Genomic DNA, 57,671 nt, shown 5'->3' on the forward strand with positions numbered 1-57,671 from the left:
CCGTGCCACCCTTGTCGCCTGTGCCGATCACCAGCGAACCGGTGGCCGCCGCGCCATCAGCGCCGTAATTGTCGTCCCCGAGCAATGTGGCCGTCGTGCCAATGGTCACCCCAGAAGAGTTCTCGCTTAGCGTCGCCAGCAAACCATCATTGGTGGCAACAGGCACGTCGTCTTGCACATCAATCATAAAGCTGCCCGCCGGGAATCCACCTACCAGCGGATCGCCGTCACCATCGGTGGCAGTCAATACGCCGGAGAAGTCGATCCCCCCACCCGATAGCAGTTCACTGTCGTTACCATCTGCAACCGGATGGTCCAGTGGGCCACTCAATGTAAAGCTGTAGCTGCCATCGGCACCCACGGTCAGGGTAAAGACCTGCACCCCACCAGCACTGGCGGTCAGCACATTGCCCGCCACACCGTAGCTCAGCGCCACACCACCGCTGGTCAGCGCCTGTTCTTCCAAGCTGCTGATATCACTGCCAAGGCCAAAGCTGCCTGCCCCATCGGCACCAAAGTTGACCAGCCCATTGAGGGTGCCAGCCAAACCTATTGTGCTCACATTCTGTTCAGCCCCTTCACTGTTGCCGCTGGCCAGCGCATCTTCATGGACCAAACTACGCACAGATTGTTCTTCCCCATCAGCCAGAGTTGGTATGTCATCCAAGATGGTGACATCAAGGGTATCGCTGGCCGTATCACCATCACTATCGATCAGCACCACGTTAAAGCTTTCGCTTAGGGAGGTGTCATTGGCAGGTCTTGTATGGTCTTCATTATCGCCAAGGGTATAGCTGTAACTGACTTGTCCTGCACCAGTCACCGGGTTGTAGGTCACCGCTGTGATGGTCAGTACATTTCCAAACGGGCTGATAATGGACTGTGGAAACGATGCGCCTAACTGGCCATTGGTGATTAATGTAACGCCACCCAAAGTCAAACTCTGAACGCCGTCAGGAGCATTGAAGGTAAACACTCCACTTTGAGTCAGAGCTGCGGCATTGGGAGCCGAACCATCCGCTAAATTGGTATCACTGACTTGTACCTCACCCCCTTCCCGAGCCAGCCCAGCAAGACCTACTTCTTCATCTACCGGGGTAATGGAGATAACGAGTGTCGATGTCACTGTGTCCTGGCCATCAGTCACCTGATAATTTATTGGGGGAACGGCGCCATCATAGTTAGGCGCTGGCGTGAAGGTATAACTCCCATCCGAGTTGATGATCAGCGTGCCCACACCAGTAATGGTGGCAGCAACTCCAACAGGCACACCGATGTTGATACCCCAGTCATATGAAACGATAGAGGCATCAGCTGGTCCGTCAGGATTGGTGCTATTTTCGAGCAGATTCCCGCTAACCTGAGAGTCTTCCAAGGTCACGACGGCTTCACCCAGATCATCGAGCTCATTCTCTGGCAGAAGATCGTCTTCCTGCAGCACATTCTGATCGAGCAAGGCGTCATAGCTGGTATCAAATCCGGCCTCGGCTATGGTCGCATCACCGACACGATCGATGACGACAAAGCCGCCGTTGCCACTGGCCCCCGCGACCCCGCCGATGCCGCCACCCCCACCAGCGGCAGGCGCCCCGCCGGCTGCGGCGGCTTCAAAGTCCTTGGTCGGGTCGACCCCTTGCAGGATGGATTCTTGCAAGGCCGCAATTTCTGGAGGGAGGTTGCTGTTCTCGGCCGATGATGAGGGTTGCCCTTCGGCCGGTATATCTGTCTCGGCGGGGGCGGCTGCGGCCTGCCCGGGGTTGTCATCGTAGGGTGCCAACATCAATTTCGCATCGTCGGCAATATTGAGCTTGGCGCCCGGTTGCAATATCTCGCCAGGCTGGAGAGGACGGCTGCTGCCATCGGCAAGCAGGATCTGAACATTGCCTTCCACGGAAGAGACGACGACGGTTTTGTCGATGATTTGGGTGCGCATATCCATTGCTCCAGGGTGACAGATCTTGATGCCTACACTCTAGATGCGCGCCCATCGAGCTTCAGTTGCAAAAATGTACAACATTGAATCTGTTTGGCTTCATCCGATGCAGCGAATCGAATGAATGTTTTTTACACAGACAAATCAATACACTAACAACTCGCCTTTCAGCCCTTCTGCATGTTCATCGCAGCAAAGCACCTTCATATATTCTAAATGGATATAAAAAAGGGCCCTCATTGGGGCCCTTTTCAATATGATTGCGTGATTCACGGCAGTGGGAATGCCGGATGAACGAAGCCTTGATAACCGTCTATATGCAGACTGGCCAGCACCTCGACCTGCTGCTGATCCTCCACTCGGGTGGCGATGGTCGTGACACCCGCATTGTGGGCAGCCCGGCAGACCGCTGCCAGGAAGGAGGTATCTGCTCCCGGCTCCATGACCTGGCTGGTATAGCCATGATCCACCTTGACGTAGGCAGGGGCCAGTTCCTCCAGATATCCGAGGGACTGGAAGTGGCGACCATAGTGATCGACCCCCCACAGGAAGCCCTGCTCTCGCAGCACCTCGACCAGGTTGGTCACATGCTGCTTGTGTTTCATGATGGCGGCCTCAGGGATCTCGAACAGCAGTCTCTCCTTCAACTCGCCATTCACGGCCAGATAGCCGCTCAGCCAGGTCAGGAACTCATCCGAACAGAGCGACCCTGCGGTGATGTTGACCGCGAGCACCAGCTCGGATTGCTGCTTGAACAGGGGCACGCAGGCTTCCAGAACGGCCTTGTCAAACTCGGCCCCCATCTGGAACTGCTCTATGGCGGGCAAGAACTGGCCTGCGAAATAGTCGGTCCCATCCCGCGAGATGGAAGCGAACAGCTCGGCATGCAGGCGCGTACCATCATCGAAGCGACAGGCAGGCTGCGCCTTGAAGCGCCACAGGTTTCGGGCCATTGCATCCTGTACCAGATCACGCCAGGCCAGGCGCCCCATCAACCCCTGATCCGAGCCCCCTTCCATGACGACGGCACCCCGTCGCTCGTTGCGCGCCTTGCCCAGCGCATTGTCCGCCTTGGTCAGCAGGGCGGAGAGGTCATCATCGCCATCACGGCCGGCGATCCCGACCACGGAGAGCGCACCGCTCTCACCCATGGGATTGACCACCAGATCGGCGATACGACCATTGATAAGCTCCGCCAGATCCTTGAGCTGTGACAGATCATCGGTAGGACAGAGCAGGGCGTATTCGGTGGCCGAGATCCGGGCTAGCGCCGCACCATCCCAGCCGTCCAGCAGCTCCCTGAGCACCTGGGCGATAGACTTGACCATGTTGTCCCGCGCCGCATAGCCTTCCTCACGATAGAGATCGTCCAGCATGTCGACGGCCACCAGCATGACGCCCCCCTGTCCCGCTTCGGCGATCCAGGCATTGACCTGTCCCATGAAGTAGGAGCGGTTACCAAGCCCGGAGACCGCATCCACATAGACCCGGGCGCGCAGGTTCTCGGCTTCATCGGCCTGCTCCTTGAACTGCACCGCCAGCTTGCTCGAGAGGGTGTTGATGGCCTGCACCACCTGTTTCAACTCGCGGCTCTTGGGCTCGGGAATGGTGTGTCCGAAGTGGTGCAGCTCTATCTCGACCGCCTGCTCGCAGATGAGCTTGAGCGGTTTGAGCAGGTAGTTGAGTGCCCGCATCAGCAGTATGGTGGTGATCAGGAAGCCCACCAGGAACCAGGTCGCCAGCTCGCTCATCCCCTTCCAGAGCTCGTAGTAGGCCTGTCCCGGATGGCCCACTATCTTCAGCTTGCCCAGTTGCAACCAGCCCGAGGTCAGAATGGATTCGTTGGATACCTCAGGGAAGAGGCCCAGCTCGATGAACCACTGCGGCACTCCCTGTATGTTGCTGCTGTTTTCCAGTTCGATGACATCCTTGGAAGCCAGCAGATCGAGGCGGACCAGTCGATAGTAGCCGCCGTCGAACACGGCCTTCATGACGGATTCGGCACTCACCTTGTCCCCGTTCTCCAGATACGGCGTCAACGCCAGACCCAGGGCGGTGGAGGTGTTGATGACTGTGGTCTCCTGCTGTTGCGCCAGATAGTTGCGGGTCGAATTGAACTGTACCCAGTAGGTGGCGGCAAACAGCAATCCGAACAGTAACAGCATGGTTGCCAATAGTTGTCTGTAGAGCGTCATAGGTTAATCATCCAAATTCACCACAGGCCGAGCCAATCGCCCTGAAGTCATGCGATTGCGTAAGTCAGTCCATAATCCCAAGCGGGATGATTGCCCGGCCAGTTCCCCTTGACCACGCGCCTTCATCAACCACAAGTGACTACCGTTAAAGCTGTAAATTGGCACCAGATCCGCCCGCTGACTGGCCGGGCGAATGGCACCGACGAGATTGTCCAGAATGAGAGGCACTGATGCGGGCGTCTCATAATAGGCAACAACCATATGAAACTGGTTATAATCCAATGCCTTGACATATACCATCCGCATTTTTTCATCCGGGATGCCAAGCTCCAGCAGCGTAAAGTATTTGGAAATGCTGAAGTCTTCACAATCTCCGCCAGCCGCCCCCAAAAACTCCAGCGGGGTCGCCCAGTAATCCTTCTTGCGCCACAGCTTGATGTCATCGATAAACTGCATCTGATTGAAAAACTGGTTCACCTTCTCCAGCTTCTGCCGCTCCGTCAGACCCGCAGCCCGGTTCTGCATGGCCAGCGTGCGCCAGCTGGTGACCCGCTTGCCTGCACGAGGGCCATAGCTCTCCTCCGCCCGCTTGACCAGCTTCAGATCTTCCGACGACAAGGGCTGGCTGGCGCTGAGCAGCAGAGGGATAGACAGCAGCACCAGCCACAACAGCTGGAGCCGCCAACACTGCACGGGGCGGATGAGCCATGCTGGCCAGAAGAGCCTGCAGCTCCCTGCCTTGCACCACGATGTCACATGTTTCCCCTGCGGCATGCCATTGCAATCTTCAGTTGAAAGCCAAATACATAAAAGAATGACTGCAGCAAGCTGCAGCCATTTCTTCTGACTGATATGACATCAGCACGATGACCATCAGTTGTTGTTGGCCTGCCAATCAGCGGGCTGCTGTACATTCATGGCATTGAGCAGTCCCCCGGTGGCATTGAGGATACGGTAATCCGCCAGCAGGGAGTCATACTCGGCCGTGATGTAGCTGCGGCGAGCCTCGAACAGTTCGTTCTCCGTGTTCAGCACGTCCAGCAAGGTCCGTTGTCCCAGACCAAACTGCTTCTTGTACGCCTGTACGGTGTCGTAGCTGGCGTCCACGTGCTCTTTCAGGAAGACTTTCTGCTTGGCCAGCGACTCCTTGGCATTCCAGGCGAGGCGGGTCCCCTCTTCCACCTGACGGAAGGCATTCAGGTGAATGTCTTTTGCCTGGGAATAGAGTGCCGAGGTGGCCTTGCTTTCAGCCAGATCGGAGCCGCCACGGAACAGGTTGTAACGCATCCGGACCATGGCGGTGAGATCGTCGTTGCGTCCTTTGACCGCATCGATGTCCTCGTTCCAGTTCTGATCCACCTCGAAGGCCACGTTCGGGTAGAACCCGGACTTGGAGCCTTCATGCTGATACTTGGCCTCTTCGATGTCTTGCAGGGAGGACAGCAGGGTCGGGTGAACCTCGGTGGCCGTCTTCAGCGCATCCTCCAGGGTGGCCGGGATCAACTGGCTGTTGGGCGCTGGCTGCACCAGATCCTTGGGCACCTCATTCACGACCCGGATGAACTCGCTCTCGGCATCCCGATAGTTGTTCTCCGCGGCCGCCTGGTTGGAATAGGCACGTGCCACACGACCATCTATCTGGGTCTGGTCCGCGGTCGAGCCCAAACCTGAGTCTGTCCGTTTCTGGATGTCGCTGCGGATCTGCTCGTGGGTTTCCAGGTTCTGCTTGGACAGCTCCAGGATCTCCTGCTGACGCAGCATGTTGAGGTACACCTCGGCCACACGCAGCGCCGTGTTCTCCGCCTCGGAGATCATGGCCAGACGTTGGGCCTGGGCTGCGGCATCGGTCCGGGCCACGTTGCTGCTGACATCGAAGCCGTCAAACAGCATCTGGCGCAGGCTGATCCCGGCCTCTTTTCGAGTCATGGAATCATCGATCGTCTGCGAGTTGGCACCCGCCGCACGGGTCGAGGGGCTGTCGGTCTTCTCGTAACCAACGCCGCCACGCAGATCTATGGTGGGATAGTAGCCGCCCTTGGCTCCATCATGCTGGTACAGTCGTGCCTGATAGAGATCAAAAGCTTCCTTGATTTTCGGATGGGTAGCCAGTGACTGTGCCACTGACTGTTCCAGTGTCTGTGCCTGGCTCAGGCCCGGGAACAGTATGGTGCCACTAACCAGCATGGCAACAATCGTCTTCTTCATGGTATCTCCAGTCATGTTGTTTTTAGATTGTTGGCTTATCGTTCTCTCAGTGCCGACTGCTTAGCCCGCAGGATGGGCTTGAGCAAGTAGTCTAGGACACTTTTTTTGCCAGTAATGATATCTGCACTGGCTAACATACCGGGGATGATGGGAAGTGCGTTAAGCTCATCGCCCAGATAACTCTTCTCGGTACGCACCCGAACCAGATAGAAGGAGTTGCCCTCCTCATCCTGGATCGAGTCGGCACTTATCTGTTCAACCTTGCCATGTAAACCTCCATAAACAGTGAAATCATAAGCGGTTATCTTGACCACGGCCTCCAGCCCGGGTCGCAGGAAAGCTATGTCCTTGGGTGATACCTTGGCTTCCACCAGCAGGGTATCCTCCAGCGGCACTATCTCCATCAGATCCATGCCAGGCTGTACGACCCCTCCCAGGGTATTGATCTTGAGCTTCTTGATGGTGCCCTTGAGCGGCGCTATCACGCTGGTACGATCGACCCTGTCCCGCAGACCGACCTGGCCCTCGGACAACTGGCTCAGTTTGCCCTGACGTTCGTTGAGCTCGGTCTGGGAGTCCGCTCTGAACTTCAAGGCGATGTCATTGCGCTTGGAGATGGTCTCCCGCAGCACTGAGTTGAGTTTGGGGATGAGCAGGCGGTTGGCTTCCAGCTCGCCCTGCATCTCGTTGACCTGCCGCTCCAGTTTAATTAGCTCCACTTGAGGAACTATACCCTCTTTTGCGAGAGGCCGGCTGATGTTCAACTCCTGGCGGGCCAGATCCACGCTGCGACTCACCGTCCTTATCTTGGCATTGAGCTCTATGGTCTCCTGCTCCTTCTGCTCGATCTGCTGACCGAGAATGTAGAGCTGGTTGTTCAAATTGTTGAGGCGCTCGTCCTGTACCGACTTTTCACGGGCCACGTATTCCGCAAAGACGTTCTCGAACCCTTCGGGGAAGACGATGGGCTGCTTGTCGATGACCACCTGCTCACGCCAGCCGAGGTTGGGTTCTCTCTTGACCACCACACTGCGGATCTCGGCACGCAGACGGGCGATGTCGCCCTTGAGGATCACCAGCTCCTGTTCACGCTCGCGAAAATCCGACTTGAAGCGGGTATCGTCTATGCGCAGCAGAGGCTGCCCCTCCTCGACTATGTCACCCTCTTTGACGAAGATCTCCTTGACGATCCCCCCTTCCAGGTTCTGGATCACCTGCAGCTGGCGGGACGGAATGACCTTGCCCTGGCCGACGGTGACCTCGTCAAGCTCCGCCCAGGCGGCCCAGATGATGGCACTCATGAAGAACAGGAAACAGGCCCAGAGCAGCACCTTGGCGCGGGTTGGCGTGCTCAACAAGACGGCGGCGGCACCGTCGTCGACATACTCGAGGTGCTCGGGGGCGGGCAACACTGTGTCTGGTGCCGTTTTCTTGAACCAGTTGTTAGCCATTGGCCGTCTCCTGCACCCGTACCTTGCCTTCCTTCAGTTGTTGCAGCACCGTCTCCTTGGGGCCGTCAGCCACTATCTTCCCCTGCTCCACGACGATGACCCGGGAGGCCACATCCAGCATGGAGGTCTTGTGGGTAATGAGGATCAGCGTGGTTTCAGGACCCAGCCTTGCCAGCTCCTGCTTCACATGCATCTCTGACTGGTTGTCCATGTTGGACGTTGGCTCATCCATCACCAGGATGGGGGGATCGTTGAGCAGGGCACGGGCCAGCAAAATGGCCTGGCGCTGACCACCTGAGAGCTGACGCCCCCCCTCGCCTATCTGCCGGTCCAGCCCATTGGGATCCCGATTGGTAAAGTTGGTGACGCCGGCCCGCTTGGCGGCGCGCACAACCCGGGCATCATCCACCAGCGGGTTGCCCAGCATGATGTTGTCTCGCACCGAGCCAAAGAAGAGTGTCACGTCCTGCGGCACACAGCCGATGTTGCGACGGATGGCGGCCGGCGCCAGCTGATCCAGCTCGAAGCCATCGAGGCGCACCAGACCGTCCGTCGGTCGATAGAGCCCCATCAGCAGCTTCTCAAGGGTGGTCTTGCCCGCCCCGATCCGCCCTATGATGGCCACCTTCTCCCCCGGCTCGATACGCAGATTGATGTTGTGCAGTGTGCTGCTTTCCATGCCCGGGTATTTGAAGGAGACGTTTTCGAACTCGATGCGGCCCTGGATGATGGGGTGGTGAATGTACTGCCTGCCCTCCTCCTGCTCGCCCGGCGTCATCATGATCTTCTCCAGGATCTCCAGGGCAGACTTGGCCTGGTTGTAGCGGGTCGACAGCACGGAGAGCTGAACCATGGGAGCGATGGCGCGGCTGGACAGCATGACGGCGGCGATCATGCCCCCCATGGTCACCAGCCCTTCGGAGATCTGGTAGACCCCGACGATGACCAACCCCACAGTCACCACCTGCTGGATATAGCTCGCCAGAGAGGACATGGAATTGGTGATGCGACGGGTCTGCACGCCCCAGGTTGAGATGTGGGACACAGCCTGCTCCCAGCGGTGTTGGAACATGCTCTCGGCGCCGAAGATCTTGACGGTCTCAAGGCCGGAGATGCTTTCGATCAGGTTGGCGTTCTTCTGGGAGGCCAGGCGGGAACCCTCCTCGATGGACTGCTTGAGCGGTGCCTGGATATAGAAGCTGTAGGCCACCAGGATCAGCATGGCGACGATGGGCACCACCACCATGACGCCGGCAAACAGCCAGATGATGAAGAGGAAGAAGACCGCAAACGGCAGATCAATCAGGGTCGATACGGTGGCGGAGGTGAAGAACTCCCGTACCGATTCAAACTCCTGCAGATGCTTGGCGAACGCCCCCGTCGAGGCAGGGCGGGACTCCATCTTCATCCCCATGACCTTGGCAAAGATCTTGGCCGACAGCAGCACATCCGATTTCTTGCCGGCAATGTCGATGAAGTAGCTGCGCAACTGGCGCATCACGAAGTCAAAGGTGAACACCACCATAGCCCCTACCGCCAACACCCAGAGGGAGTCGAACGCCAGGTTGGGCACTATCTTGTCGTAGACATTCATGGTGAACAGAGGGCTGGCCACCGCAAAGAGGTTGATGAGAATGGAGGCAATCAGCACATCGCGATAGATGCCGCGAGATTCAAACAGCGTGCTCCAGAACCAGTGACCGTCCCGGGTCTCCAGCACCTTGGGGGAGCGTTCATCGAACTTGAACTGCTTCTTGACGAAGAACAGCCGACCATTGTACTCGTCGCCCAGCTGGGCTGTGCTGACCCACTGCGCCGCATCACCGGCCTGGGGGAAGATGACCTTGGCCTGGCTCCTGTCCTTGTTCCACTCCAGCAGGATGCAGGCGCCGCCCTGCCGCGTCTGCAAGACGCAGGGCAACAGCAGGGGAGAGATGTTTTCGAGTGGCTGGATCACCTCACGGGCGGACAAACCGCCACGCTCGGCAGCGCGACTGAAGAGTGCCGTACTCAGACGGCCCGAGACCAGTGGCAAGCCCGTGGTGAGGGCATCCTGACTATTGGGTACGCCATAAAAACGGGTCAAAAAGACCAGGCATTCCAATAGTTCATCTATATGGCTGGTTTCTGCTTGCATAGCATCCTGTCAAAATATGATTCAGACGGTTGTCGCAGGGAAATCATCACCCGGAACCTGGTGGCGACCTGTGAATGCAGAGCAGATCCCATCATCGCGAACCGACAACCCAATTAGCGCACTCGGCAGTGACATCCAATGCCATCGCCAGACTCACACATCGTCAAACCGGGAAGAGAGGAGCCACACACGTCATCTGATGACGGCAAGGAGTGCGAGATATCCTGCCCGGTCCATTAATTACTAAAGAGTTATTGATAACAATATCTTTTTCAAGCCGACCATCTTATCAAGGTGACTTGAACGAAACTATACTGCAAAGACTGAATTTCATCTAATAACCCTCTGTTTTTTTAATGAAATTAGAGTTGCCACTCATTAAAAGGAGCGAGCGAGAAGGGTCGGCCCAGGGCAGCCCCCTGGGGGCCTGATCGAGTCAGTTCAGCGGCAATTTCTGCCATGGCGGTCCAGCGATTTTCACACCAGGCTGGGGCCAGCAGGGTCGGACGGCGTGCCGACGCCGAGATCCGGTGATAGACCACCTCGGGGGGCGTGTGCTGGATCATGGCCACAGCCGCCTCCACATAGTGTTCCAGCGTCAGCACCTCCAGCCGCCCTGCCTGCCACGCCTTGCCGAGGGTGCTCCCCTCCACCACGTGGAGCGGATGCAGCTTGATCCCCTCGACCCCGGTCGCAACGATGCGATGCAGGGTATCGAGGCTGTCCATGGGCACCTCGCCCGACAGGCCAACGATCAGATGGGCACATACCTTGATACCGCGCTGATGGGCACGTCTTACCGCATCCTCATAAGCGGCATAACCGTGGCCGCGATTGATCCGTTGCAGTGTCTTGTCGCTTGCACTTTGCAGCCCCAGCTCCAGCCACACCTCGTAGCCACGGGCCTGATAGCCCGCCAGCAGATCCAGTACCGCATCCGGCACGCAATCGGGCCGGGTCCCGACACAGAGCCCCACCATGTCGCTGACCGACAACGCCTCCTCATACATGCGCTGCAGGTATTCCACCTCGGCATAGGTGCTCGTATAGGCCTGAAAGTAGGCGAGATAGCGCTTGGCACGGGTCACTTCGTCCCGGCGCGCCAGCAGTTGTTGCACCACTGAGAGCTGCTGGGTCGATTCGTCGGCGAAAGAGGAGACATTGCAGAAGGTGCAGCCGCCGCGGCCCAGGGTGCCGTCCCGGTTCGGGCAGGTGAAGGCGCCGTGGATGGAGAGTTTGTGGATCTTCTGGCCGTGGCGCTGCTTGAGATCCTGGCCGAATGTATTGATGAGTTCGTGTAACTGCATGACACCTCCGATATGAGCTGTCATTGTACTGGCAGAGGCTCCCCGCCAGGCTGAGCTGGATCAAGCCGCCCCGCCCCCAAAAACCATATAAATATTCACATTGCGTGCGATAAATACCCACAGACAGGGTTTTAAGGTTACTTTTGGAAACCACAGACCTTCGACAAAGAGGGGAAAGTGGAACTATGCCTCCCCTCTAACCGGCTGTTAGCACTGCAAAAATCTCGCTTAGCCCGCAACCGGATAAATGCAAGACGCAGGATCCTGAAATGTGATCACCGCCCGCCCCCGACGGGATGAATTGGTAAAATTACTACAGTTCAGCGTCGCAAAGCAGTCAACCACCAAATCCATCATTATCAGTTCAATCAACTTTAAAAAATAAATTTCATGGATTTTTGTATAGCAAAAACTGGATTGAGTCTCTGAAACCCGCATTTTGTTATGGCGGTGTAACATTGCAAACAAGCGGGATGTCCAATTGACCTTGCCCGAAAATCCCATTAGTTTGGAGATTCGCCACCTCAGGCGGACGGAACCACAAGAGCCAATCGCAATTTATGCAGTTTGCGGTGGAAGGCCGAGCAAGGGAGAAATGCAATGTCACTATATGATCCAAAGCTGGAGAGGGATAACTGTGGCTTCGGCCTGTTGGCCCACATGGAAGGGGAAGCCAGCCACAAGCTTGTCCGTCTCGCGATGTCAGCCTTGGCTCGCATGCAGCACCGCGGCGGCATCTCCGCCGACGGCAAGACCGGCGATGGCTGTGGTCTGCTGCTGCAAAAACCGGACAGCTTCTATCGCGCTGTCGCCGAAGAGAAGGGATGGCACCTGGGCCGCAACTATGCGGTCGGCATGCTGTTCCTGAACCCGGACCCCGTATTGGCCCAGCAGACCCGCGACATCATCGACGAGGAGCTGGAAAGAGAGACCCTGAGTCTGGTCGGTTGGCGCAAGGTGCCCATCGATACCAATGTGCTCGGTCCCATTGCCAAGGCGTCCCTGCCCAGCATTGAACAGGTCTTTGTCAACGCGCCGCCAGGCTGGGTCGACAAGGATCTAGAGCGCCGCCTTTATATAGTGCGCCGCCGCATCGAGAAGCGCATCAGCGACGACTACTTCTATGTGGTCAGCCTCTCCAACCTGGTCACCGTCTACAAAGGACTGTGCATGCCGGTGGATTTGCCGCGCTTCTATCTGGATCTCGCCGACATCCGCATGCAGGCCGCCATCTGCGTGTTCCACCAGCGCTTCTCCACCAACACCAGCCCGCGCTGGCCGTTGGCGCAACCCTTCCGCTACCTCGCTCACAACGGCGAGATCAACACTATCGCCGGCAACCGCCAGTGGGCCAAGGCGCGCAGCTACAAGTTCGCCACCCCGCTGATCCCGGATCTGCAAGAGGCAGCCCCCTTCGTCAACACCACTGGGTCGGATTCCTCCAGCCTCGACAACATGCTGGATCTCTTCCTGGCCGGTGGCATGGACCTGTTCCGGGCCATGCGCCTGCTGATCCCGCCTGCATGGCAAAAACACCCGAACATGGATGACGATCTGCGCGCCTTCTATGACTTCAACTCCATGCACATGGAGCCCTGGGATGGCCCGGCCGGCATCGTCATGACCGATGGCCGCTACGCCACCTGCGCGCTGGACCGTAACGGCCTGCGCCCAGCCCGCTACGTCATCACCAAGGACAAGTTCATCACCCTGGCCTCCGAGGTCGGCACCTGGGACTACACCCCGGACGAGGTACTGGAGAAGGGCCGGGTCGGCCCGGGCGAGCTGTTCGTGGTGGATACCAGCAACGGCAAGGTGTGGACCAGCTTCGAGATCGATGACGATCTCAAGAGCCGTCACACCTACAAGCAGTGGATGGACAAGCACTGCAAGCGACTGGTGCCGTTCGAGCAGATGGATGACGCCAGTACAGGCGCCCGCGAGCTCCCTGACGATCAGCTCAAGACCTATCAGAAACTGTTCGGCTACTCCTACGAGGAGCTGGATCAAATCATCCGCGTGCTCGGCGAGAACGGCCAGGAGGCGGTGGGCTCCATGGGGGATGACACCCCGATGGCGGTGCTCTCCTCCAGCCAGCGTACCCTGTACGACTACTTCCGCCAGATGTTCGCCCAGGTGACCAACCCGCCCATAGATCCGCTGCGGGAAAACCATGTCATGTCGCTGGCCACCTGTATAGGTCGCGAGCAGAACGTCTTCAACGAGACCTTCGGGCACGCCCACAGGGTGCTGTTCCAGTCGCCTATCCTGCTCTACTCCGACTTCCACCAGCTGCTGGCGCTGGAAGGGGAGCACTACCGTCATGCGGTGCTGAGCCTCAACTACCTGCCCGAAGAGGGGCTGCAAGCGGCGCTGGAGCGGCTCTGTGCCGACGCGGCCGACAAGGCCCGCAATGGCACTGTGCTGCTGGTGCTGTCTGACAGAGACATCAGTGCCGACACCCTGCCCATTCCGGCCGCCATGGCGGTGGGGGCGGTGCAACGCACTCTGGTGGACAACAACCTGCGCTGCGACGCCAATATACTGGTGGAGACCGCCAGCGTGCGCGACCCGCATCACTTCGCCGTGCTGCTGGGCTTTGGCGCCACCGCCATCTATCCCTATCTCGCCTACGAGACCCTGGCCAAACAGGTCGAGGAAGGCGTGCTCAAGATGAGCCTGCGCCAGGCCATGCTCAACTACCGCAACGGCATCAACAAGGGGCTCTACAAGGTGATGTCCAAGATGGGCATCAGCACTGTGGCAAGCTACCGCTGCTCCCAGCTGTTCGAAGCCGTGGGTCTGTCCAAATCCGTTGTCGAGCTCTGCTTCCGCGGCGTCTCAAGCCGCATTCAGGGCGCCGATTTCACCGACATCCAGCAGGATCAGGTCAATCTGGCACGCCAAGCCTGGCTCGGCCGCAAGCCGCTGACCCAGGGCGGGCTGCTCAAATTCGTCCACGGCGGCGAGTACCACACCTACAACCCGGACGTGGTGCAAACCCTGCAAGTGGCGGTGCGCTCCGGCAACTACGCCGATTACAAGGAGTACGCCCGCCTGGTGAACGAGCGCCCCGTCGCCACCTTGCGCGATCTGCTCGTCCTCAAGCAGGGAACGACGCCGGTTGCGCTGGAGCAGGTTGAGCCCGCCGCCAAGCTGTTCCCCCGCTTCGACTCCGCCGCCATGTCCATAGGCGCGCTGGGCCCTGAGGCGCACGAGGCACTGGCGGTGGCCATGAACCGCCTCGGCGGTCAGAGCAACTCGGGCGAAGGCGGTGAAGATCCCAAGCGCTTTGGCACCGAGAAGAATTCGCGCATCAAGCAGGTGGCCTCGGGGCGCTTTGGCGTCACCCCCCACTACCTGATGAACGCGGACGTGGTCCAGATCAAGGTGGCCCAGGGCGCCAAGCCAGGCGAAGGGGGTCAGCTGCCCGGTGACAAGGTGACGGCCCAGATAGCCAAACTGCGTTATTCCGTGCCCGGCGTGACCCTGATCTCGCCGCCGCCGCACCACGACATCTACTCCATCGAGGACTTGGCTCAGCTCATCTTCGACATCAAGCAGATCAACCCGGACTGCCTGGTGTCGGTCAAGCTGGTCTCCGAGCCCGGCGTCGGCACCATCGCCTGCGGCGTAGCCAAGGCCTATGCCGACTTCATCACAGTCTCGGGTTATGACGGTGGCACCGGCGCCAGCCCGCTGAGTTCGGTCAAATACGCCGGCTCCCCCTGGGAGCTGGGGCTAGCCGAGACCCAACAGGCCCTGGTGGCCAACGGCCTGCGCCACAAGGTGCGCCTCCAGGTGGATGGCGGTCTCAAAACCGGCCTCGACATCATCAAGGCCGCCATCCTCGGCGCCGAGAGCTTCGGTTTCGGCACCGGCCCCATGGTGGCGCTCGGCTGCAAATACCTTCGCATCTGCCACCTGAACAACTGCGCCACCGGCGTCGCCACCCAGGACGAGAAGCTGCGCCGCGAGCACTTCACCGGCCTGCCGGAGATGGTGATGAACTACTTCAAGTTCATCGCCGAAGAGACCCGCGAGCTGATGGCTGAGCTCGGCGTCACCCAGCTCACCGACCTCATCGGTCGCACCGACCTGCTGGAAGCCCTGCCAGGCCTCACCGCCCGTCAGGCCAAGCTGGATCTCTCCGGCATTCTGGCAAGCCCGGTGGCACCGGCAGGCTCCAGCCTGTTCAGCCAGCAACACAACCCCACCTTCGACAAGGGCCCGCTCAACCTCAAGATGGTGGACGACCTGCTGGAGGCGGTGGAAAACATGAGCGGTGGCGAGTTCCGCTACGACATCCGCAACACGGATCGCTCTGTGGGTGCGCGCCTGTCCGGCGAGATAGTCAAACGTCACGGCAACCAGGGTATGGCCGCCGATCCGGTACGGGTGCACTTCAACGGTACCGCAGGCCAGAGCTTCGGTGTCTGGAACGCCGGTGGCCTCGAGATGATACTCACGGGTGACGCCAACGACTACGTGGGCAAGGGGATGACCGGCGGCAAGCTGGTGGTCAAACCCCATGTCGGCGTGGCCTTCAAGTCCCATGAGGCGGCCATCATAGGCAACACCTGCCTCTACGGCGCCACCGGCGGCAAGCTTTACGCAGCAGGTACCGCGGGCGAGCGCTTCGCGGTGCGCAACTCGGGGGCCCTCGCGGTAGTCGAGGGGATTGGCGACAACGGCTGTGAATACATGACAGGCGGCATCGTCACCATACTCGGTACCACTGGGGTCAACTTCGCGGCGGGCATGACAGGCGGCTTTGCCTACGTGCTCGACGAGTGCGGCAACTTTGCCAAGCGTACCAACCCCGAGCTGGTGGAACTGCTGGACGTGGCGGACCTTGCCATCCATCAGGAGCACCTGCGCGGCATCATCACGGCGCACCTCAACGAGACAGGCAGCTCGCGCGCCGAGGAGATACTGGCCAACTTCGACTCCTATGTGCCCAAGTTCAGGCTGATCAAGCCCAAGTCCAGCGACGTCAAGTCCCTGCTTGGCCACACCAGCCGCTCTAGTGCAGAACTCAGAATCCAGGCGCAATAAGGAGGGAACCCTATGAGCCAGAACGTATTCCAGTTTATCGATGTCCAGCGGGTCGACCCGCCCAAGAAGCCGCTCAAGATCCGCAAGATCCAGTTTGTGGAGATCTACGAGCCCTTCAACCAGGCCCAGGTCGGCATGCAGGCGGATCGCTGCCTCGACTGCGGCAACCCCTATTGCGAGTGGAAGTGCCCGGTGCACAACTACATCCCCAACTGGCTGAAACTGGCCAACGAGGGGCGCATCCTGGAGGCGGTGGAGCTTTCCCACCAGACCAACAGCCTGCCGGAGGTGTGCGGCCGCGTCTGCCCGCAAGACAGACTCTGTGAGGGTGCCTGCACCCTCAACGACAGATTCGGCGCCGTGACCATAGGCAACATCGAAAAATACATCACCGACAAGGCGTTCGAGATGGGCTGGCGCCCGGATCTCTCCAAGGTGGTGAAGACCGGCAAGCGGGTCGCCGTCATCGGCGCCGGCCCCGCCGGCCTCGCCTGTGCCGACGTCCTGGCGCGCAATGGCGTCACCCCTGTGGTGTTTGACAAGTATCCGGAGATCGGCGGCCTGCTGACCTTCGGCATCCCCTCCTTCAAGCTGGAAAAAGAGGTGATGCAGCGCCGTCGCGAGATCTTCGAGGGCATGGGGGTGGAGTTCCGTCTCGAGACCGAAGTGGGTCGTGACGTCACCTTCGCCGACTTGCTCGGCGAGTTCGATGCCGTCTTCCTCGGGGTCGGCACCTACAAATACATGAAGGGCGGCTTTGCCAACGAAGAGGCGCCGGGAGTCTACGACGCCCTGCCCTACCTCATCTCCAACGCGAACCGCTTGCTGGGCTTTGAGAAGGCGCAGGCCGATTACATCGACTTCGCCGGCAAGCAGGTGGTGGTGCTCGGCGGTGGCGATACCGCCATGGACTGCGTGCGCACCGCCATCCGTCAAGGTGCGGACAAGGTGATCTGCGCCTACCGTCGCGATGCCGAGAACATGCCGGGCTCCAAGCGGGAGGTGAAGAACGCTCAGGAGGAAGGGGTGGAATTCATGTTCAACCTCCAGCCGGTCGGCGTGGAGCTGGACGCCCAGGGCCGCACCTGCGGCATCAAGGTAGTGAGCACCGAGCTCAGTGCGCCCGATGCCAACGGTCGTCGCAATCCTGTGGTGATCGAGGGCTCCGAACAGGTGCTGGCCGCCGATGCAGTGGTGATGGCGTTCGGCTTCCAGCCCAACCCCCAGCCCTGGATGCGTGATCACGGTATCGAGCTCGACAGCCGGGACAGGATCAAGGCCCCCGAGCAGGCCGAACATGCCTTCCAGACCAGCAATCCCAAGGTGTTTGCCGGTGGCGATGCGGTGCGCGGCTCGGATCTGGTGGTGACTGCCATCTACGAGGGCCGCAAGGCCGCCGAAGGGATCATGGACTACCTGGCCGTGTAAGCTGCCATCCAAGCCTCCCCAAGCAAACAGCCCCGCCAACGCGGGGCTGTTTTTTTATGCCTGACTCTCGGTGATGCGCCCTAGCGTCTCACCACCAGAAACTCCCCCTTGCCCACCGGCACCAGCGAGGTCAGAAAATCGGGATCGCGCCTCACCTGCGCCATCCAGTCCCGCATCTCGCTCTCATGGGAGATGGCATTGTCCACCACCAGCAGGCCGCGAGGGGCAAGCAGGCGCCGTATTTCGGGCCACCATCCCTGATAGTGCTGGCGATCGGAGTCCAGGAAGATGAGCTGATAACCCGCCGTCGGCAGGCTGGGTAACAGGCTGCCGGCCTCCCCCGCCAGCTGATCAATCCAGGGTTCGAGTCCGGCGTGCTCAAAGTTGAGGGCGGCCATGGCCCGTTTACTCTCGCCCAGCTCTATGGTGGTGACCCGGCCATCCAGTCTCTTCACCGCTTCGGCCAGCCAAAGGGTGGAGTAACCGTTTGAAGTACCTATCTCAAGCACCGCCTGAGCGCCCCTCGTCTGTACCAGCAGCGCCAGCAGTTCGCCGGTGTCACGGGTGATGTTGAGCATCTTGCGGCCCCGGGATGGCTGCGCCTCGTCATGCTGTTCGCCAAATCGCTCCAGCTCCCGTTTGAGTTGTTCCAGATCCATGTTTCCTCCTTGAAAGTCATCCAGGCTGCCCCGGCACTGCCCATGGCCTGCGCGGTTCAATCGGTGGCGGGGGGCAGATCCCCCAGCAAGTAACGAGGGCCGCTCCCCCTGGATCAGTGTCAGCTCACCCTGCATCCATGGCCTGTACGGCGATCAGCCATAAAAAACCCCGGCACAGGGCCGGGGTAGTGAGGGAGGCATGAGCGTCAGGGCCTCGATCAGGCTCAGCCCTCGGCCAGCAGCGCCAGGGCGGGCTGGGCATTGCCCGGCACCAGACGGTAGGCCTTGTGGTGCTTGACCAGGGTGGCCTTCTTGTCGCCCTGGCTCAGCAGCAGGCCCTGCTTGAAGGCCGCCTGTGCCAACTGTTTTTCATCCCCGCGCACATAGAGGGTAAGAGGCTTCACCAGCTCTCCCCCCTCGATATGGCTCCGATACTCGCTGGCCGAGATGACCAGGCTGGATTGACCCTGGCTCAGCAGCCGCTGTTTGGCGCTCAGTTCGCTGTCGGTAAACACCAGCCAACCCGCGCTCTCCAGCTCGGCGACCAGGGTGGCGAGCCTGACGCCCAACTGCCCTGGCTCGGCCATGGCCCGGCCGTACTGGCAGACGATGCGCGACAGCAGCCCCTTGAGATCGGCTCCGGCCCCCAGGGTGCGACCCAGCTGCACCCAGGCTTTCAAATCTTCCATCACCAGGCGGGAGAAGCGCTTCTCCTTGAGGGAGTCCGCCATCCAGGTGCAGAGGAAGTGGCTCTCTTGCGCCGGGGTGCGCTTGCCCGCCTTCTGCTCTGCGGTACGGGCCAGCTCGGCCAGGCTTTGGGTGGCCATGTCGAGCAGGGCCTGATTGTAATCTTGCGGGTTCTTGACTGGCGGGATCATCGCACGTCCTCTGGGTGATCGGTAAACAGCATCAAGGCGCCAACGGCGCCTTGAGTCGGGAGCCAAGGCTCCCCTGCATCATCTTGTCCTCTTACTTCGACTGGCGAGGCTTCTTGGCGGCCGCCAGACGCTTGAGGCGCTGGCCCTGCAGCTTGGCCTCGGCCATTACCTGAGCGGCGGCGTTGTCTTCCCGCTGCGGGCGCTTGCCGAAACGGCGGCGCTCCTGCAACTGCTTGATCAGCTCGTCACGGCTGCTCACCTCGTAGCCCGGCACCATGATGCGGCGGATCTTCTGGCCGATCAGCGCCTCGATCTCCAGCAGGGTGCGCTCCTCTTCGCGGCTGACGAAGGAGACGGCCATGCCGCTCTTGCCGGCGCGGCCGGTGCGGCCGATGCGGTGGACGTAATCTTCCGCCAGGAAGGGCAGATCATAGTTGACCACGTACTGCAGATCCGGGATGTCCAGACCACGGGCGGCCACTTCGGTGGCGACCAGCACCCGTACCTTGCCTTCCATGAACTCGCGCAGGGCGCGGCGACGGCTGCCCTGAGCCTTCTCGCCATGGACCACGGCGGACTTGATGCCGTCGAGGTTCAGCTCTTCCACCAGCACATCACAGCTCTCGCGGGTACTGGCGAACACCAGCACCTGTTGCCAGTTCTGCTTGCCGATGAGTTCGGAGAGCAGCTCGCGCTTGCGCTTCTGCTCCACCGGATAGACGGTGTGGCTGACGGTATCGGCGGTGGAGTTCTGCTTGTTGACGCTGATGATCTGCGGTCTGTCCAGCATCAGGTTGGCCAGCTTCTTCACGGCGTCGGAGAAGGTGGCGGAGAAGAGCAGGTTCTGACGGGTCTTGTTCACAGCCTGCAGGATCTGCTGCACATCGGCGCTGAAGCCCATGTCGAGGATGCGATCCGCTTCGTCCAGCACCAGGGTCTCGACACCGGAGAGGCTGAGGTTGCAGGCGGTCAGGTGCTCGAGCAGACGGCCCGGAGTCGCCACTATGATGTGTGCACCGGCCTTGAGTTTGCGGGCCTGCACGTCCTGCTTGCCACCACCGACCAGGGTCAGCACGCTGATGTCCAGATACTTGGCGAAGTCGTTGATGTTGCTCGCCACCTGGGCAGCCAGCTCGCGGGTCGGGGTCAGGATCAGCACCCGGGCGTTGGAAGGCTGGGCCGGGGCCGGGTTATCCACCAGACGTTGCAGTATGGGCAGCGCAAAGGCCGCAGTCTTGCCGGTCCCGGTCTGGGCGCTGGCCAGCACGTCGCTGCCACGGCGTATGGTCGGGATCGCCTGCTGCTGCACAGGGGTCATCTCCTGATAACCGCACTCTGAGACGGCACGCAAAATCTCGGGGGCAAAATCGAACGATTCAAATCTCATAATGGGTTCCTGTGTTCCAGCTGAGCTGTAGTTGGCTTAAGTGGCCTGGGCCGGCATGTGGCACGGCCTCGGCGAGGCTTGGGGCCAAGGACGGCTGGGTCTGACATCACGTCAGAAGATGAGCCGGAAAATGGCGGGCGCGAAGTGTAACAGATAGGCATCAGGATTTCCGCCTCAAATGGCCTGTATTTTTACGCCACCGGGGCGAGCCGCCTGACACGGGCGGCTTGGGGACAAGGGACAGGGGGCAGGCCCCTCCCCCTATATCCCAGTGCTTAGCTCAGCGCGCTCTCTTGGTCGAGCGCTTGAGCAGCCGCATGCCGATGGCGGCCACGGCGATGACGAAGAGGGCGAAGGAGGTCACCAGCAGGCACTTGGTCAACAGCTCGTGATGATCGGCCAAGAGCGGCGTCGCCATCATGAACTTGCCGACCATGCTGAGGGCCAGGGCCCAGAGGAAGGCGCTGGCAAAGCTGGTCATGGCCACCCGCAGCAGGTTCAGGCGGGAGATCCCCATCAGCATGGGCGTCAGCACCCTGACGAAGGGGATGAAACGGGAGACGAACATGGCCCAGAAGCCATAGCGTTCGAGCAGCCGGGAGGCGCGGGGCAGACTGCCTTCCGGGATCACCCGCTCCACCTGGCCCATGAAGCGGGTACCATGGAGCGCATGGCCCTGCCAATACGCCATCACGCTGCCGACGCCGGCGGCCAGGGGCAGATAGAGGAACACCACTTCGGGCCCGAGCACTCCCATGCCCACCAGACCACCGGCCAGCAGCACCAGGCTGTCCCCCGGTAGCGGCAAAAAGACGAAGCTCGATTCGAGAAAGAGGATCACCACCAGACAGGTGACGAGCAGACCGACCGCCTGCAGTTGTATTAATTGCTCAAAGTCCTGATGCCATATGGCAAGCAGCATGTCCTGCATCTGGTATGACTCCCATCAACGTAATGCGCATCCGTCATGACGGCCCAAAGGCCCGGTCTGGCCACCCCTCCCTGGTACCACCCCCATAAGCTCCTGCGGGAGGCCCGTTATACACCTGGGGAACTGAACAATAAATTAATGTCTGCCATTTATGTGGATACTCCGTCATCCGGCCCCGCCAGCCCGGTGCGCTGGCGACAAGGTGATCTCGCCCCGGGAGTCCCCTTGGGCCTTAGCCGCAAAACCGCAAAACCGCAAAACCGCAAAACCGCAAAACCGCAAAGAATATAGTCAGTTGGCACTGAACCGGGCTGCCATGGCGCCAGAAAAACCGTTACAGTGTAAGGACTCCTCAGTGGACGAGGAGGTCCACGGAGCTAGGTATGGCGCATCCCCCCTCTTCTTATCTTCATGCAAGCATGCTTCTGCTGAGCGGGCTCGGGCTCTTCAACCAGGCCGCTCAGGCCAATGACGGGACCCTGGTTCAGCAGCGGGCCAATGCGGTCGTCTCCCTGATGAGCTTCACTGTGGTGCCGGACATCACCGCCAGCAACCTGGACATAGGGGGTGGCACCAACAAAAGCTCGGCCCTGACCATCACCCAGCTCGGCGGCGGCGCCACCATGAGCGAGGGCTTCCCCATCTATCTGGAGGGCACCCTGGGTTACAGCCGCTACGATCCCCAGTTCGTGTTCACCGATGGCAACGAGACCCGCACCATCCCCACCAAATGGAACAGCCTGAGCGCCACCGGCGGCATCGGCTGGGACTTCAGCCTGCACCGTGACCGCTTTGGCGGCAACCTGGTGTTGCGCCCCATCGCCAACTTCACCCTGGGCACAGTGGCGAGCGATCTGCGCATCGGCGCCGCCTTGATCCAGCACAGGACGGGCAGGAACCTCGACTTCCTCGACGGCGGCCGGCTCAATGTGTATGGCCTGGGGGGATCCCTGATGCTCGATTACGAGCTCTTCTCCAAGCCACAGGACATCGATGTCGAGCTGCGCTACTCCTATCAGCACCTGCAGAGCTTCACCGGCACCGCCGACAGCATCACCGGCCAGGCCGAGGCGGAGAACCTCGGGCTCTACCTGCGTCGCCGGGCTCCACTCTTCACCTGGACCCTGCTGGATCGCCCGCTGCGCTATGTGCTGGAGGGGGCCAGAACCGAATACCTGGGAGAGCAACGAGGCCTGCTCGGCTTCAACAGCCTCAACTCCCTGGGCCTCGGGTTCGAGCTCGACAGCAGCAAGTACGACATCTTCATCACCCGCACCCGGCTGGTGGCCCGCTATATGTTCAGCCACAACACCAGCGGCTACTCCATCGGGCTGGCGATGAGTTTCTAGCGATCCCGTCACTCGAACAGTTGGCATCATGGAGACATGAAATGGACTTCTCTGCCGTTATTTATCCCTTGCTCGACCAGCTCTGGTATCTGTTGCCACTGCTGTTGCTGGCGACCCTCGTCAAAAGCCCCTGGTTCAAGGGCGTGATCGGGGAGTGGTTTATCAACCTCAGCATCCGGCTCTTTCTCGACAAGCGGGAATATCACCTGCTCAAGGATGTGACCCTGCCCATCCCTCAGGGCAGCACCCAGATAGACCATGTGATCGTCTCCCGCGTCGGGATATTCGTGATTGAAACCAAGAACATGAAGGGCTGGATATTCGGTAATCCGGCTCATAAAAGCTGGACCCAGCAGATCTATCGCCGCAAGCACAGCTTCCAGAATCCCCTGCACCAGAACCACCTGCACATGATGACCCTCAAGTCCCTGCTGGGGGTGGCGGATCATCAGCTCCACTCCGTCATCTACTTTATCGGCGACTGCACCTTCAAGACCCCCATGCCGGACAACGTGATGAACCGCGGGCTGATCCGCCATATCAAAGGAAAAACCACCCAGGTATTGACCCCGGCCGAGGTCACCCGAGTGGTCGAGACCATCCAGCAGGGGCGGCTGGCAGCCAACTGGCAGACCCACAGGCAACATGTGGCACAGCTGAAGGCGCGTCACAGCGAGTCGCCACGCAAGCCGTTATCCGCCAAGGCAGTGCCTGACGAAAAGAGGACCGCGCCCTCCCCTGTCACCGCCCAACCGCTCGGTGACCCAAGTCCGACTTGCCCCAGATGTGGCAATGCCATGGTCTTGCGTACCGCCAGCCGGGGAGAAAACAGAGGCAATCAGTTCTGGGGATGCAGCGGATACCCCACATGCCGGGGGATGCTGACCCTTGGGAAGACGCACCCAGGGACGGCGACGCAGGACACCAGGGCCTGACCCCTGAACATCCAGTTGATACTGAAACAAGGGCGGCCAATGGGCCGCCCTTGTTGTCTCTGACTGTCAGCGAATGGTCGCCATCTTTCTGACGCAGGCCTGCTCCCTGTCATCCACCCGCTTGGCAAACCAGGCGGTGGTGAGGTTGCGGGTGATTTTGGGGCTTTTCAGCTGGATGCCGGGCAGCACGGCGCGGGGTTGGCGCTTGCCCGCCTGCTTGTCGGCCAGGGTAAAGACCCTCTGATAGAGGTCGGTCTGGGCAAAGTCGCTGCTGTCTCCCTTGAGCAGGCTCTGATGGATAGCCTGCTTGCTCATGTTGACGCGGCTGGCGATGCTGTGCACCGCGAGCTCCGTCTTGCCGGGCAGGTCGGAGTCGTAGCGAACGAGATCCCCGTCCAGGGCCAGGGGCTTGCCGCTGACCCGGCTCACCGCGGCCTGGAAGGCGGCGTTGCGGCTCGCATACCAGCCCGCATTGAAGTCGGCGAAACGGTAGAGGGTGTCCGGGTAGTAGGCGGGATAGCCGAAGATGTGTTTGGTACCAAACCAGATGCCGCCCCGGCGGGTAAAGACTTCGTGGCGGATGGACTCCTTGACGGGATAGGGGTAGCCGCGGGCGTTGGCCTCGGCGAAGGCCACGCTCACCTGCATGGGGCCCCCGGTGCGTACCGGATTGAGGTTGCCAAAGAGCTGCTTGCCCATGGGCACGGCCCCTATCATGTCCTCGAAGATCTCGCTCATCTCCCGCTCGGTGCGAAGGGCATCGATGCGCGCGGCGTAGGATTTGCCCGTGGGGGACTTGATGGAGAGGGCGGTGCGCACCACGAACTCGGGGATGAGCAGCTTGGCGGCCCGGGCGTTGATCTCCTTCCAGGCTATCTTGCCAAGGCCGGGCACCACGGGATCGGCCTGATAGGTGGCCTCCTGCTCCGCCACCGCCAGCACTGAGCAGACATTGTGATCGTTCACCGTCAGCCCCTGGGTGCTGAGCGCCGTCACCACGTCGTTGGCCCAGCCCTGCTTGTCTTGTACCTGGCGCGGCAGGAAGCGCACTATGCGGCTCTTCATGTCCGCAGGCTTGCGCGGCTGCATCGCCTTGGGTTGTTTGGCGATGGCGGCGGCCTCCTCGACAGTAGGAGTAGGGGGTGTCGGTTCACTGGCGCAGCCCGCCAGCACGGCGGCAGCCAGCAGTGCGCAGAGGCGCCAGGGGGAGAAAGACAAAGGGCGAGAGGGGATCATGAGGGCTTCCGATAAAGTGCGGGCCCCTCATGCCGGATGAGGGGCCCCGAATGCAAACAGGTGGCCATTGTAGTGGATGGTGCGGGCAATCTGAAGGCGGCAGAGCGGCCGGGGCCCGGGGCTGCGGCATCCCCTGGCGTCATCACGCCAGCTCGACCCGGTTGCGCCCCAGGTGTTTGGCCCGGTAGAGCGCGAGATCGGTGCGTTTGACCAGCGCCTCGACCGCCTCCCCCGCCTGGCCTATGCCGACGGCGATGCTCACGGTGAACCTTATCTCCTCGCAGGCGACCAGAGCCTCGGTGGCGGCTCTTATCTGCTCCGCCAGTGCCTGGGCCTTGTCGCTCAACATGCCGGGCAACCAGATGGCGAACTCCTCGCCCCCCAGGCGCGCCACCACCCCATCCGGCGGACAGTGCTGACACAGCAAGGCGCTGAATTCCTGCAGCACATTGTCACCTATGCCGTGGCCGTAGCGATCGTTGATCTGCTTGAAGTGATCGAGATCCAGCAGCAGCAGCGGCGTCCCCTGATCCACATGGGTTTCCAGCACGGCGCGAAACGCGCGGCGATTGGAAAGACCCGTCAGTTCGTCGGACATGGCAAGCGAGGCCAGCCGGGTCTGGACGCCATACATCTGTTGCACCATCAGCAGCACGCCCCAGGCCGTGGCCAGCATGCCGAGGGTGCGCAGGCTGTCTTCCACCGTGGAGAGCCACCAGGGCTGGAAATAGGCCTCGTCAACCAGATCTATGGTCCCCGACACCAGCCAGCTCCCCAGACCGGCGCAGAGAAACAGGTAGGTCCGGTTCGAGATCTGGGCACACTGCACCACCCAGAACATGAACAGCAGGGTCAGCACATTGATGGCCTCGGCCAGGGCGCCGATGGTGTAGAGGTTATGTTCGGGCAGGCGCTCGAAGCTGGCGGCATCCAGGCCCCCCGTCAGCAGCAACAGGCAGAGCAAGCTCAGCAGGGCGAGGCGGCGACCAGGGGAGAGCGAGAAGAACCTGGCGGGGTGTACGGATAACCTGAGGGGAGTCTTCATCATCGTTATGGCTCCAAACCTGCATTGCCTCTATCCCTGGCGGCTGCACTCAGCCGCCAGCACCCAATGAACCGCAAGGCCAATCCTGGCCGCACGGCGCTCGTATTGTGAGCCGATTTTTCCATAAAAAACAATCCCCTCAGCACAGTGCTGAAGGGATCCTGGTACCATTTTCCACTGTGCGCCGCCCTGTTGCCGCCGGCTACCCCCTGGTACAGGCGGTGTGGAGGACGTCCTTCAAGGGGCTGGCCTTACCCTCGACACGCCCGCCCCCTCACGCACTCTGGCGCAGGGCGCGGATCTGGGCGGCGCCATTGATCACCGCCTGCAAGGAGGCGTTGACCACATCGCGGCCGATGGCGACCCCGCACATGCGCATTCCATCGACGCTGAGCAGCACATAGGCGGCGGCGCGGGATTCGGTTCCGGCGCAGAGGGCATGTTCCGAGTAGTCGAGCACGTCTATGTGCATGCCGGTCTGGCGCTCCCAGCCGTTGACCAGGGCCGTGATGGCCCCCTCCCCCTCACCACAGAGCTGCAAGCTGCCGTCCGGGGTCTGCAGCTCGAGGCGCAGTGTCTCCTGGCTGTCGTGGCCAAGCTGGAAGCGGCCGATGCGATAACCGTGCAGCGGCTCGAGGTAGTGCTGCTCGAACAGGGCGCGGATCTGCTCCGGGCTGATTTCGCTGCTGCTCGCCTCCGCCTGCGCCTGCACCCGGCGGCTGAAGTCGATCTGCAGCCAGCGCGGCAGTTGCAGGCCAAGGTCGCGCTCCAGCAGATAGGTGACGCCCCCCTTGCCGGACTGACTGTTGATGCGGATCACCGCCTCGTAGCTGCGGCCAAGGTCTGCGGGGTCGATCGGCAGATAGGCCACATCCCAGTAGGGATCGGGCTTTTCGGCCGCCAGGGATTTGCGAATCGCATCCTGGTGGCTGCCGGAAAACGCCGTATAGACCAGCTCGCCGGCATAGGGGTGGCGCGGGTGCAGGGCAATCTGGGTGCAGGCCCCCACGGTCGCCACTATGGCATCCATGTCCGACAAGTCCAGCTCGGGATCTATCCCCTGGCTGTAGAGGTTCATGGCCATGGTGACTATGTCCATGTTGCCGGTGCGCTCGCCGTTGCCGAGCAGGGTGCCCTCGATGCGATCGGCCCCCGCCAGCACCGCCAGCTCGGCGGCGGCCACCCCGCAGCCCCGATCGTTGTGGGTGTGGATGGAGATGCTCACCTCGGGGCGCGCCTTGAGGTGGCGGCAGAACCACTCCACCTGATCCGCGAACACATTGGGGGTGCTCACCTCGACCGTGGCGGGGAGGTTGAGGATCATGGGGCGGGAGGCAGCGCGCCACTCGTCGATGACGGCGTCACACACCTCCACCGCGAACTCCACCTCTGTGCTGCTGAAGCTCTCGGGGGAATACTGGAAGCTCCACTCTGTGCCGGGATTCCTGGCCGCGTATTCCCGCACCCAGCGTGCCCCCTGCACGGCGATGGCCTTGACCCCCTCGCGATCTGTGTTGAACACATAGTTGCGCTGGGTCGGGTTGACCGAGTTGTAGACATGCACGATGGCGCGTTTGGCCCCCTTGAGGGATTCGAAGGTGCGGGCGATCAAATCTTCCCGGGCCTGCACCAGCACCTGGATGGTCACGTCGTCCGGGATGAGATTGCGCTCGATGAGTTCCCGCACGAAGTCAAAGTCCGGCTGGGAGGCGGCGGGGAAGCCGACCTCGATGTGTTTGAAGCCGACATGGGTCATCAGGGCCCACATTTGCAGCTTCTGGGCCACCGTCATGGGCTCGACCAGCGCCTGGTTGCCGTCCCGCAAGTCCACGGCGCACCAGAGCGGCGCCTGCGTCATCACCCGGTTGGGCCATTGACGGTCCACCAGAGCGATGACGGGGGCCGGGCGGTATTTGCGATGATCGAAGCTCATATTCAGATTCCCTTGGCAGATATGCTGAGGTGCCAGGCGACCGGGCAGGTAACAGAGGGGGCAAGGAGGGGGAGCGGGCTGGCGCGATAACGCTGGCCCTGACTGGCGGTGCGGCGGTTACCCCACAGCCGGTTTCCATTGGTCCCTATCGGTGGAAGGGGCCGGCCAGGCTGGCGCGATAACGCTGGCCCTGATCCTCTCGCAACCCTCTGACACTGAATGCTTGCCGGTGCGGACGACCTTGTTTGCTCACGCATGTGATGAGAAACCAGTATAGGGAGGCGTTCGGGGTGAGTGATTGCGAAGATTGTTACCAATGGCATTTAATAGGCAATTTATGATTTCGTTTAGTCGATTTAAGGGCGTTTATCACCCTTCAACCTCGCTATTTACGTCACCTCGTGCATGAAGGGCCCATGCGCTCGGGATCCGCCGCCCCCGCCAAAAGAAACACCCCGCCATCGCTGGCGGGGTGTTGGCAGGCTTGCTTCAGGGCCGGAAGAGCCGGCCCTGACTGCGCGCACCTTAGCGGTGCTTGACCTTGTGGTGCAACTCCTGCACCGAGTTCACGTTGGCGGTGGCATCGACGCTGATGGCCATGCAGGTGGCGAAGGCCGCGTGCAGCGTGGTGGTGTAGGCCACCTTGTGCTGCAGGGCGCCGCGGCGCAGCTGCTTGGAATCCTGAATCGCCTGACGGCCCTCGGCAGTGTTGACTATGTAGGTGTACTCGCCATTCTTGATGCGATCCAGAATGTGCGGACGGCCTTCATGCACCTTGTTCACCAGACGCGGGTTGATGCTCGCTTCACCTAAGGTCACGGCGGTGCCGTGAGTGGCGTCGAGGTCATAACCCAGCTCCAGCAGCTTGGCGGCCAGGTTCACCACCCGCTCCTTGTCGCCGTGGCGCACCGAGAGCAGGGCGCGCCCCTCGCTCGGCACCTGGTGACCTGCACCCAACTGCGCCTTGGCATAGGCCTCTGCGAAGCTGCTGCCCACCCCCATCACCTCGCCGGTGGAGCGCATTTCCGGCCCCAGCAGCGGGTCGACACCCGGGAACTTGGCGAAGGGCAGTACCACCTCTTTCACCGAGTAGTAGGGCGGGATGATCTCGGTGGTGAAACCTTGATCCTGCAGGCTCTGACCGGCCATGACACGGGCGGCAATCTTGGCCAGCGGTGCACCTGTGGCCTTGGAGACGAAGGGCACTGTACGGGCGGCACGGGGGTTCACCTCGATGAGGTAAATCTCGTTGTCCTTGACCGCGAACTGGACGTTCATCAAGCCCACCACGCCGAGCTCCAGCGCCAATTTCCGTACCTGCTCGCGCATCTCGTCCTGGATGGCCTTGGACAGGGTGTAGGGCGGCAGGGAGCAGGCGGAGTCACCGGAGTGGATACCGGCCTGCTCGATGTGCTCCATGATGCCGCCGATGACCACGTCCACGCCGTCGCAGATGGCGTCCACGTCCACCTCGGTGGCGTCGTCCAGGAAGCGGTCCAGCAGTACCGGTGACTCGTTGGAGACGCTCACGGCTTCGGCGAAGTAGCGGCGCAGATCCTGCTCGTCATAGACGATTTCCATGGCGCGACCACCCAGCACGTAGGAGGGGCGAACCACCAGCGGGTAGGTGATGCGGGCGGCTACCTGTACCGCCTGCTCCAGGGCAGTGACTGTGCCGTTTTCCGGCTGCTTGAGGCCGAGGCGCTCGACGGCGGACTGGAAACGCTCGCGGTCTTCGGCGCGGTCGATGGCATCCGGGCTGGTGCCGATGACAGGCACGCCGTTCGCTTCCAGGGCACGGGCAAGCTTGAGCGGGGTCTGACCGCCGTACTGGACGATGACGCCCTTGGGCTGCTCGACCCGCACAATTTCCAGCACATCTTCCAGGGTCACCGGCTCGAAGTAGAGACGGTCGGAGGTGTCGTAGTCGGTGGAGACGGTTTCCGGGTTGCAGTTGACCATGATGGTCTCGTAACCGTCTTCGCGCAGGGCCAGGGCCGCGTGCACGCAGCAGTAGTCAAACTCGATGCCCTGACCGATGCGGTTCGGGCCGCCACCGATGATCATGATCTTGTCACGATTGGTCGGTGCTGCTTCGCACTCCTCGTCATAGCTGGAGTACATGTAGGCGGTGTTGGTGGCGAATTCGGCGGCGCAGGTATCGACCCGCTTGTAGACCGGGAAGATGTTGTGGCGGGCACGGGCCTTGCGCACCTCGCCCTCGGCCACGCCGAGGATCTTGGCCAGACGTGCGTCGGCAAAGCCCTTGCGCTTCAGGGTGCGCAGGAAGTCGGCGTCCAGCCCGGCCATGCCGCGCTCTTTTACCTCTTCTTCCAGCTTCACCAGCTCTTCGATCTGCACCAGGAACCAGGGGTCAATCTTGGTCAGCTTGAAGATGCCGTCCATGGAGAGGCCGGCGCGGAACGCATCGGCTATGTACCAGATACGGTCACAACCGGCATCCTGCAGCTCGTGGCGGATACGGGTCAGGGAGTCGGGGGCATTGAGGTCCACCATGGGGTCGAAGCCGGTCTTGCCGGTCTCGAGGCTGCGCAGCGCCTTGTGCAGGGACTCCTGGAAGTTGCGGCCTATGGCCATCACTTCGCCCACTGACTTCATCTGGGTGGTGAGACGGTCGTTGGCGCCGGCAAACTTCTCGAAGTTGAAGCGCGGGATCTTGGTGACCACGTAGTCAATCGCCGGCTCGAAGGAGGCCGGAGTACGACCGCCGGTGATGTCGTTCATCAGCTCGTCCAGGGTGTAACCTATGGCGAGCTTGGCGGCTATCTTGGCGATGGGGAAACCGGTCGCCTTGGAGGCCAGCGCGGAGGAGCGGGAGACCCGCGGGTTCATCTCTATGATGACCATGCGGCCATCTTTCGGGTTGATGCCGAACTGGACGTTGGAGCCGCCGGTCTCGACGCCGATCTCGCGCAGCACCGCCATGGAGGCGTTGCGCATCAGCTGGTACTCCTTGTCGGTCAGCGTCTGGGCTGGCGCGACCGTGATGGAGTCACCGGTGTGGATGCCCATGGGGTCGAAGTTTTCGATGGCGCAGACGATGATGCAGTTGTCGTTGCGATCCCGCACCACTTCCATCTCGTACTCTTTCCAGCCGATCAGGGACTCATCGATGAGCAACTCCTTGGTCGGGGAGAGATCCAGGCCGCGCTCGCAGATCTCGACGAACTCTTCGGTGTTGTAGGCGATGCCGCCACCCGAGCCGCCCATGGTGAAGGAGGGACGGATGATGCAGGGGAAGCCGACCATCTGCTGCACCTTCCACGCCTCTTCCATGTTGTGGGCGATGCCGGCACGGGGGCACTCGAGGCCAATGCTCTTCATGGCGATGTCGAAGCGACGACGATCTTCCGCCTTGTCGATGGCATCGGCGGTGGCACCAATCATCTCCACACCGAACTCCGCCAGCACGCCGTGCTTCTCCAGATCCAGCGCGCAGTTGAGCGCGGTCTGGCCACCCATGGTGGGCAGTACGGCATCCGGACGCTCTTTCTTAATGATCTCGCGCACCACTTCCCAGGTGATGGGCTCGATGTAGGTGGCGTCCGCCATCTCCGGGTCGGTCATGATGGTGGCCGGGTTGGAGTTCACCAGGATGACGCGGTATCCCTCCTCACGCAGGGCCTTGCAGGCCTGGGCGCCGGAGTAGTCGAATTCGCAGGCCTGACCGATGACGATGGGGCCGGCGCCGAGGATCAGGATGCTCTGTAGGTCGTTACGTTTTGGCATGGCTCTCTTTATCCTCTTAGGCGCGATACTGCTTAATCAATTCAATAAAGTGGTCGAACAGACCGGCACAATCGTGGGGGCCCGGGCTCGCTTCGGGGTGACCCTGGAAGCTGAAGGCCGGACGATCGGTGCGATGTATGCCTTGCAGGGAGCCGTCGAACAGGGAGACGTGAGTGGCACGCAGGCACTCCGGCAGGCTGTTCTCGTCCACCGCAAACCCATGGTTCTGGGCTGTGATCATCACTGTGTTGTCATCCAGACTCTTCACCGGGTGGTTGGCACCGTGGTGGCCGAACTTCATCTTGACTGTCTTGGCGCCGGAGGCCAGACCCAGCAGCTGGTGACCCAGGCAGATCCCGAACACAGGAGTGTTGGTATTGAGGAAGGTCTTGATGGCCTCGATGGCGTAGTCGCACGGCTCGGGGTCACCGGGGCCGTTGGAGAGGAAGATGCCATCGGGGTTCATCGCCAGCACCTCGGCGGCCGGGGTCTTGGCCGGCACCACTGTCAGGCGGCAGCCACGGTCCACCAGCATGCGCAAGATGTTGCGCTTGACGCCAAAGTCGTAGGCCACCACGTGGTACTTGAGCTCGTCGGCCGCCGGGGTAACGTGCCCCTTGCCAAGCTGCCAGCTGCCCTCGGTCCAGGCGTAGGCGTCAGACACAGTCACTTCCTTGGCCAGATCCATCCCCTTGAGGCCGGGGAAGGCGCGGGCCTGGCTCAGGGCATGGGCTTCATCGAGCTGCTTGCCGGCCAGGATGCAACCGGCCTGGGCACCTTTTTCGCGCAAGATGCGGGTCAGTTTGCGGGTGTCGATGTCGGCGATGCCAACGATGTTGTGAGACTTGAGGTAATCGGAGAGGGATTGCTGATTGCGGAAATTGGAGGCAAGTATCGGAAGGTCCCGGATGATCAATCCCTGCGCGTGGATTTGACTGGACTCTTCATCTTCGCTGTTGGTGCCGGTGTTGCCTATATGGGGGTAAGTGAGGGTGACTATCTGACGGGAATAAGAGGGATCGGTGAGGATTTCCTGATAGCCCGTCATCGACGTATTGAAAACCACTTCACCAACGGAACATCCCTCGGCGCCTATCGACACGCCTTTGAACACAGTTCCATCTTCCAGCACTAGCAATGCAGTGTGATTCAAGACAACCTCCAGTTATTTAGCTTTAAATTCAGCAATTTACCTGGGTGTTGCGGGTCCGGACGCTGTTTGAAACAGGGCTCAAACCCGGCAGATTTCTGGCAAATTGGGCGCATTCTACTTAAAAACGATCGCATTTCAACGTCTTTTCTCGTTTGAAATGCATCTAAATTCAATAAACAAGCAACATTACCCATTATCTATGCACTAAGGCGCTTTGCAACCCCCTCCCCCAAAAGAAAAGCCAAAACCCGAAACAAAAGCACCCACCCATGCCACCCAACAGACAAAAATCGATATTTTATCGTTAATAAACAGATGAATATGAATTTAAAAAATAAAAAACGAAAGCCAAAAAGTGCCATTTGGCGATAGAAAACTGACCGAGAAAAATAGAAAACGTTTTTCTTTAATTGCATTTTTAGTCTGTTTGGCTGGATGTGAAAAAAGCGGACTACAGGGGAGATTGAGACCCAGTCCCGTTACCCTCTGATGACATTTTTGTCGCAGGAGTGTGGCGAAGAAATGGGAAGGGGGAGATTTAGGCAGGTTCACCACAAAAGTGGCGCTTAACGCTCATTTTTACAAAAAACCATAAACAAAACCCCGGCGAGCCGGGGTCTGACAACCTGAACGTAGAGAGGAGAGCCCTGGTCGGGCTCCCGCTGTGTACTATTTCAGGTCGAGTACGTCCTGCATGTCGTAGAGACCCGCCCCCTGCTGGCCGAGCCACTTGCCCGCCCGCACGGCGCCATTGGCAAAGGTCAGACGGCTCGAGGCCTTGTGGCTTATCTCCACCCGCTCGCCGATGTCGGCAAACATGACGGTGTGCTCCCCCACCAGATCCCCGGCGCGAATGGTGGCAAAGCCGATGGTGTTGCGATCCCGCTCGCCGGTGATCCCCTCGCGGCCATAGACGGCGCACTCTTTCAAGTCACGTCCGAGGGTCTTGGCCACCACTTCCCCCATGGAGAGCGCGGTGCCGGACGGTGCATCCACCTTGTGCCTGTGGTGCCCCTCGATGATCTCGATGTCGGTGTAATCCCCCATCACCTTGGCGGCCTGCTCCAGCAGCTTGAACACCAGGTTGACGCCGACCGAGTAGTTGGACGCGAAGACGATGCCGATCTGCTTGCCCGCCTCGTGCAGCGCGGCCTTGCCTGCCTCATCAAAGCCGGTGGTGCCTATCACCATCTGCTTGCCATGGGCCAGGGCGAAGGCCAGGTTGGCCAGGGTCACCTCGGGACGGGTGAAGTCGATGATGAGATCAAACTCATCTCGCACCTTGTCCAGGCTGTCGCTGATGATGACCCCAAGTCGGCCCAGGCCATTGAGTTCACCCGCATCCAGGCCTATCACGGCAGAGCCGGGTCGCTCCAGCGCCGCACCCACCACCACGCCCTCGGCGTTGGTGATGGCCTCCAGCAGCACCTTGCCCATACGACCATTACAGCCCATCACGGCCACACGGATCGGATTGTCCATCTCCACCCTCTCATCTCTTTATTATGGAAAGAGACCGTTTTACCAGCCCGCGCCGGCTTTGAAAAGCCTTCCGTGGCCGTTCGCATAGCACCGCCACATCAACAACAAATAGTTATTAAATCCGAATAATTGACGGATTTAATCAGTACATCAGAATCACAAGAGAAAAAGGCTTATCCATCTGGACGTCTATCTTGACCAAATGCCACCGACTCACTACTGTAAGCCCCCCATAGCGGCAGGATGCCTACCCTGTGACCGAGCAAACTCGGGCCAACACAGGCTGCGACAGGAGGTCATTGTTCAAGTTTCGAGGAACACATGATCCAGACCCAACCCAGTGCCAGAGCCCTGCTGCCTCTTCTGGTCTTTCTTGCTCTCTTCATCGGTACCGGCACCTGGCTGACCCTGCAGGGGGTCGAGTTCGCCTTCTACCAGCTGCCCGCCCCCGTGGCCGCCCTGCCCGCCGTCATGCTGGCGCTGATGCTGGGCAAGGAGGGGTTCAACAAGAACCTTGAGACCTTCTTCAAGGGGGTGGGTGACAGCAACATCATGGCCATGTGCCTCATCTATCTGCTGGCGGGCGCCTTCGCCACCGTGGCCAAGGCCACCGGCGGGGTGGATGCCACGGTCGCCCTCGGCCTGTCGCTCATCCCGGGCTGGTTCCTGCTGCCGGGGCTCTTCCTCATCTCCGCCTTCATTGCCACTGCCATGGGCACCTCAATGGGCACCATAGGGGCCGTAGCCCCCGTGGCCCTCGGCGTCGCCCAGGCCACCGGCATAGATCCCGTGCTGATGGCGGGCACCATTCTCTCCGGCGCCATGTTCGGCGATAACCTCTCCATCATCTCGGACACCACCATAGCCGCGACCCGCAGCCAGGGCTGCGAGATGAAGGACAAGTTCCGCGAGAACGTCAAGATTGCCACCCCCGCCGCCGTGCTGGTGATCCTGCTCTACCTGCTGCTGGGCTCCACCGGTGATGCCCCCACCGCCACCGCCAGCGCGGATCTGCTCAAGGTAATGCCCTATCTGCTGATCCTGGTGCTGGCACTCGGTGGCATGAACGTCTTCGTGGTGCTCGGCCTTGGCATACTGGCCGCCGGTGGTGTAGGCATGATCGGAGGCTATCCCCTGGGCCAGTTCAGCAAGGACATCTACCAGGGCTTCACCAGCATGCAGGAGATCTTCCTGCTCTCCATGCTCATCGGCGGCCTCGGCGCCCTGATGGAGCGCCAGGGTGGGCTGGCCTGGATCAGCGCCCGCATCGCCGCCCTCATCGCGCGCTTCACCCGTCATCATGACGGCGAGCAGAACGAGAAGGCGGCCGAGCTCGGCATAGCCGGGGTGGTGGGTCTGACCAACCTCTGCACCGCCAACAATACAGTGGCCATCATAGTCGCCAGCAAGGTGGCCCGGGATCTGGCGGAACATCACGGGGTCACCCCGCGCCGCGCCGCCTCCATGCTGGATATCTTCTCCTGCGTGGTGCAGGGCTTGATCCCCTGGGGCGCCCAGGCGCTGCTGCTGGGCTCCATCTTCGCCCTCTCCCCCCTGGCCGTGGTGAGCATGAGCTTCTACCCCATGGCCCTGGGGATGGCCGCCATAATCGCGGTGTTCGTCAAGCATCAGCTGCGTACGGCGGCCGAGCCCTCCCCCCAGAGCTGAGTCAGGGCCCTCGCTGGCCGGGGACGATCCCATCGTCCTCGGCCAGATCCAGGCACAGTCCCTTCCCCACTTTTCATCCTGATGGCCCCTTGTTAAGGTAACCCTGCCCTTTAGCCCCACCACAGGAGCCCCCATGCCGGATACCCAACCCGAGCGGCAGAGCCTGCGCCAACTCATCCGCCAGCGCAGAAAGAGCCTGAGTCAGGCCGAGCAGCAGGCGGCGGCCCAGCAACTGGTCACGCGTTTTCAGGAACACCCCGAGATCCAGGCGGCCAGACGCATCGCCCTCTATCTGGCCAATGACGGCGAGCTCGATCCCCTGCCCGCCATTCATTGGCTCTGGAGCCAGCGCAAGGAGGTCTACCTGCCGGTGCTGCACCCCTTCACCCCGGGTCACCTGCTCTTCTTGCGCTACACGGCTACCAGCCCCATGACCCGCAACCGCTATGGCATCGCCGAGCCCGAACTCGATGTGCAGCAGGTGCTGCCCCACAGCATGCTGGATCTTATCTGCACCCCGCTGGTGGCCTTCGATGCCGAGGGCAACCGGCTCGGCATGGGGGGCGGCTATTACGATCGCACCCTGGCCTGCTGGCACGAACACGGGCTCGGCCCAAGACCGCTGGGGCTCGCCCACGACTGCCAGCAGGTGGAGTCCGTGCCCCAGGCGCAGTGGGACGTGCCGCTGCCCCAGATCATCACCCCCGCCCGTTGCTGGCGCTTCTCCTAGCAGGCTCGGCCCTGCTGCCGGGGGCAGGTTCCCCTTCCCCCGGCCCTTGGCTCAATAAACAGGCAAACGATTTACATCTTGGGGCTTTTTGCCCCGGAACGTGACCGCCATGGTCGCTCTGGACAGGATGCTTGGATATAATGCGCCCGCTTTTTCCATAAGGATCCATCATGACTCAAGATGAAATGAAGAAGGCGGCCGGTTGGGCTGCGCTCAAATACGTGGTACCCGGCACCATAGTCGGGGTGGGCACCGGCTCTACCGTCAATCACTTCATCGACGCACTGGCGACCATGAAGGACGAGATCAAGGGCGCGGTATCGAGCTCCATCGCCTCCACCGAGCGCCTCAAGGGTTTCGGCATCCCGGTGTTTGATCTCAACGACATCGATGCCCTCTCCGTCTACGTGGATGGCGCCGACGAGATCAACGGGACCCGCGACATGATCAAGGGCGGTGGCGCCGCCCTGACCCGCGAGAAGATAGTCGCCGCCGTGGCCGACCAGTTCATCTGCATCATCGACAACACCAAGACAGTCGAGGTGCTGGGCCAGTTCCCGCTGCCGGTGGAAGTGATCCCCATGGCCCGCGAATACGTGGCCCGCGAGATCAGGAAGCTTGGTGGCAACCCGGTGTGGCGTGAGGGTGTGGTGACCGACAACGGCAACATCATTCTGGACGTCAAGGGCATGGCCATCACAGACGCCAAAGGGCTGGAAGTGCAGCTCAACGCCATCGTTGGCGTGGTCACCAACGGCCTGTTCGCCCACCGCGGCGCTGACGTGGTACTGATCGGTACTCCGGATGGGGTCGTCACCCAATAAGGCATCTGCCATGGTCGGCGTGGTCACCAACGATCTATCTTCCGCCCACCGCGGCGCCGACGTGGTACTGATCGGTACTCCGGATGGGGTCGTCACCCAATAAGGCATCTGCCATGGTCGGCGTGGTCACCAACGATCTATCTTCCGCCCACCGCGGCGCCGACGTGGTATTGATCGGCACGCCAGAGGGCGTAGTCACGCAATAAGGCTGACTGCCGGAGTGCTCGCGGGGTCACCAGACCCCCATTATTGCCCCCGCGAATGGACAACGGCGCCTGATGGCGCCGTTTCTATTTATGGCTCAATGGGTTGCACCAAGCAGGCTGCAAAAAACGTTGATAACTTCAAAGAATTTGACTTTCGTCACAAATATTCCCTCTCCCAAACGTTTTTGCTACTTTACGGTTTTCTTCACACTGCAAGCCTGAACGCATTTTCAAACAATAGAGGGAACGTCATGACAGCCAAGTTTTCGCTGGACAAGGATAAGATCAAAGTACTGCTGCTGGAGGGAGTGCATCCCAACACGGTAGAGACCTTTCGGGCAGCCGGATACACCAATGTTGAGTATCTGAAGACCTCACTGTCGGAAGATGAGCTGATCGAGCGCATTCGTGACGTGCATTTCGTGGGCCTGCGTTCACGCACCCAGATCACCGAGAAGGTGCTGGATGCCGCCGGCAAGCTGGTCGCCATCGGCTGCTTCTGCATCGGCACCAACCAGGTCTCCCTGGATGCCGCCCACGTGCGCGGCATTCCCGTCTTCAACGCCCCCTTCTCCAACACCCGCTCCGTGGCTGAACTGGTGCTGGGGGAGATACTGCTGCTGCTGCGCGGCATCCCCGAGAAGAACGCCAAGTGCCATCGCGGCGTCTGGGAGAAACTCGCCAACCGTTCGGTGGAAGCCCGCGGCAAGAAGCTCGGCATCATAGGCTACGGCCACATCGGCACCCAGCTTGGCATCATCGCCGAGATGATCGGCATGAAGGTCTACTACTACGACATCGAGAACAAGCTCTCTCTGGGCAACGCCATCCAGGTGCCGAACCTGGTGGAGCTGCTCAACATGTCTGACGTCATCAGCCTGCACGTGCCGGAAACCGCCTCCACCAAGGATCTCATCGGCGCCGAGCAGCTGCGCATGATGAAACCGGGCGCCATCTTCATCAACGCCTCCCGCGGTACCGTAGTGGACATCGATGCCCTGGCCGATGTCATCAAGAGCGGTCACCTCTCCGGCGCCGCCATCGACGTCTTCCCGAGCGAGCCCAAGTCCAACGACGAGGAGTTCCTGACCCCGCTGCGCGGCCTGGACAACGTCATCCTGACCCCCCATATCGGCGGTTCCACCCAGGAAGCCCAGGAGAACATAGGTCTGGAAGTGGCCAACAAGCTGGTCAAATACTCAGACAACGGCTCCACCCTCTCCGCCGTCAACTTCCCGGAAGTCTCACTGCCGGGCCACAAGGGCTCCAGCCGTCTGCTGCACATCCACCGCAACCAGCCGGGCGTGATGAACCAGATCAACCAGATCTTCGCCGACGAGGGGATCAACATCGCCGGTCAGTACCTGCAGACCAGCAGCGAGATCGGTTATGTGGTGATCGACGTGGAGACTGAGCACAGCGAGAAGGCGCTCTCCCGTCTCAAGGAGATCAACGGCACCATACGTGCCCGGATCCTGCACTGATGCCCTGAGCCGGTTGCTCGGATAACAAAAAGCCCGTCTCGATGACGGGCTTTTTTATGCCGCGATGCTCAACGCACGTCCGCGTCTTTGCTCCTTTGCCCCCTTCTCCCCTCGCGGGAGAAGGGTTGGGGATGAGGGGCGAGAAGATACAACCCTCACCCTGCCCTCTCCCAGAGGGAGAGGGTGCAAACTCACCCGCAAGATATGTGCTCTACCACCACCCCAGCAGATTGCGGCCAATCAAGGCGCCCCACACCAGGGCATTGAGGGCAAGGGCGATAAAGACGGCGGCGGAGCCGAGATCCTTGGCGCGCCCCGACAGCTCGTGATGCTCTGAGCCGATGCGATCCACCACCGCCTCTATGGCGGAGTTGAGCACCTCGACGATCACCACCAGCCAGCTGATGCAGATGAGCAGCAGGATCTCGTTGAGGGAGTCGCCGAGCCAGCCGGCCAGCGGCATCAGAGCCAAGACAAGCACCAGCTCCTGACGGAAGGCCGCCTCGTTAATCCAGGCCGATTTGAGACCCTTCATGCTGTAACCGGTTGCGTTGATGATGCGGGTGACCCCGGTCGCGCCTGGCTTTGCCACGATAACTACCTCATTTGAAATGGCTTTTAGGCTCACATCCTATCAGAGCCTCCCAAGGTTTCCATCGGGGGAGTTTTGCTTTATTTTATCCCCTTGCATTTTGGCATCCCGCCCCCCTTATTCACTCGAGAATAGAGTCGTATGTCCATTCACACCGATGAATTGCGCACCCGTCGCCTGGAGTCCCTGATCACTCCGAGCGAGCTGGCGCACGCCTTCCCGTTAAACGACACCGTCGCCCAGAATCTGCTGGATGCCCGCCACGATGTAGAAGCCATTCTGGCCGGTGAGGATCAGCGCCTGCTGGTCATCGTCGGCCCCTGCTCCATCCACGATCCGGCCGCCGCCCGCGAATACGCCCAGCGCCTCAACACCCTGCGCGAGCAATATAAAGAGAGCCTGTGCATAGTGATGCGCACCTACTTCGAGAAGCCGCGCACCATAGTCGGCTGGAAGGGGCTGATCAACGATCCGCGCCTCGACGGCAGCTTCGACGTGAATGAAGGGTTGAAGCTGGCCCGCCAGCTGCTGGTGGACATCAACGAGATGGGCATGCCCACCGCCACCGAATTCCTCGACATGGTGACCGGCCAGTACATCAGCGACCTCATCACCTGGGGCGCCATCGGGGCGCGCACCACAGAATCCCAGGTGCACCGCGAGATGGCCTCCGCCCTCTCCTGCCCGGTGGGCTTCAAGAACGGCACCGACGGCAACACCCGCATCGCCATCGATGCGGTGCGCGCCGCCCGCCACAGCCACATCTTCTATTCCCCGGACAAGGACGGCAAGATGACCATCTACCGCACCGCCGGCAACCCCTATGGCCACGTGATCCTCCGTGGCGGCCACAGGCCCAACTACGACACCGCCAGCATAGACGAGGCCTGTGAGGCCCTGGCCGACGTGGGCCTGCCCGAGCGGCTGGTGGTGGATTTCAGCCACGGCAACAGCATGAAGGATCACCGTCGCCAGCTGCTGGTGGCGCAGGATATCTGCGATCAGCTGCGCCGCGGCCGCACCGGCATCGCCGGCATCATGGCCGAGAGCTTCCTGGTGGAAGGGCGTCAGGACGTGGAGAACGGCTGCGCCGTCACCTTTGGTCAGAGCATCACCGATGCCTGCCTGTCGTGGGAAGACACAGAAACTCTGCTGGCCATGCTGGCCGAAGCGGCCCAGGTGCGGCTGGACAAGCAGAAAGCCTGAGCAACCGCTCAACGCGCTATCTACCAATTCAAAGAGCCAGGCATCACGGATGCCTGGCTCTTTTCATTTCCACGGTGACTCACTCGGCTCCTTCTTGGCGTCACTCAGCCTCTGCAGGTTATCAATGCTGTATCCGCAGTATACGGAGCGGCTCCCTTCTCCCCTTGCGGGAGAAGGGCTGGGGATGAGGGGTAAGCCCGCCTCACAGGCTCGGCATAAACCAGGTGCGGCCGGCCGCCTCGACGCGATCCGTTTTGATCTGGAACACCCGCTCCAGCAAGGCTTCGTCGATGACATCCACGCCCCCCTCGCTCACCACCCTACCTTGCTGCAGGCAGAGGATGCGATCCGCCCAGTCGATGGCCAGGTTGATGTCGTGGATGGCGATCACCACCAACAGACCTTGTCGGGAGAGGCGCTTGAGCAGCCGCAGCAGGGCCAGCTGATGGTGCAGATCCAGCCCCGCCAGGGGCTCGTCCAGCAGCAGCACCCGCCCATCAGTGTTGAGGCCGGGCCACAGTTGCAGCAGGGTGCGGGCGATCAGCACCCGCTGCTGCTCACCGCCGGAGAGGCGGCTGAAGTCCCGCGCCAGCAGGGCATCCAGCTCCAGCGCGGCGCAGATCTCGGCCACCGCCCGACCCTGTGATTCCGGCAGCCCCCCCTCCTCCAGTCCCAGGCTCAGTACCTGGAACACCGGGATATGGAACAGCTGGGGTTGACGCTGGGGCAACATGGCGCGGCGCCTGGCAAGCTCGGGCCAGCTCAGGTCAGTGAGCACTTCACCACCCAGCAGCACGGCGCCTTCGGCGGGCAGAATACCCGCCAGGGCACCGAGCAGGGTCGACTTGCCGCTGCCGTTGGGGCCGAGCAGGGCGACCAGCTGGCCCCCGGCCCAGGCGAGATCCAGGGGCGCGAGCCGCGCGGGGATCCCGAGGGCCCGCGCCTCCAGCAGCCAGAGGGGATCGGGGGAGGACTTAACGGGAGACATCGGCATCTTGCCTCAGCAGCAGGTAGATAAAGAGCGGCGCCCCGACCGAGGCGGTGATGACGCCGATGGGTAGCTCACCGGCACTAAGGGCCGAGCGCGCCACCAGATCGGCACCCAGCAGCAGGGCGCCCCCTCCCAGCGCCGAGGCGGGCAGCAGGAAGCGCTGATCGCTGCCGCCGCACAGCCGCAGCAGGTGGGGCACCACCAGGCCGACGAAACCGATGACACCGCACAGGGACACCGCGACCCCGGTGAGCAGGCAGACCGCCAGCACCAGCCGCACCCGCATCCTGTCCACGTTCATCCCCATCAGCCGGGCCTGGGTCTCCCCCAGCAGCAGTTGTTGCAGCGCCCTGCCCTGCCAGCAGAGCCAGCCGAGGGTCAGCGGCAGCACCAACCACCACCAGCCGAGCTGCTGGCTGCCATAGGAGAGGCTGCCCATCATCCAGAACATGAATTCCCGCAGGGAGCCGTCGTCGGCAAAGTACATCAGCCAGGTCATGGCCGCATTGGTGAGGATGCCGATGGCCACCCCGAACAGCAGCAGCCGGGTATGGCCGAGCCTGGCCCGGCGCGCCAGGTGGATGAGCAGCATGGTCACCACCAGGGCGCCACCAAAGGCCGCGAGCGACAACCCCCAGCCCGGCAGGTAGACGCCAAGGGACTTGGCCACCGCCATCGCCACCATGGCGGCGAGGCCAGCCCCGCTCGAGACGCCGAGCAGGCCGGGTTCGGCCACAGGGTTGTGCAGCATCACCTGCAGCACGGCCCCGCCACAGGCGAGCGCCGCCCCCGCCAGCAGGGCCAGCAGGGCGCGCGGCAGGCGCAGATCCAGCAAGATGCGCAGCTCCAGCTCCCCCAGGGGCTGCCAGGGCAGCAGCACGAACTCCCCCAGGGCAAGGGAGAGCAGGAAGAGGGACAGGACCAGCAGCGACAGGGCGAGCAGCCAGTGGCGCTGCCAGCGCTGCTGGCGATGGATGAGAGCGAGATACACGCGGGATCCCCGAAATGAGACAGGTGCCGCCCCGAACCGGGGGCCAGCAGGAAAGCAGCATGATAACAGCGCGTTACCACCCAAGGTCAAGGCTGGTAAGGCTTGGCCAGCGCCTCTATCTCGCCGCTCTCCACCATGGTCTGCAACGCCTGCGCCAGTGCAGGCCCGAGATCATGGTGGGGTGAGTGCTTGCTCATGCCCAGATAGAGCACCACAGGGTGGGGCGGGCGATAGTCCGCCTTGATGAGACCGGCGTCGTTGCGCTGGCTCAGGGCGTAATCCACCTGGCAGTCGGTGCCTATCATCAGGGGCAGATGGCCCCGCTCCACCATGCGCTGCAACTGATCCTCGGTGGGCACCCCGTGCTTGTCGAGCTGGCCGTCGTCGTCGAAGGGGGCGAAATAGGCGGAGTTGAGCACATAGCCTATCTCCCTGCCGCGCAGATCCTCGTAGGTTTTCAGGGTGGCCACCGCCGCCGCCTTGCCGTAGAAGGCCGGCCGGCACTGGTAATAGGCTGGTTGCAGGTAATCGATGAAGGCCGCCCGCTCCGGGGTGTGGGCCAACCCTATCATCAAGTCCGCCTGACCTGTCTGCATCTGCTTGAGTGCCCGTCCCCAGGGCACCCGCTTGAGGGTGAGCGCTATGCCGCTGCGAGCCTGCAACTGGCGCAGAATGTCGATATCCAGACCATGGAACTCGTCGTTCTGCGCGAGCATGCGAAACGGGGGCCAGACATCGGTCACCACCGTCAGGGTTGGCGCGCCGTTTGCCATAGCGGTAACGGGCGTCATACAGGCAAACAACAGACAAAGCACTCCCCAGCTTGTCTTGCCCATCCAGTTTCAACCTTCTGTTGTCACATCCTTGTGGGTTAAAAATACCCTCATGTGCCACTTATGAAAACCCATGGAGTCGAGATAAAATGCATTGATTTCAAAGGAGAACCTAATGAACCCTATCATGACCAGTATCGGTCTGCTGATCTGCAGCAACGTCTTCATGACCTTCGCCTGGTATGCCCATCTCAAGAGCATGAACCACAAACCCTGGATCATCGCCGCCCTGGTGAGTTGGGGTATCGCCCTGTTCGAGTACCTGTTGCAGGTGCCCGCCAACCGCATCGGCCACACCGTGCTCTCGGTCGGTCAGCTCAAGATACTGCAGGAGGTGATCACCCTCACCGTGTTCGTTCCCTTCTCCATCTTCTATCTGAAAGAAGACCTGAAGTGGGACTACCTCTGGGCCGGCCTGTGCATCCTGGGCGCGGTGTTTTTTGTGTTTCGCGAGAAACTGACCGGTGCCTGAGGCTGTACACTCAAGCACATTGCTCCCCCTATTTCTTTGAGTGACGAGGCAACACATGGAATTGCGAGACATGCTACAGATCCTGGCCAAGCAGGATGGCTCCGACCTCTATCTCTCCACAGGGGCGCCCCCCTGCGCCAAGTTCAACGGCGCCCTTAGCCCCCTGAACGAGGTGCCGCTCGAGCCGGGCGAGGTGGCCAGGATAGCCGCCGAGCTCATGGACTCGGAGCAGAAGCAGCAGTTCGAGAAGGAGCTGGAGATGAACCTCGCCATCTCCCTGCCCCAGATAGGCCGCTTTCGGGTCAACATCTTCAAGCAGCGCAACGAGGTCTCCCTGGTGGCGCGCAACATCAAGACAGAGATCCCCCGCTTCGAGGATCTCAAGCTTCCCCCCGTGCTGCTCGATACCATCATGGAGAAGCGCGGCCTGGTGCTCTTCGTCGGCGGCACCGGTTCGGGCAAATCCACGTCGCTCGCGGCCCTCATCGACCATCGCAACCGCAACAGCGGCGGCCACATCATCACCATCGAGGATCCGGTGGAGTTCGTCCATCGCCACCGCAAGAGCATCATCAACCAGCGGGAGGTGGGAGTGGATACCCGCAGCTTCCACGCGGCCCTGAAGAACACCCTGCGCCAGGCGCCGGACGTCATCCTCATCGGTGAAATTCGCGACCGGGAGACCATGGAGCATGCGCTGGCCTTCTCCGAGACCGGGCATCTGGCCATCTCCACCCTGCACGCCAACAACGCCAACCAGGCGCTGGACCGCATCATCAACTTCTTCCCGGAAGAGCGCCGCCCCCAGCTGCTCAACGACCTTGGCAACAACCTCAAGGCCTTCGTCTCCCAGCGGCTGGTAAAGACCACAGACGGCGGCCGCCGGGCGGCGGTGGAGGTCATGCTCGGCACCCATACCATTCGCGATCTCATCAAGCGCGGCGAGTTTGGCGGCCTCAAGGAGATCATGGAGAAATCCAGGGCCCTTGGCATGGTCACCTTCGACAGCACCCTGTTCGATCTGGTGGTGGAGGGGGTGATAGACGAAGAAGAGGCGGTCAAGAACGCAGATTCCCAGAACAACCTGCGCCTCAAGATAAAGCTGTGGAGAGAGAAGGGGCAGATAGGCAACAGTGCGGCGGCCAGCGGCTGGAGCCTGGAACCCACCAAGGATGATAACAACGATCTCTTCTAGTCTGGCGCCCCCTCCCCCGCAACACCCGGCCGCCCTCGCGGCCGGGTGTTCGATAAGAGCACGGCTGACCCCCTCCCTTCGCTCTGCCCTCTGCCCATCATGCGACCACAAACCGAGCCATCTTCCTGATTGGCAATGGCGCTCGCTCACATAAATGACAAAAAAATCAATTTGAATCCCCTGCTGATTGAAAGCCCTTTCAAACGGGCCTCAAAAGAGGCACCATTGAGGAGGTATATCAATAAAGGGGTATTCAATGTTGTTACAACCAGCCAACACAGCAAGGTCCAGGCAGTTATTGAACGAGACCATGGCGTTGGTGTTAGCCGGGGGGCGAGGCAGTCGGCTCCAGCAGCTGACGGACAGCAGGGCAAAACCGGCCGTTCATTTTGGTGGCAAGTTCCGCATCATCGACTTCGTTCTCTCCAACTGCATCAACTCCGGGATCCGCCGGATCGGCGTGGTCACCCAGTACAAGTCCCACAGTCTGCTGCGTCACCTGCAGTCGGGCTGGTCCTTCCTGCGCTACCAGATGAACGAATTCATCGAGCTACTGCCGGCCCAGCAGCGCATTGACGAGGTCAGCTGGTATCGCGGTACCGCCGATGCGGTCTACCAGAACATGGACATCATTCGCGAGCACGGCCCCAAATATGTGGTGGTGCTGGCGGGGGATCACATCTACAAGATGGATTACGCCGCCATGCTGCTCGATCACGTCAACCTGGGCAGCCGGGTGACGGTGGCCTGCATCGAGGTGCCGCGCCAGGAGGCCAGCGCCTTTGGCGTGATGGCGGTGGATGAGAGCCGCAAGATCAACGCCTTCGTCGAGAAGCCCGCCGACCCGCCCGCCATGCCGGGCAAACCCGACACAGCGCTGGCCTCCATGGGGGTCTACATCTTCGACGCCGATTACCTCTATCAACTGCTGGAAGAGGATCTCGCCAACGAGCAGTCCCACCACGACTTCGGCATGGACGTGATCCCGCGGGTGGTCAAGGAGGGCACCGCCTATGCCCATCCGTTCAGCCTCTCCTGCGTCGGCTGCTGCCCGCAAAAGCGCCCCTACTGGCGCGATGTGGGCACTGTGGACTCCTTCTGGGAGGCGAACATGGATCTCGCCTCTGTGACGCCCGAGCTCGACATCTACGATCAGGACTGGCCCATCTGGACCAGCCAGAAGATGACGGCCCCCGCCAAGTTCGTGCAGGATCAGAACGGCCAGCACGGCATGACCATCAACTCCCTGTTCGCCGGCGGCACCATAGTCAGCGGCTCCTTCATCGTGAGCTCCGTGCTGTTCAACAACGTACGGGTCGACTCCTTCTGCACCCTGGATCAGGCGGTGATCTTCCCCGGGGTCGAGATAGGGGCCGGTTGCCGGTTGCGCCGGGTGGTGATCGACAAGGGCTGCCGGCTGCCGGAAGGGCTGGTGGTGGGGGAAAACGCCTGCGAGGATGCCCGCCGCTTCTACCGCTCCGAGCAGGGCATAGTGCTGGTCACCCAGGAGATGCTGGCCAGGCTGTGATGGCCACATCTGCCCGCCCCGCTTATCGGCAACAGACGCAAAGCAAGAGACCCGCCAATGGCGGGTCTCTTGTTGTCAGATGACGCTCTCAGGCGGCAGCGCGTTCAGCGCCGCTGTACCAGGCCGATCCGGCCTGGTTCGCACCACTCGAACATCACCTCCTCGCTCTTGCCGCAGCAACTGCCGCCGCACACCCGGGTCTCCCGCTTGGTGACGCGGCCCTTGCGCATCCAGACACCGAGCATGGCCTCCACCGCATCCTCCGAGGTGTGGAAGTGGCGGGCCAGATCCCGCCGGCTCACCCTCTGCTGCGCCGCCAGATAATCACCCAGCTCTCGCAATATCATGGCGTGACCTCCCCTCGATGGGTCCATTCCCTCTTTTGCGCCGTCACAGGGTCACCACCTTGCGGGCGACTATATCCCCGTGGCGACGACCGAACCACCACAGCAGCGCCAGGGAGAGCCCGTAGCTCAGGGTCCAGAGCAGGCTCTGCTCGGGGTGAGCGGCAAAGGTCGCCAGCTGGTAGAAGAGGGTGGCACACATGAAGGCCATGTAGTTGCACCAGGCGGCGGTGAACAGGGCCCACTGGCGGCCGGTCTCCCGTACCAGGGCGCCCATGGCGGCGGCACAGGGCATGTAGAGCAGCACGAACAGCAGGTAGGCGAAGGCACCGGCCGCCCCGTCGAAGTGGGTCTGCATGTTGCCGTAGGTGGAGGTATCCACCTCCTGGGCCTCGGCGGCCGCCTGCTGATCCGCCAGCTCCCCGACCTTGAGCCCCATGGGATCGGCGGGATCTATGTCCGCCAGGTTGGCGGGAATGGTGGCCAGCGCCTCCTTCAGGCTCCCGAGCAGGGAGTATTCACTCTCCTCCTCGTCACCGGCGCTGCCGGCATAGAGGCTGTTGAGAGTGGCCACTACCGCCTCCTTGGCGAAGATGCCGGTGAGGATGCCGACCGTGGCCTGCCAGTTCTCTTCCCGGATCCCGATGGGGTGCAGCACCGGGGTCACCGACTGGCTGATCTTGCTCAGCACAGAGTTTTCCTGATCCTGGTTGCCGAAGCTGCCGTCGGTGCCCAGCGAATTGAGCACGCTCAGCACGGCCACCATCAGCACTATGGTCTTGCCCGCGCCGAAGATGAAAGCCTTGAGTTTTTGCCAGGTGCGCAGCCCCACGTCCACCGGACGGGGCCACTCGTAGTCCGGCATCTCCATCACCATGGAGTCACTCTTGCCCGGCAGCAGGGTACTGCGCAGGAAGAGGCCGGTGAGCACGGCCACCAGTATGCCGAGCAGGTAGAGGCCGAACACCAGGTTCTGGCCCGACTCCGGGAAGAAGGCCACCGCAAACAGGGCATAGACAGGCAGCCGGGCACCGCACGACATGAAGGGCGCCATGGCCGAGGTCATCAGCCTCTCGCGCTCCGACCCCAGAGTGCGGGTCGCCATCACCGCGGGCACTGTGCAGCCAAAGCCCATCAGCATGGGGACGAAGGCCTTGCCGGGCAGGCCGAGGCGGCGCATCAGGGCATCCACCACGAAGGCGGCGCGGGCCAGATAGCCCGAGCTCTCCAGCACGGCGAGGAACAGGAAGAGGCAGCCCACCACGGGGATGAAGGTCGCCACCGTCTGCAGACCGGCGCCGACGCCGTCCGCCAGCACGGCCCCCAGCCAGTCGGGTGCCGACACCAGCCCCAGCAGGTGATGCACCCCGTCCACGAAGAGGGCGCCCCCCAGGATGTCGAAGAAGTCGATGAAGGCGCTGCCCACCTTGATGGCGAACATGAACATCAGGTACATCACCAGCAGGAAGAAGGGGATGCCCACCCAGCGGTTGAGCAGCACCCTGTCCAGCCGCTCGCTCTGGGCGACGGTGAGCTTGTCCTGATGGCGGCACGCCTGCTGACACCAGTGGTGGATGTGGCCGTAGCGCAAGTCAGCCAGTTGCAGATCTATGTCCTGGGCGTGGTGGGCACGGCTCACCACGTTGTCGGCCGCCGCCTGCTGACCCGCCGCCAGGGTCTCCTGCATGACAACGTCCTCCTCCAGCAGACGCAGGGCACGGCCGCGGTCATTGAGGTGGTGGGGGGCGAGCAGGGTCTCAAGCTCGGCGATGTCGGCTTCCAGCGGCTGACCGTAATCGAGCACCAGGGCGGGCTGGGGCTGGCCGATGAACTGGTGGATCTGCTCCTTGAAGGCCGCCACCTGCTGGCGATTGTGGGCCGAGAGCGACACCACGGGGCAACCGAGTGCCTGACCGAGCAGCCCCTCGTCTATGGTGATGCGGCGCTTTTGCAGCAGATCCATCTTGTTGAGCACCACCACCATGGGCAGGCCCAGCTCCCGCAGTTGCAGGGTGAGATAGAGGGAGCGTTCAAGATTGGCGGCGTCGATGACGTTGAGCAGCAAATCCGGCTGCTGGCCCTGCACGAAGCGGCTGGCGATCTGCTCGTCCAGGCTCGCCTCCTGATTGGCCAGGGAGTAGATACCGGGCAAGTCCACCAGGGTGTAATCCTGCCCCTTGGCGGAAAACTCGCCCATCTTCTTGTCGACGGTGACCCCGCTCCAGTTGCCCACCTGCTGGCGGGCACCGGTCAAGGCGTTGAACAGCGACGTCTTGCCGCTGTTGGGGTTGCCGACCGTTACCAATGCGTAATTCATAGCCGTGCTACCTCTATTGTCTGCTGAACCCGACGAATTCATACCGGCTCGACCTCGATCTGCTGGGCCAGGCTCTTTTGCATGGAGAGGCAGATGCCCTGGCACTGGATCTGGAGCGGGTCCCCCAGGGGAGCCGCCCGCAGATAGAGGATCTCGGTCTGGGGCAAGAGCCCCATCACCATCAGCTTGCGTCGCAAGGCGCGGCCAAGATGGTTCATGTTCTTGATGCGAGCACGCTGCCCCGGCGACAACTCTGTGAGTACCATGACGGGCTCCTGAAGTTAAACAAGAATAATTCGCTTTTAGTGGGGAGGATTATAAGCTGTGCCCCCAACATTTATTTGCGTAAAATCAAACTCCGCTTAGCTAACCGACAAAGTATTGCCATGAGTCACGACAACAACAGCCGCCTGGTCTACAGCACGGACGGCGGCATGATCAAGGAATCCACCCCCACCCAGAGCGCCTCCCCCTTCCCCGCCGACGGAGTCGTGCGCATCCGCCGCGAGACCAAGGGGCGCAAGGGCGCCGGTGTCATCACCATCCACGGCGTGCCGGCCGACAAGCAGAAAACCATCGCCACCCTGCTCAAGAAGAAGTGCGGTACCGGCGGCGGCCTCAAGGAGGGGATCATCGAGATCCAGGGGGACAAACGGGACCTTATCAAGGCCGAGCTGGAGAAAGCCGGCTTTCAAGTCAAGCTGGTGGGCGGGTGATCCCCCAGCCACACGCCTTGCTTCAGAGGACGTTTTTCCCTAGAATGCCGGCTCCCATCGAGGGGGAGTAGTCTCGCCACGGGTGCCAACCCGGTGCGCGATCCTGATCAACATACTTGGTGCCAACTCACCATGGTCAGGGTGATCCGGGCAATGCCGGATTTGACAAGACCTTTGACGGGCCAGTGCCAATACCGGGGACGGATGGCGCAGGCTTGTCTTTGGTTTATAACAATTCCGTCCCCCGGTCATATTTATGGAAGCCTTGTTAACCTCAACCCTGAGCGTGGCCATCGCCGAGATCGGCGACAAGACCCAGCTCCTGGCGTTGCTGCTCATCTGTCGTTTTCGCAAACCCTGGCCCATCATCGCCGGCATGCTGGTCGCCACCCTGCTCAACCATGCGGGTGCCGCCTGGATAGGGGAGTTCATCAGCAGCTGGATGGACCCCAAGGTGATGACCTGGCTGGTCGCCGGTGCCTTCATCGCCATGGCGGTCTGGATCCTGGTGCCGGACAAGATGGACGATGAAGAGAGTTCCCTCGACAAATACGGCCCCTTCATGGCCACCTTCGTGCTGTTCTTCATCGCCGAAATAGGCGACAAGACCCAGATAGCCACTGTGCTGCTGGCGGCCAAGTACGACTCTCTCACTCAGGTCATCACGGGCACCACCCTCGGCATGATGCTGGCCAACGTGCCCGTGGTGCTGCTTGGCAAGCTCGGCGCAGACAAGCTGCCCCTCCAGGGGATCCGCATCGCCTGCGCCATTCTCTTCGTGGGCCTGGGCGCCAGCACCCTGATCTTCGTCTGACGCGCCAGCAACGAGGGGATAGGATGGGCGTGAGCACCCATCCATATCCCCCTCTGCCCGTCATCAGAGCCCCCTCCTCCCGGTCGGGGCTTTTTTGTCGTCCGCTCCTGCCTCCCTGTCGCATCAGCGCCAGCGGGGTCTGCCCCGGGACGCGGCGCCGTGCCATAATGCCTTACCATTCAGGCACGACGGCACCAGGAGCCTCGCCATGCTCGTCACCTCAAGACAGACCCTGCTCGACTGGGTCAGACGCGGTCGTCTCCCTCGGGAGTCATTGCCCGCCGCCCTCGCCCTCTGCGATCTGCCCCCGGCCCCCGTGCGCTGGCAGTGGCTGTTCGACAGGCTGCTGCTCTGGCTCGGCTGCCTCTGCCTGGGGGCTGGCCTGGTGTTTTTCGTCGCCTTCAACTGGCAGGCGCTGGGCCGCCTCTCCCGCCTCGCCCTGCTGGAGCTGCCCCTGCTCGCCATGCTGCTGGTGCTCTGGCGCAAGCCCCTGGCCGACACCCCGCGCCAGGCCCTGCTGCTGGCGGTGGCCCTCAACATAGGCGCCCTGCTGGCCCTGGTGGGTCAGACCTACCAGACAGGTGCCGATCCCTGGCAGCTCTTCGCCACCTGGGCCCTGCTGCTGTTGCCCCTGGCGGCGCTCGGCAGGAGCCCCCTGCTCTGGACGCTCTGCTGGCTGCTCGGCCAGCTGGCCCTGGTGCTCTACTGGCGTCTCGGCCTCATCGATCTCTTCTTCTCCTTCAATGAGGAGGCCCTCGGCTGGTGCCTGACCCTGCTCAACGCCGCCCTCTGGGGGGCGCTCATCCTGGCCCCAGCGCGCCTCGGGCTCATGCCCTCCTGGCTCCCGGGGCTGGCCGCCGGGCTCGGGGTCACCCTGCTGGCCCTGCTGGCGCTGTTTGATGCCGCCTCCCCCTGGGTCTGGCCCGCCTGGCTCGCATGGCTTGGGGCCGCCTATCTGCGCTGGCACCACAGGTTTATCGCCGGGCTAGCCATGGGGTGCCTGAGCCTTATCGCCGTCATTCTCGCGGCGCTCGGCAAGTGGATGGAGCCCGACATGAACGGCTTCCTGCTGCTGAGCCTGATTGCCATCGGCCTCTCTGTCATAGCCAGCCGCTGGCTACAACAACAACGGAGGTCCCATGCCTGAGCCGATCCTCTGGTCACCCCTGCTGGCCATCCCATCGCCATCGGACTTTCATGGTCATGGCCAGCCGCTGGCTGCAACAACAACGGAGGCAGCATGTCTGATCTGAGTCCTTGGGAGAGGCTGCGGGCCGCCCATCTGGTGGAGGGCGACGCCCCTCAAGACGAGCAACCCCACTGGTCGAGCCGCTTCCTGCTCGGCATGGTGGGCTGGCTGGCCGCCCTCTTCCTGCTGCTCTTCCTGTTCATGGCCTTCGAGAGCCTGATCCGCGAGGCAAACCACGCCCTTGTCATGGGCACCCTGCTGATGGCCGCCGCCCTCGGCCTCAACCGCCTGGCCCGGCGCAGCGATCTCTGGGATCAGTTCGTGCTGGCGCTCGCGCTCGCGGCCGATGCCTGGCTGCTCTATGGCCTCATCGACCAGATTGACCCCCACTCGGCCCCGCTCTGGCTGGGACTGGCCCTGTTGTCGCTGGCCATCGCCGCCCTGTTCGAGCACTGGCTGGTTCGCCTCTTCCACAGCTTCGCCGCCGCCATCCTGCTGACCATGGGGCTCGCCTGCCTCGGCCTGCAACTGCTGGCCCTGCCGCTGGTGATGGCCGCCCTCACCTTCTGCTGGCTGCAGGCCGAGCGCGACCCAGAACGCCATTCGCTCTATGAGTCCCTGACCCTGGGGCTGGCGCTCTCCCTGCTGGTGCTGGGCCGGTTGCACCATCCACTCTGGGACGGCGGCACCAGCGCGCTCGACGAGCTCGGGATCTCCCGCCTGCCGCTTATGCTCAATCCCCTGCTCTGCGCCGCCCTGCTGCTCGGGGTCATGGTGAAACTGAAACTGCCGTTGCTCTACGGCCTGCCCCTGGTGGTGATCAGCGCCATCATCCCCGGCATGGGAGCCGGCGCCCTGGTGCTGGTGCTCGGCTTTTATGCCGGGAGCCTGGGGCTCATGACCCTGGCAGGCCTGCTGCTGCTCGGCTTTGGCTCCCTCTACTACTACGATCTCGGGCTGACCCTGATGACCAAATCCTGGCTGCTGCTGGGCTCGGGGGCCCTGCTGCTCGGCGCCCGCCAGTTGTTGAACATCCTCGGCAAGGAGATCGCCTCATGAGACACTTTGCCCTCTTGCTGACCGGCCTCGCCACACCGCCGGGCTCCGGTCCCCTGTTATTCGGCGACGACCAAGGGTTCAAACACCTGCATGGGAGTATCCCCTCATGAGACGCCTTGGTTTCTTGCTGACCGGCCTCGCCACATTGCCGGGCTCCGGTCCCCTGTTGCTCGGCGACGACCAAAAGTTCAAGCACCAGCATGGGAGTATCCCCTCATGAGACGCCTTGGTTTCTTGCTGACCGGCCTCGCCATCCTGGTGGGCATCAATGTCACCGTCTGGCGCTTCGAGCATGCCATGAGCAGCGGCGAGACAGTGCTGCTGGAGCTGGCCCCGGTCGACCCTCGCTCCCTGATGCAGGGGGATTACATGCGCCTGAGCTATGCCCTCGCCCGCCAGTTGGGGAGCCCGCACCAGGAGGGTGCCGCCACCCAGACCCTGGTCATCCGCCTCGATGAGCAGCAGGTGGCACAGCGGGTGGAGGGGGGCACCCCCGACGCCCTGGCCCCGGATCAGCGCCTGCTGCAGGCCCGCTGGCAGCAGGGCCAGTGGTGGATAGGGCCGGATGCCTTCTTCTTCGAGGAGGGAACGGCCGCCCAGTACGAGCAGGCGCGCTATGGCGAATTCAGGCTGCAACCGGACGGCGCAACCCTGCTGGTCGGCCTGCGCGATCAGGCCCTCAAGCCCATAGGCCATACCCGCCCGGCCTGGTGATGGGCCGTCCCGGGAGCGCGCTGCCGCCCCCCTGTTGCGCCACGCCTTGACACAGCAACGGCGATGGCTCGCCCCTTCGGGTGGCGAAACCCGGTGGCTTGGCAACACTTGAAGCTGGGCACTCGGCAGCAGGACGGTCAGGATGAGCGCAGGAATAGGAAGGATCAGGAACAGTACCGCCCTCTTGGCCACACTCTTAGCCACACTCTGGGGCGGGCCGGGGGAGATGGGGCAGGCCAGCGCCAGCCCGGCCCTTGGCAAGCTTCACTACCTCACCGAAGAGTACAAACCCTATAACTTCACCGGGGAAGATGGCACCCCAAGCGGCTTTGCCATCGAGCTGCTGCACCAGGTGTGGCAGAAGACGGGCACCCCGCCCCAGGAGATCAGCATCCTCCCTTGGGCCAGGGGCTACTACCTGCTGACCCAGAAGCCCAACGTGGTGCTCTTCGCCACCGCCCGCACCGAGGCGCGGGATCCCCTGTTCAAGTGGGCCTGTCCCATCGGCTATGCCGAAATCGTACTGATGGGGCTGGCCAGCCATCCCCTCAAGATCGCCCGGCTGGAGGATGCCCAGCAGCACACCATAGGCGCCGTGCGCGCCGATGTGGGGGAGCAGTTGCTGCTCAACAGCGGCTTCGACGAGCAGAAGATAATGACAGCCAACCGCCTCCCCCAGGCGCTGCGGATGCTCACCTCGGGGCGGGTCGACCTCATCTCCAGCAACAAGGCCACCCTGATGGATCTCATCCAGGCCCAGCAGCTGGATCCCGCCCAGTTCGAGGTGCGCTGGGTGCTGAGCTCCGAGCAGTTCTGCTTCGCCTTCAGCCATCCGGTGGACGATGCCCTGGTCAAGGAGTTCCAGCACGGCCTGACCCAGGTGCTGGCCAGCAGCGAGTTCCAGCGGATCCAGCACAAGTACTTCCCGGCGCCCTAGTGTCCTTCGATGCCTGCAGAGAGGCCCGCCATGGGCCTCTCGCTTGCTGGGCACTGCTCTCCTTGCTCAGCCCCGCCCATCCCTTGACCCCCATCACGAACACCATTGAATGTCTGACTCCGGTCGCCCCAAGGGGTGACAGGGGCTGCTCTGGGTCCGTAAAATGACGCTGGGAGTCTGTTGGCCCTCTCTTCGGGCAAGGGGACTGCGCACAATGGCGGCCAAGCCGTTGCGGCAACGCCCCTGGTGGCGCGCACGACGGCAAGCAGCCGGGCCCCCGTCCCCCAGGCACCATCCCCTATACCCCGGAGCCCATGGCACCGGCATCTCGTTTGAACAGATCAGGATTGGACATGCACGGCACAGTGAAGTGGTTGATGAGTATCTCGGTTTGCGCCCTGTTGATGGCGTGCGGTGGCGACAAGACCACGGGCAAGGCCTGTCTTGGCGCCAACAATGACTCTCTGGTGGAGGGGATGCAGGACAAATGCAAGGCGGGTGACACTGTGGCCACCAAGCACCCGGCCTATTTCTGCGACTTCAACTACGCCGTCGCCTACAACAGTTACAACTCCGCCATCTGCGTCTACTCGGGGGCATTGAAACCGGAGCGCACCACCGAGAAATCATGACTCGGGCAACCCTGCCAGGGGTTGCCATCAGGCAGCAAGGTGAGTGGCCCGAACCTTATGGCTCGGGCCCTTCGGGCCAAAAAGGGGCTTTATTTGACCCGCATCAGGCGGTGGCACCGCCCACCGAGCTCCAGCTGGACAACCTGGTAGCGGGCCATGGCATCGACCCGGGCCATCTATTTGACCCGCATCAGACGGTGGCACTGCCCACCGAGCTCCAGCTGGACAACCTGGGAGCGGGCCATGGCATCGACCCGGGCCAGCATCTCGGCGCTGTAGCCCTTGCGGTGCATCCACTGCATGGGCTCCTCGAAGCTGCCTTCGTTGACGATGAAGGTGTCTGTGTAGGCATCCTTGATGATGCTGACCACCCAGATGCGCTGCTGAAACTCGGAGAGCTCCGCAAAGAGGGTGGCCACTTTCGCCGCCAGGGCGCGGAGCTGGCCGATAACGCGGTTTGCCATGGTAGAGAGTGCCTGTGTTGAGGGAGACGCATCCTAGCATCCCGGGCGCGGGGGCAACAATGCGCGACATCAAAGCCGCGGCCCCTGGCCCCCTTGCCATGGGCAGGGGCGCCTCAGACGCAACCTGCCCGCCCCTCCAGCGCGCGGCGCTGGCGCTTGACCGCATACATGCGCGCATCGGCCTGGCGCAGGGCGTCGTCTATGCTGGTGTGCGCCGGATCTATGGCCACGGCCCCCACGCTGGCGCCGGGATAGTCCAGCACCCGGGAGGGGATAGGCACTTGAAAAACGCTCTGCTCGAACAACCGGCGCTGGAAACCCTGCACCGCCCCCTCGACCGTCTCATGCCCTTGATGAGGCCCCATGCCCACCACGACGAACTCGTCCCCCCCGACCCGCGCCAGCAGATCGCCGCCGCGCAGGGCCGCCGACAGTTGCTGCGCCATGGTGATCAGCAGCTTGTCCCCCGCCTCGTGACCGTGGGTATCGTTGATCTGCTTGAAGCCATCGAGATCGATAAAGGCGATGAGCACAGGGTGCCCGGCCCGCTCCGATAGGGAAAACAGGCGAGCCAGCTCCTGCATCAGCGCCCGCCGGTTCGGCAGGCCGGTCAGGGGATCGCTGAGGGCCTGGCGCGCCAGCTCCTGGTTGGCCTGCTGCAACTGCTGCAGCAACTGCTCCCGCTCCACATGCTCGGCGATCAACCGGGCGAAGAAGCCGATAAGCTGCTCTGAGCCCGCCACGAAGGGCTTGCGCTCGGCGCTGGCGGCGCACAGGGTGCCATAGAGCGACCCCGAGGGTGTGCGCACCGGGCTGCTCAGATAGGTGCGAATGCCCATGATCCTGGCCGCATCCGAATCGCCCCAGCACTCGGCCACATTGTCGGTGAACATGCGCCCCTCATCGATGGCACGCCGGCACAAGGTATCGCTCCAGTCCACCGTGATCCCCTCCGGGATCTGCAGCCCGGCCACCTCGTTGGCATTCTTGGCATAGCGGATGCTCTGGGTGCCCTGCTCGACATCAATCTGGGTGAGATAGGTCGACTCCAGCCCGGTCACCGCCTCGAGCATTTCCAGCAGGGGCCGGGTCAGGCTCTCCAGATCCCGCGCCTGCGTGACCCGCTCCGACAGGGTCTGCAATATCTTGTCCATGCCTCTCTCCACTGCCTGCATGTGATGGGCGACCACCTTAGCCAACCCGGGGCACGCCAGACAAGTGCGAGAAAGGGGTAGGCCGGGGAAATATCGGCCCGTTCACACTTTGGCGGGTCACGCCTGAGGCCCCGCCCCACCCCAGGCTTGCGACCGTAA

At 61.8% G+C, this 57,671-nt stretch carries 45 protein-coding genes; 19 read left to right on the forward strand and 26 right to left on the reverse strand.

Annotated elements, in window-relative coordinates; translation table 11 throughout:
• The 7 genes from OC537_RS08405 to OC537_RS08435 all read right to left on the reverse strand — a co-directional run.
• Positions 1-1,933: retention module-containing protein (locus OC537_RS08405; protein ID WP_262110771.1), on the reverse strand; the 1,933-nt coding region annotated here is incomplete at its 3' end.
• A gap of 269 nt (positions 1,934-2,202) precedes the next feature.
• Positions 2,203-4,128: an EAL domain-containing protein gene (locus OC537_RS08410; protein WP_262110772.1), complete on the reverse strand. Its 1,926-nt coding sequence runs from the start codon at positions 4,126-4,128 to the stop codon at positions 2,203-2,205.
• Positions 4,129-4,131: 3 nt separating this feature from the next.
• On the reverse strand, positions 4,132-4,902 hold the full coding sequence (locus tag OC537_RS08415; RefSeq protein ID WP_410050465.1) for a transglutaminase-like cysteine peptidase: 771 nt from the start codon (positions 4,900-4,902) through the stop codon (positions 4,132-4,134).
• Between the two features lie 99 nt (positions 4,903-5,001).
• Complete coding sequence (locus OC537_RS08420) at positions 5,002-6,333, reverse strand: TolC family outer membrane protein (RefSeq protein WP_106886469.1); 1,332 nt, start codon at positions 6,331-6,333, stop codon at positions 5,002-5,004.
• Between the two features lie 35 nt (positions 6,334-6,368).
• Positions 6,369-7,784: an HlyD family type I secretion periplasmic adaptor subunit gene (locus OC537_RS08425; RefSeq protein ID WP_025327371.1), complete on the reverse strand. Its 1,416-nt coding sequence runs from the start codon at positions 7,782-7,784 to the stop codon at positions 6,369-6,371.
• Positions 7,777-9,921 carry a type I secretion system permease/ATPase gene (locus OC537_RS08430; RefSeq protein ID WP_262110774.1) on the reverse strand — a complete coding sequence of 715 codons (2,145 nt, stop codon included), beginning with the start codon at positions 9,919-9,921 and terminating at the stop codon, positions 7,777-7,779. Before OC537_RS08430 ends, OC537_RS08425 begins: the two co-directional genes overlap by 8 nt.
• Positions 9,922-10,283: 362 nt before the next feature.
• Positions 10,284-11,228 (reverse strand): TIGR01212 family radical SAM protein, encoded by a 945-nt coding sequence (locus OC537_RS08435; protein WP_262110775.1) that lies wholly within the window; start codon positions 11,226-11,228, stop codon positions 10,284-10,286.
• Between the two features lie 600 nt (positions 11,229-11,828).
• On the opposite strand from OC537_RS08435, the gene gltB reads away from it, so the two are divergent.
• Complete coding sequence (gene gltB / locus OC537_RS08440; protein ID WP_168235333.1) at positions 11,829-16,286, forward strand: glutamate synthase large subunit; 4,458 nt, start codon at positions 11,829-11,831, stop codon at positions 16,284-16,286.
• A 12-nt stretch (positions 16,287-16,298) separates the two neighbouring features.
• Positions 16,299-17,714: an FAD-dependent oxidoreductase gene (locus OC537_RS08445; RefSeq protein WP_262110777.1), complete on the forward strand. Its 1,416-nt coding sequence runs from the start codon at positions 16,299-16,301 to the stop codon at positions 17,712-17,714.
• Positions 17,715-17,794: 80 nt separating this feature from the next.
• Here OC537_RS08445 and OC537_RS08450 read toward each other — a convergent pair whose 3' ends face one another.
• The 4 genes from OC537_RS08450 to OC537_RS08465 form a co-directional block, all read right to left on the reverse strand.
• Entirely contained in the window at positions 17,795-18,373 is a 579-nt protein-coding gene (locus OC537_RS08450; RefSeq protein ID WP_262110778.1) for an O-methyltransferase, read from the reverse strand.
• A gap of 224 nt (positions 18,374-18,597) precedes the next feature.
• The gene (locus tag OC537_RS08455) at positions 18,598-19,251 is read right to left on the reverse strand and encodes a DUF2913 family protein (protein WP_262110780.1); all 654 of its coding nucleotides are present in this window, start codon (positions 19,249-19,251) and stop codon (positions 18,598-18,600) included.
• Between the two features lie 91 nt (positions 19,252-19,342).
• Positions 19,343-20,638 (reverse strand): DEAD/DEAH box helicase, encoded by a 1,296-nt coding sequence (locus OC537_RS08460; protein WP_162520135.1) that lies wholly within the window; start codon positions 20,636-20,638, stop codon positions 19,343-19,345.
• A 280-nt stretch (positions 20,639-20,918) separates the two neighbouring features.
• Positions 20,919-21,569, reverse strand: a complete 651-nt coding sequence (locus OC537_RS08465) for a DedA family protein (protein WP_106886458.1) — start codon at positions 21,567-21,569, stop codon at positions 20,919-20,921.
• A gap of 383 nt (positions 21,570-21,952) precedes the next feature.
• On the opposite strand from OC537_RS08465, the gene OC537_RS08470 reads away from it, so the two are divergent.
• Both OC537_RS08470 and OC537_RS08475 read left to right on the forward strand, forming a co-directional pair.
• The gene (locus tag OC537_RS08470) at positions 21,953-22,918 is read left to right on the forward strand and encodes an autotransporter domain-containing protein (RefSeq protein WP_262110781.1); all 966 of its coding nucleotides are present in this window, start codon (positions 21,953-21,955) and stop codon (positions 22,916-22,918) included.
• A 41-nt stretch (positions 22,919-22,959) separates the two neighbouring features.
• On the forward strand, positions 22,960-23,853 hold the full coding sequence (locus tag OC537_RS08475; RefSeq protein ID WP_262110783.1) for a nuclease-related domain-containing protein: 894 nt from the start codon (positions 22,960-22,962) through the stop codon (positions 23,851-23,853).
• Positions 23,854-23,919: 66 nt separating this feature from the next.
• On the opposite strand, the gene OC537_RS08480 is transcribed toward OC537_RS08475, so the two are convergent.
• The 6 genes from OC537_RS08480 to dapB all read right to left on the reverse strand — a co-directional run bounded on the left by OC537_RS08480 (position 23,920) and on the right by dapB (position 34,452).
• Positions 23,920-25,089 (reverse strand): DUF1615 domain-containing protein, encoded by a 1,170-nt coding sequence (locus OC537_RS08480; protein ID WP_262110784.1) that lies wholly within the window; start codon positions 25,087-25,089, stop codon positions 23,920-23,922.
• A 142-nt stretch (positions 25,090-25,231) separates the two neighbouring features.
• Positions 25,232-26,137, reverse strand: a complete 906-nt coding sequence (locus tag OC537_RS08485) for a GGDEF domain-containing protein (protein ID WP_171273627.1) — start codon at positions 26,135-26,137, stop codon at positions 25,232-25,234.
• Positions 26,138-26,408: 271 nt separating this feature from the next.
• Positions 26,409-28,067: a 2-isopropylmalate synthase gene (gene leuA, locus OC537_RS08490; protein WP_262110786.1), complete on the reverse strand. Its 1,659-nt coding sequence runs from the start codon at positions 28,065-28,067 to the stop codon at positions 26,409-26,411.
• 525 nt (positions 28,068-28,592) lie between these two features.
• The gene (gene carB / locus OC537_RS08495; protein WP_234569358.1) at positions 28,593-31,817 is read right to left on the reverse strand and encodes a carbamoyl-phosphate synthase large subunit; all 3,225 of its coding nucleotides are present in this window, start codon (positions 31,815-31,817) and stop codon (positions 28,593-28,595) included.
• A gap of 16 nt (positions 31,818-31,833) precedes the next feature.
• The gene (gene carA / locus OC537_RS08500; protein ID WP_163153793.1) at positions 31,834-32,970 is read right to left on the reverse strand and encodes a glutamine-hydrolyzing carbamoyl-phosphate synthase small subunit; all 1,137 of its coding nucleotides are present in this window, start codon (positions 32,968-32,970) and stop codon (positions 31,834-31,836) included.
• Positions 32,971-33,639: 669 nt separating this feature from the next.
• Positions 33,640-34,452 carry a 4-hydroxy-tetrahydrodipicolinate reductase gene (gene dapB, locus OC537_RS08505; RefSeq protein ID WP_139745168.1) on the reverse strand — a complete coding sequence of 271 codons (813 nt, stop codon included), beginning with the start codon at positions 34,450-34,452 and terminating at the stop codon, positions 33,640-33,642.
• A 321-nt stretch (positions 34,453-34,773) separates the two neighbouring features.
• Here dapB and OC537_RS08510 point away from each other — a divergent pair, with 321 nt between their 5' ends.
• The 4 genes from OC537_RS08510 to serA all read left to right on the forward strand — a co-directional run bounded on the left by OC537_RS08510 (position 34,774) and on the right by serA (position 39,364).
• Entirely contained in the window at positions 34,774-36,120 is a 1,347-nt protein-coding gene (locus OC537_RS08510; RefSeq protein ID WP_262110787.1) for a Na+/H+ antiporter NhaC family protein, read from the forward strand.
• Positions 36,121-36,253: 133 nt separating this feature from the next.
• Positions 36,254-36,850: a 5-formyltetrahydrofolate cyclo-ligase gene (locus OC537_RS08515; protein ID WP_025327395.1), complete on the forward strand. Its 597-nt coding sequence runs from the start codon at positions 36,254-36,256 to the stop codon at positions 36,848-36,850.
• Positions 36,851-37,020: 170 nt separating this feature from the next.
• The gene (gene rpiA / locus OC537_RS08520; protein ID WP_025327396.1) at positions 37,021-37,674 is read left to right on the forward strand and encodes a ribose-5-phosphate isomerase RpiA; all 654 of its coding nucleotides are present in this window, start codon (positions 37,021-37,023) and stop codon (positions 37,672-37,674) included.
• A 457-nt stretch (positions 37,675-38,131) separates the two neighbouring features.
• Complete coding sequence (gene serA, locus OC537_RS08525) at positions 38,132-39,364, forward strand: phosphoglycerate dehydrogenase (protein ID WP_262110788.1); 1,233 nt, start codon at positions 38,132-38,134, stop codon at positions 39,362-39,364.
• A gap of 211 nt (positions 39,365-39,575) precedes the next feature.
• On the opposite strand, the gene OC537_RS08530 is transcribed toward serA, so the two are convergent.
• A complete protein-coding gene (locus tag OC537_RS08530; protein WP_106886448.1) occupies positions 39,576-39,956 on the reverse strand; it encodes a diacylglycerol kinase in 381 nt (126 codons plus the stop codon).
• Between the two features lie 141 nt (positions 39,957-40,097).
• On the opposite strand from OC537_RS08530, the gene OC537_RS08535 reads away from it, so the two are divergent.
• Complete coding sequence (locus OC537_RS08535) at positions 40,098-41,162, forward strand: 3-deoxy-7-phosphoheptulonate synthase (protein WP_106886447.1); 1,065 nt, start codon at positions 40,098-40,100, stop codon at positions 41,160-41,162.
• Between the two features lie 202 nt (positions 41,163-41,364).
• Here the strand turns inward: OC537_RS08535 and OC537_RS08540 are convergent, their stop codons facing one another.
• The 3 genes from OC537_RS08540 to OC537_RS08550 form a co-directional block, all read right to left on the reverse strand.
• Positions 41,365-42,150, reverse strand: a complete 786-nt coding sequence (locus OC537_RS08540; RefSeq protein ID WP_262110789.1) for an ATP-binding cassette domain-containing protein — start codon at positions 42,148-42,150, stop codon at positions 41,365-41,367.
• Positions 42,137-43,144, reverse strand: a complete 1,008-nt coding sequence (btuC, locus tag OC537_RS08545; protein WP_111912660.1) for a vitamin B12 ABC transporter permease BtuC — start codon at positions 43,142-43,144, stop codon at positions 42,137-42,139. The genes OC537_RS08540 and btuC overlap by 14 nt, the downstream gene beginning before the upstream one ends.
• A gap of 86 nt (positions 43,145-43,230) precedes the next feature.
• The gene (locus OC537_RS08550; protein ID WP_163153781.1) at positions 43,231-43,980 is read right to left on the reverse strand and encodes a substrate-binding periplasmic protein; all 750 of its coding nucleotides are present in this window, start codon (positions 43,978-43,980) and stop codon (positions 43,231-43,233) included.
• A 112-nt stretch (positions 43,981-44,092) separates the two neighbouring features.
• On the opposite strand from OC537_RS08550, the gene OC537_RS08555 reads away from it, so the two are divergent.
• From OC537_RS08555 to glgC, 3 genes are all read left to right on the forward strand, one after another.
• Complete coding sequence (locus OC537_RS08555) at positions 44,093-44,449, forward strand: DMT family protein (RefSeq protein ID WP_010675200.1); 357 nt, start codon at positions 44,093-44,095, stop codon at positions 44,447-44,449.
• A gap of 55 nt (positions 44,450-44,504) precedes the next feature.
• Positions 44,505-45,644 (forward strand): type IVa pilus ATPase TapW, encoded by a 1,140-nt coding sequence (tapW, locus tag OC537_RS08560; protein WP_139751448.1) that lies wholly within the window; start codon positions 44,505-44,507, stop codon positions 45,642-45,644.
• A gap of 256 nt (positions 45,645-45,900) precedes the next feature.
• A complete protein-coding gene (glgC, locus tag OC537_RS08565; protein ID WP_111912664.1) occupies positions 45,901-47,172 on the forward strand; it encodes a glucose-1-phosphate adenylyltransferase in 1,272 nt (423 codons plus the stop codon).
• A gap of 104 nt (positions 47,173-47,276) precedes the next feature.
• Here the strand turns inward: glgC and OC537_RS08570 are convergent, their stop codons facing one another.
• From OC537_RS08570 to OC537_RS08580, 3 genes are read right to left on the reverse strand one after another with little or no spacing between them, the layout of a single operon-like run.
• The gene (locus OC537_RS08570; RefSeq protein WP_163149245.1) at positions 47,277-47,519 is read right to left on the reverse strand and encodes a FeoC-like transcriptional regulator; all 243 of its coding nucleotides are present in this window, start codon (positions 47,517-47,519) and stop codon (positions 47,277-47,279) included.
• 43 nt (positions 47,520-47,562) lie between these two features.
• Positions 47,563-49,833: a Fe(2+) transporter permease subunit FeoB gene (gene feoB / locus OC537_RS08575; protein ID WP_262110790.1), complete on the reverse strand. Its 2,271-nt coding sequence runs from the start codon at positions 49,831-49,833 to the stop codon at positions 47,563-47,565.
• Positions 49,834-49,871: 38 nt separating this feature from the next.
• The gene (locus OC537_RS08580) at positions 49,872-50,099 is read right to left on the reverse strand and encodes a FeoA family protein (RefSeq protein WP_262110791.1); all 228 of its coding nucleotides are present in this window, start codon (positions 50,097-50,099) and stop codon (positions 49,872-49,874) included.
• 120 nt (positions 50,100-50,219) lie between these two features.
• On the opposite strand from OC537_RS08580, the gene OC537_RS08585 reads away from it, so the two are divergent.
• The 7 genes from OC537_RS08585 (at position 50,220) to OC537_RS08615 (ending at position 55,894) form a co-directional block, all read left to right on the forward strand.
• On the forward strand, positions 50,220-50,549 hold the full coding sequence (locus OC537_RS08585) for a translation initiation factor (RefSeq protein WP_262110792.1): 330 nt from the start codon (positions 50,220-50,222) through the stop codon (positions 50,547-50,549).
• Positions 50,550-50,805: 256 nt separating this feature from the next.
• Complete coding sequence (locus tag OC537_RS08590; protein ID WP_106886435.1) at positions 50,806-51,363, forward strand: TMEM165/GDT1 family protein; 558 nt, start codon at positions 50,806-50,808, stop codon at positions 51,361-51,363.
• A gap of 208 nt (positions 51,364-51,571) precedes the next feature.
• On the forward strand, positions 51,572-52,510 hold the full coding sequence (locus OC537_RS08595) for a DUF2157 domain-containing protein (protein ID WP_262110793.1): 939 nt from the start codon (positions 51,572-51,574) through the stop codon (positions 52,508-52,510).
• 93 nt (positions 52,511-52,603) lie between these two features.
• Entirely contained in the window at positions 52,604-53,611 is a 1,008-nt protein-coding gene (locus OC537_RS08600) for a DUF4401 domain-containing protein (RefSeq protein WP_262110794.1), read from the forward strand.
• A gap of 216 nt (positions 53,612-53,827) precedes the next feature.
• A complete protein-coding gene (locus OC537_RS08605; protein WP_106886432.1) occupies positions 53,828-54,325 on the forward strand; it encodes a GDYXXLXY domain-containing protein in 498 nt (165 codons plus the stop codon).
• A 163-nt stretch (positions 54,326-54,488) separates the two neighbouring features.
• Positions 54,489-55,262: a substrate-binding periplasmic protein gene (locus OC537_RS08610; protein WP_404840733.1), complete on the forward strand. Its 774-nt coding sequence runs from the start codon at positions 54,489-54,491 to the stop codon at positions 55,260-55,262.
• Positions 55,263-55,639: 377 nt separating this feature from the next.
• Complete coding sequence (locus tag OC537_RS08615) at positions 55,640-55,894, forward strand: hypothetical protein (protein WP_041204490.1); 255 nt, start codon at positions 55,640-55,642, stop codon at positions 55,892-55,894.
• Between the two features lie 176 nt (positions 55,895-56,070).
• On the opposite strand, the gene OC537_RS08620 is transcribed toward OC537_RS08615, so the two are convergent.
• The gene (locus tag OC537_RS08620; protein ID WP_139751440.1) at positions 56,071-56,358 is read right to left on the reverse strand and encodes a hypothetical protein; all 288 of its coding nucleotides are present in this window, start codon (positions 56,356-56,358) and stop codon (positions 56,071-56,073) included.
• A 113-nt stretch (positions 56,359-56,471) separates the two neighbouring features.
• A complete protein-coding gene (locus OC537_RS08625; RefSeq protein ID WP_262110795.1) occupies positions 56,472-57,512 on the reverse strand; it encodes a diguanylate cyclase in 1,041 nt (346 codons plus the stop codon).
• Between the last annotated feature and the right edge of the window lie 159 nt (positions 57,513-57,671).

Origin of the sequence: Aeromonas sp. Marseille-Q5825 (genome assembly GCF_946892685.1) — a bacterium.
In the GTDB taxonomy this organism is placed as follows: Bacteria; Pseudomonadota; Gammaproteobacteria; order Enterobacterales; family Aeromonadaceae; genus Aeromonas; species Aeromonas rivipollensis.

Excerpts from the sequence above, each read along its gene's own strand:
- gltB (WP_168235333.1), top strand. The coding sequence starts at position 11,829 with ATGTCACTATATGATCCAAAGCTGGAGAGGGATAACTGTGGCTTCGGC.
- OC537_RS08410 (WP_262110772.1), bottom strand. The coding sequence starts at position 4,128 with ATGACGCTCTACAGACAACTATTGGCAACCATGCTGTTACTGTTCGGA.
- OC537_RS08600 (WP_262110794.1), top strand. The coding sequence starts at position 52,604 with ATGTCTGATCTGAGTCCTTGGGAGAGGCTGCGGGCCGCCCATCTGGTG.
- OC537_RS08605 (WP_106886432.1), top strand. The coding sequence starts at position 53,828 with ATGAGACGCCTTGGTTTCTTGCTGACCGGCCTCGCCATCCTGGTGGGC.
- rpiA (WP_025327396.1), top strand. The coding sequence starts at position 37,021 with ATGACTCAAGATGAAATGAAGAAGGCGGCCGGTTGGGCTGCGCTCAAA.
- OC537_RS08620 (WP_139751440.1), bottom strand. The coding sequence starts at position 56,358 with ATGGCAAACCGCGTTATCGGCCAGCTCCGCGCCCTGGCGGCGAAAGTG.
- OC537_RS08435 (WP_262110775.1), bottom strand. The coding sequence starts at position 11,228 with ATGCAGTTACACGAACTCATCAATACATTCGGCCAGGATCTCAAGCAG.
- OC537_RS08420 (WP_106886469.1), bottom strand. The coding sequence starts at position 6,333 with ATGAAGAAGACGATTGTTGCCATGCTGGTTAGTGGCACCATACTGTTC.
- OC537_RS08550 (WP_163153781.1), bottom strand. The coding sequence starts at position 43,980 with ATGGGCAAGACAAGCTGGGGAGTGCTTTGTCTGTTGTTTGCCTGTATG.
- OC537_RS08470 (WP_262110781.1), top strand. The coding sequence starts at position 21,953 with ATGGCGCATCCCCCCTCTTCTTATCTTCATGCAAGCATGCTTCTGCTG.
- OC537_RS08480 (WP_262110784.1), bottom strand. The coding sequence starts at position 25,089 with ATGATCCCCTCTCGCCCTTTGTCTTTCTCCCCCTGGCGCCTCTGCGCA.
- OC537_RS08415 (WP_410050465.1), bottom strand. The coding sequence starts at position 4,902 with ATGCCGCAGGGGAAACATGTGACATCGTGGTGCAAGGCAGGGAGCTGC.
- leuA (WP_262110786.1), bottom strand. The coding sequence starts at position 28,067 with ATGAGCTTCGATCATCGCAAATACCGCCCGGCCCCCGTCATCGCTCTG.
- OC537_RS08615 (WP_041204490.1), top strand. The coding sequence starts at position 55,640 with ATGAGTATCTCGGTTTGCGCCCTGTTGATGGCGTGCGGTGGCGACAAG.
- OC537_RS08515 (WP_025327395.1), top strand. The coding sequence starts at position 36,254 with ATGCCGGATACCCAACCCGAGCGGCAGAGCCTGCGCCAACTCATCCGC.
- OC537_RS08445 (WP_262110777.1), top strand. The coding sequence starts at position 16,299 with ATGAGCCAGAACGTATTCCAGTTTATCGATGTCCAGCGGGTCGACCCG.
- OC537_RS08425 (WP_025327371.1), bottom strand. The coding sequence starts at position 7,784 with ATGGCTAACAACTGGTTCAAGAAAACGGCACCAGACACAGTGTTGCCC.
- feoB (WP_262110790.1), bottom strand. The coding sequence starts at position 49,833 with ATGAATTACGCATTGGTAACGGTCGGCAACCCCAACAGCGGCAAGACG.
- tapW (WP_139751448.1), top strand. The coding sequence starts at position 44,505 with ATGGAATTGCGAGACATGCTACAGATCCTGGCCAAGCAGGATGGCTCC.
- OC537_RS08460 (WP_162520135.1), bottom strand. The coding sequence starts at position 20,638 with ATGAGATTTGAATCGTTCGATTTTGCCCCCGAGATTTTGCGTGCCGTC.
- OC537_RS08555 (WP_010675200.1), top strand. The coding sequence starts at position 44,093 with ATGAACCCTATCATGACCAGTATCGGTCTGCTGATCTGCAGCAACGTC.
- OC537_RS08590 (WP_106886435.1), top strand. The coding sequence starts at position 50,806 with ATGGAAGCCTTGTTAACCTCAACCCTGAGCGTGGCCATCGCCGAGATC.
- OC537_RS08485 (WP_171273627.1), bottom strand. The coding sequence starts at position 26,137 with ATGATGAAGACTCCCCTCAGGTTATCCGTACACCCCGCCAGGTTCTTC.
- OC537_RS08535 (WP_106886447.1), top strand. The coding sequence starts at position 40,098 with ATGTCCATTCACACCGATGAATTGCGCACCCGTCGCCTGGAGTCCCTG.
- glgC (WP_111912664.1), top strand. The coding sequence starts at position 45,901 with ATGTTGTTACAACCAGCCAACACAGCAAGGTCCAGGCAGTTATTGAAC.
- OC537_RS08585 (WP_262110792.1), top strand. The coding sequence starts at position 50,220 with ATGAGTCACGACAACAACAGCCGCCTGGTCTACAGCACGGACGGCGGC.
- carB (WP_234569358.1), bottom strand. The coding sequence starts at position 31,817 with ATGCCAAAACGTAACGACCTACAGAGCATCCTGATCCTCGGCGCCGGC.
- OC537_RS08455 (WP_262110780.1), bottom strand. The coding sequence starts at position 19,251 with ATGATCCCGCCAGTCAAGAACCCGCAAGATTACAATCAGGCCCTGCTC.
- OC537_RS08430 (WP_262110774.1), bottom strand. The coding sequence starts at position 9,921 with ATGCAAGCAGAAACCAGCCATATAGATGAACTATTGGAATGCCTGGTC.
- OC537_RS08540 (WP_262110789.1), bottom strand. The coding sequence starts at position 42,150 with ATGTCTCCCGTTAAGTCCTCCCCCGATCCCCTCTGGCTGCTGGAGGCG.
- serA (WP_262110788.1), top strand. The coding sequence starts at position 38,132 with ATGACAGCCAAGTTTTCGCTGGACAAGGATAAGATCAAAGTACTGCTG.
- OC537_RS08595 (WP_262110793.1), top strand. The coding sequence starts at position 51,572 with ATGCTCGTCACCTCAAGACAGACCCTGCTCGACTGGGTCAGACGCGGT.
- OC537_RS08465 (WP_106886458.1), bottom strand. The coding sequence starts at position 21,569 with ATGCAGGACATGCTGCTTGCCATATGGCATCAGGACTTTGAGCAATTA.
- OC537_RS08625 (WP_262110795.1), bottom strand. The coding sequence starts at position 57,512 with ATGGACAAGATATTGCAGACCCTGTCGGAGCGGGTCACGCAGGCGCGG.
- OC537_RS08475 (WP_262110783.1), top strand. The coding sequence starts at position 22,960 with ATGGACTTCTCTGCCGTTATTTATCCCTTGCTCGACCAGCTCTGGTAT.
- OC537_RS08510 (WP_262110787.1), top strand. The coding sequence starts at position 34,774 with ATGATCCAGACCCAACCCAGTGCCAGAGCCCTGCTGCCTCTTCTGGTC.
- OC537_RS08580 (WP_262110791.1), bottom strand. The coding sequence starts at position 50,099 with ATGGTACTCACAGAGTTGTCGCCGGGGCAGCGTGCTCGCATCAAGAAC.
- dapB (WP_139745168.1), bottom strand. The coding sequence starts at position 34,452 with ATGGACAATCCGATCCGTGTGGCCGTGATGGGCTGTAATGGTCGTATG.
- OC537_RS08570 (WP_163149245.1), bottom strand. The coding sequence starts at position 47,519 with ATGATATTGCGAGAGCTGGGTGATTATCTGGCGGCGCAGCAGAGGGTG.
- OC537_RS08450 (WP_262110778.1), bottom strand. The coding sequence starts at position 18,373 with ATGGATCTGGAACAACTCAAACGGGAGCTGGAGCGATTTGGCGAACAG.